Here is a 54,341-nt window from a genome sequence, read left to right on the forward strand (position 1 = left end):
GGGATGAGCAAGTCGAAGGAAAGGCTGCGCATGGTCGCCCGCGCCGTTGCCGCGTCGATGGCGGTGGTGACGCGGAACCCATGTTCCTGGAGGTAGCGGGCGAGCAGGTCGCGGATGCGGCTGTCGTCGTCGATAACGAGAATATGGGGACAGTTATCGTCGGGCGCCTTGCTGCGATGCAGTTTGATCGTAGCTGGCATCGTCATGGCACCTCCGCGTTCCCGTCGCTGTCAGGGACCGGCGATGAGGACATGATGGAGGAGACTTTGGGCCGTTCTTCGGCATTGATCATCGCTTGCAGGAAGCGGCGAACCACACTATCGGCCCCCGGGCCGGCGGCTTTCAGCGCTTCGGCGAGGCGGATGAGCTGCGGCGCCGCGAGACGCTTGAGCAGCGCACGGCCGGAAGCGGTCGGATAGAGGAGGCGCTCGCGCCGATCTGCGCTTCCCGCCCGCTGCACGATATAGCCTTTGTCGATCAGCTGTTTCAGCACGCGGCCGAGGCTTTGCTTGGTGATCTTCAGCACGTCGAGTAGGTCGGCGACGCGCAAGCCAGAGTGGCGGGTGACGAAGTGCAAGACGCGATGATGGGCGCGGCCGAAGCCGAAGTCCCTCAAAATCGCGTCAGGGTCGCGGGTGAAGTCGCGATAGGCGAAGAACAGCAATTCGGCGTAGGCCAGCAACTCCGCGTCGGGGCGGCGCAAGGGCTTGCTCGGCGCGGCGGCGGTGCGACGCTTGGCGTCCAACGGCTCCGACAGCGGGTCATTTATGTCAGTCATGTTGACTTAATTTTTGGGCTGCGTTAGAGCTTCATTTATGTCAGTCATATTGACTTAATTCCGGCATTGATACTCCCCGGCGCGGCCTTGCGCAATTCTTGTGCAGGGCATCTCCGGGGCATAATAAAGCCCCTCATTCGGGCTGGCTTCAGCCGGAGGCCCTTGGTCTAGGAGGGGAGCAGGTTCTAATGGCAGCGGCACCTCAGCCATACGATCAGCGCGACGGCTTCATCTGGATGAATGGCGAGCTCATCCCATGGCGCGACGCGCGGGTGCACCTCCTGACCCATGCGCTGCATTACGGAAGCGCCGTGTTCGAGGGCGAGCGCGTCTATGACGGCGAGATTTTCAAGCTCACCGAGCACAGCCAGCGCCTGCACGAATCCGCCAAGGGCCTCGACTTCGAGATTCCTTATTCAGTCGCCGAGATCGATCAAGCCTGCCGCGATGCGGTTCACGCCAACAGGCTGGTCGACGGCTATGTGCGTCCGCTTGCCTGGCGCGGTAGCGAGCAGATGGGCGTCGCGGCGCAGGCGACCAAGATCAACCTCGCCATCGCCGTCTGGGATTGGGGCTCCTATTTCGATCCGTCGGCGCGCGCCAAAGGCTTGCGCCTGACCATCGCGGAATATCGCAGGCCTGACCCGCGCACGGCGCCGACCAAGAGCAAGGCGGCAGGCCTCTACATGATCTGCACCATAGAGAAGCACCGCGCCGAACGGGCGGGCTATGCCGATGCGCTGATGCTCGACTGGCGTGGACAGATCGCAGAGGCCACCGGGGCCAACATCTTCTTCGTCAAGGACGGCGTGCTGCATACACCGCTTCCCGATTGCTTCCTCGACGGCATCACTAGGCGCACGGTCATTGGGCTCGCCAAGCAGCGGGGCTTGAAGGTGATCGAGCGCGCCATCATGCCGGAGGAGATGACGGATTTCTCCGAATGCTTCATCACCGGCACCGCGGCAGAGGTCACGCCGGTGTCGGAGATCGGGCCCTATCGCTTCACCATTGGCGACATCACGCGCACCCTGATGGACGATTATTCCGCGCTGGTGCATCGGGCCAAGGCTGGGACCGCCAAGATTGCTGCCGTAGGCTAGCTCCGCCGGCAGACGGCGATCCGTGCTAGGGTTGCCCGATGGAAGCGAAGCTCGACGACCACACGTGTCATCCGGATTTCGATCCTGCATTCCGCGACCGGTTGCGGACCTTGCTCGCCTGGCGCCGCGATGTCAGGCGCTTCAGGCGCGAGCCGTTGCCGCAAGTCACCATCGAGCGGCTGATCGGCATCGCTTGCCTGTCGCCCTCGGTGGGCTTGAGCGAGCCCTGGCGTTTCGTCATCGTCGAGGATCAAGCGCGCCGCGCCGCCATCCGCGCCTGCTTCGAGCACTGCAATCAAGATGCGCTGCGCCTGCAGGAGTCTGATCGCGCTTCACTCTATGCGCGGCTGAAACTCTCGGGCCTCGATGACGCTCCGTGTCAGATCGCTGTGTTCGCCGACCGGGCGACGGCGCAGGGCCATGGGCTCGGCCGCCTGACCATGCCGGCGACGCTCGATTATTCGGTGGCCATCGCCATCCACACGCTGTGGCTTGCGGCGCGGGCGGAAGGCATCGGGGTCGGCTGGGTGTCGATCCTCGACCCGGCGAGAGTGGCCGAGATCCTCGACGTGCCGAAAGACTGGACCTTTATCGGCCATCTTTGCATCGGCTATCCGGAAGAAGACGCAGATTTGCCGGCCTTGCAGCGTCAGGGCTGGGAGCAGCGCCAGCCTTCGGCGGGTGTCGTAATCTATCGCTGAGGCTTGAATCGCCGCCGATCAAGTTGCACTCTGTCGGTCGATGCACCGTAGGGGGAGGGGCGCATGCGCAAATCTGTGGTTGGGCTGGTCCTTGCATTGCTGCTTGCGGCTGTGCTCGGCGCCGCGCCGGTGAGCGATGCCAAGGCAGGTGCGGCGATGGCGGGCGGTGCCGGCGCTCTTCAGCATCAGACTCTGGTGCAGCCGGTCCTCGTCTGGCGCGATTGCCAGAGGATCGCCCGCTGCTATGGCTGCCGTCCCGTCTATCACTGCCGGACGTGCAGCTATCAGCGCCAGTGCCCGCGGCGCGGACCTTGCCAATGGGGCGATGTCTGTGTGTGGGGGCCGTATGTTCCGCTCGCGCCGCGCGGGGTGCCGATCACGCAGTAGCTTTCTTTCACTCAGCGGCGTGCTTGGGCTTGTCCCAGCGCGTGGTTGTAACCTCATCGCGGGCGTCGGCCTCGACCCAGCGGCTTCCTTGCGGTCCGCTCTCGCGCTTCCAGAACGGGGCGCGGGTCTTGAGATAATCCATGAGGAACTCGGCGGCGCGGAAGGCGGCTTCGCGATGTTCGGATGCGGTCAGCACCAGCACGATGTTGTCGCCGGGGCGAAGCGTTCCGGTGCGGTGCACGATGAGGCAGTCTTGCATAGGCCAGCGCGAACGAGCCTCGGCTTCGATGCGCTGCAACTCCGCTTCGGTCATGCCGGGATAATGCTCGAGCGTCATCTCATCGACAGCGCCGGCTTGATCGCGCACCGTGCCGACAAAGGCGACGATGGCGCCGATGTCGCGTCGTCCGGCCTTCAGCTTCGCGATCTCGGCGCCGACGTCGAAGTCCTGTTGCTGGACTCTGATCACCACTAGCCTCCGGTCACCGGCGGGAAGAAGGCGATCTCACGCGCGGCGCCGATCGCAGCGTCGTGGCGCACATGGGCCCGGTCGATTGCCGCCCTGATGACTTCGGAGCGGGCAAAGGCATGGTCGAATTCGGGGCCGCGCGTCTTGAGCCAGGTCATGAGCTCGGAGACGGTGGTAACGTGCGCCGGAATGTCCACCTCTTCGGCGGCCACGCCGGTCTTCTCCTTGACCCAGGCAAAATAAAGGAGCCGCGTGCTCATCACTCCTCCTCGGCGGTGACGTGGCGGATGGCGGCGCGGAGATAGTCGTAGCCGGTATAGAGGGTGAGCAGAGCCGCGATCCACAAGAGCGTTAGACCAAACGGCGTGGTGTAGGGCCAGATCTTGTCGCCGGCGCTGCCGGCGAGGAGAAAGCCGATCGCCACCATCTGCACCACCGTCTTCCATTTGGCGAGGCGCGTCACCGGAACGCCGACGGCAAGCGAGCCGAGAAATTCGCGCAAGCCCGACACCAGGATCTCGCGGCAGAGGATGATCACGCCAGCCCACAGCGACCAGCCGGCGATGGTTTGATCGGCCGCGAGCATGAGCAGAGCCGCCGATACGATCAACTTGTCGGCGATAGGGTCGAGCATGCGGCCGATGGCGCTTTGCTGCTGCCAGGCGCGGGCGAGATAGCCGTCGAGAAAATCGCTGACGCCGGCGGCAATGAAGATCCACATGGCCGTCCAGCGCCCCCAGTCGCCGGTGGCGAAGAAGCAGGCTACGAGTGCCGGGATGGCAATGATCCGGCCATAGGTGAGGAGGTTGGGCAGGCTCCAGTAGCCTCTGGCGGAGGCGCGCGGCGCGGCCGGTGACGCTCCACCCTGAACCATGCCGGAGTCCATGGTCAACGCGCCCCCTCGTGGAAGTGGTCGTAGATCACTTTGGCCATTTGCGCGCTGATGCCGCCGACCGCGGCGAGGTCGGCGATGCCAGCACGGCTTACGGCCTTGGCCGAGCCGAAATGCTGAAGCAGCGCGCGCTTGCGGGTCGGCCCGATGCCAGGCACCTCGTCGAGCGGAGAGGTCTGCATCGCCTTCTTGCGTCGCGCGCGGTGAGCACCGATGGCAAAGCGGTGCGCCTCATCGCGAAGCTTCTGGATGCAATAGAGCACGGGGTCGCGCGGCTCGAGCAGCAAAGGTTCGCGCCCCTTCAGATAGATGCGTTCGCGCCCGGCGTTGCGGTCGGGGCCTTTGGCCACCGCCGCGAGCTTGATCTCGGAAAGCCCGAGCTCGTCGAGCACGCTTGACGCCGCGGAAAGCTGCCCAGGGCCGCCGTCGATCAGCACGAGATCGGGCGCGGCCCAGCCATTGGCGGGATCCTTGTCCCGCGCGAGCTTGCTGAAGCGCCGTGTCAGCATCTCCCGCATCATGGCGTAATCGTCCCCGGGGGCAAGGTCTTCCGAGCGAATGTTGAACTTCCGATATTGATTGCGAATGAACCCTTCAAGGCCGGCCACGATCATGGCGCCGACCGGATTGGTGCCGGAAATGTGGCTATTATCGAAGACTTCGATGCGTTCGGGCGTATCCTCGAGGTCAAACAGTTCGGCGAGCCGCGCGAAGATCGCCGTTTGCGATGAAGATTCCGCCAGACGGCGGGCCAAGGCCTCGCGCGCGTTGACCAGGGCATGGGTCACGAGCTCGCGCTTTTCGCCCCGCTGCGGCGCCTCGACCCTGATCCTGTGGCCGGCGCGGAGCGACAAGGCCTCGCCGAGCAATCGCCGGCCGGCGATCTCGTGGGACAGCAATACGAGCTTGGGCGGCGGCTTGTCGTCGTAGAACTGCGCCACGAAGGATTCGAGCACTTCTTCGACAGAGAGAGTTTTGTCGGCGCGGGGGAAATAGGCGCGATTGCCCCAATTGTTGCCGGTGCGGAAGAAGAACACCTGGATCGCCGTCTGTCCCGCCTCCTGGTGCGCGGCGAACACGTCAGCGTCCTTCACGCTCACAGGATTGATGCCTTGATGCGACTGCACGTTGCTGAGCGCGGTCAAGCGATCGCGGAAGCTCGCCGCGCGCTCGTAATCCTGCTTCAGGCTCGCATCGTCCATGAGCTTGTGCATGCGCCGCTTCACCTCGTCGCTCTCGCCGGTGAGGAAACCGAGCGCCTCATCCACAAGCGCCGCATAATCGGCTTCCGAGATTTCGCCGGTGCAGGGCGCGCTGCAGCGTTTGATCTGGAACAACAGGCACGGCCGGAGGCGGCTTTCGAAATAGCCATCCGAGCAAGACCGCAGCAGGAAAGCGCGCTGTAGCGTGTTGATGGTGCGGCCGACCGCGCCGGCAGAGGCAAACGGACCGAAATAATCGCCCTCGCGGCCCCGCGCGCCGCGATGCTTCAGGATCTGCGGGAAGGCGTGGTCACGGGCGATGAGGATGAAGGGGAAGGACTTGTCGTCCCTGAGCACCACGTTGTAGCGGGGCTTGAGCCGCTTGATGAGATTGGCCTCGAGCAGCAGAGCCTCGGTCTCCGTGGGCGTGGTGACGAACTCCATGCTCGCCGTGTTGGCGATCATGGCGGCGATGCGATTGTTGTGGCTTCCCGCCCGCGCATAGCTCTGCACGCGCTTCTTCAGCCCGCGTGCCTTGCCGACATAAAGAACCTCGCCGGCGGCATCGATCATGCGGTAGACGCCGGGGCCGCCTGGCGCGGTCTTGGCGTGACGGGCGATGACGGACCGACCGGTCTCGATCCCGCTCATTGCCTTGCGGGCGCGGAACATGAGCGAAGGATTGGCGCTGTCGGGTTTCTCTTGGGACATGGGCGTAAGGTGAAGTATGGCCTTCGGGCCGGCAGCTTCAAGGCCCTGGCTTCATGCTTCGAGACGCGCCCTGGGGGCGCTCCTCAGCATGAGGATGCGCCCTCACCCTGAGGAGGGCCGAAGGCCCGTCTCGGAGGGTGAGGGGAACGCAAGGCATTGTCATCGCCAGGCAAGGTGCTGGCCGCTATCGAGCGCGATCATCTGTCCGGTCACCGAAGGGCTATCGAGCAGAAAACGCACGGCGCCGCATACCTCCTCCACAGTGGCGGCACGGCCAAGCGGCGCTGCGCGGCACTCGCGCTCGAAGTCGGCCTGACTTTGCCGCCGGCTCGGGAGCACAGGTCCGGGGCCGATCGCATTGACGCGAATGCGTGGGGCGAGCGCCTGGGCAAGCGTGCGCGTTGCCGTCCACAGCGCGGACTTGGCGATGGTATAGGAGAAGAACTCAGGAGTGAGACGCCAGACGCGCTGATCGATCATGTTGATCACGCATCCAGACGCGTCCTTCGGCAACGTTCGGGCGAAGGCCTGGGTGAGAAAAATCGGAGCGCGGAGGTTGACGTCGATCTCGGACTGCCAGGCCGCCCAGTCGAGCGTATCAATCGAATCCCGCTCGAACCGCGCGGCATTGTTGATGAGACAAATGGGAGGCCCGAGTTCCTCGGCGCAAGACTGAACCAGTCCTCGAAGCTGATCCTCGCGGGTGAGATCGGCGGGGAGCGCAACCGCCTTCGAGCCGAGACGCTCGATCTCTTCGACGAGACTTTGTGCCTCGGCGCCGGAGGTGTGGTGATGCACGCCAATGTCCCAGCCGCGCTTGGCCAAGTCGAGCGCGATGGCGCGGCCAAGCCGGAGCGCGGCTCCGGTCACAAGCGCGGTCGCGTGGTTTTGCGTTTCGGGCATGATGGTTTTGATGTGGGGCTAGCAGGCTCGGGCGATTCGCCGCCGACTATACTTCCGGGTTGCGTTTGAACAACCTACGAAGATCGGGAGTTCGCGGCAGACGGCGCCTTCTTTTTTGCGTAAAGGCGGTGTCGTAGGTTCCATCATGGCTCAAGATCAAGCGGGAGACAGCGGCGCGCCTAACGCCGCCGCGATCGAGGCGGCGCACGCCATCTACACGCCGCTCATGCTCTCCTTCTACGACCGCCTGGTCCATGGACTCTCAAACCGTTTCGCTTGGCGTTGTCCGACGGAGCGGATGCTTGAGCTCTACCGCAGCAACCTCTCCTCCCGCCATCTCGAGGCGGGGGTTGGCACGGGCTTCTTCATCGACCGGGCCGATCGGGGAGAGTTCGAGCAGCTTACCCTTCTCGACATCAATCGACATTGCCTGGCGCGGTCAGCGCGAAGACTCGCGCGTTACCAGCCGCTGCTCTGCGAGGCGAACCTGCTCGCACCCATCGCCATCGAGCTCGAACCGGCAGACAGCATCGGGCTCACCTACGTGCTGCATTGTCTGCCAGGCCGCATGGCCGAGAAACTGATAGTAATCGACCACTTGCGGCCGCTCATGAGCAAGGGCGCCGTGCTGTTCGGGGCGACGATCCTCGGCCGCGGGATCGAGCCGAACGGCGCCGCGCGATTTCTGCTGCGGCTCTACAATGCGAAGGGCGTGTTCAACAATCTCGATGACGACGTCGAGGCGCTCAGCAATGGTCTCAAGCGGCGCTTCGAACTCGTGGAAATCGAGACGAAAGGATGCGTCGCGCTGTTCCGGGCATGTTGAGCGGTCCGGCGCGGCCGCCCCCGGATGGCCACTAACTCGCCGTTAACCATACAGACTTTCGCCCCACTGGCTGGTTAACGCTTGGTAAGGGTACTCCCATACCCTGGGACCGCGAGCGCTTGGCCGGGCGCAATTCAGGCGCCGACGCGGTTATGGACCGAGCCTCAGATCGTGAGGGAGTCTGTTTTGCGCACACGATGTGACCAGGCTTTGGTCTTCGCCGCCGCGTTAGCGGTCGGCGCCGCGGTCTCTAGCCCCGTGCTCAGTGCCGACGTCATCAATGGCGGCCCTCCGCCGCTTCTTTACGAGACGCCGCCCGTAACACAGGATCTCTTCGCCGGCTGGTGGATCGGCGGCACGCTCGGCGGCGCCACTGCCAATTTCGATTTCTCTCCGTCGAGCGTCGCGATTGAGTCGAGCGGCGTGCTTGGCGGCATTACCGGCGGCTATAATTGGCAGAATGGGCCGATCGTGATCGGGCTTGAGGGCGACGTGCTTGGCGCCGGGATCAGCGGCAGCGGCCGCTTCAATAGCGGCGCCAATGCCGCCAATCCGGATATCGACGCCATGGCGAACTTGCGCTTGCGCGCCGGAGTCACCGTGGTGCCGCAAGTGATGCTGTTCGTCACCGGGGGCGGGGCCTGGGCCGATGTCGATCTGCCGGTGAACGGACCTGGTGGCGGCTCCGGGAACGGAACGTTCTTCGGCTGGAGCGTCGGTGGTGGTGCCGAAGTCGCGTTCAGCCCGAATTGGAGCGCGCGCTTCGACTATCAATTTACCGACTTCGATTCCGATACCGTGTCCTATCCCGGCGGCGACGTGAAATACGATCCTGACGTCAACACCTATCGCGGCTCTCTGATCTACCGCTTCTAGTTTCGGCCGGGGTTCAGCGGCGCGGCGCCGCGGGCACGGTCACCCTTTCCAAGCGGCAAACGCGATTCTCTTCATTGGGTCCGCAAGCCTTCGGAAACAGGTCGCGGCCGAAGCAGATACGCACGTCGAGCAGATTTTGCCCGCGGCAGCTCACCACGATCATGTTCGGCTTGAGCCAAGCATTGGCTTTGAGGAATTCGCCCTCGATCTCCTGCTGGCTGAGCGTGAGCCGGCCGTCGGTGCCGGAGAATCGCTCGGGGATTCTGACCCGCTCGTAGAGGTCGCGTGCCAGCCCAAAGTACTGATCGGGCTCGAGGCCTGAACAGGTACCGTGGGTGCGGTATTCGTGGATGATCAGGTTCTTGCTCGGCATGATGTCGCGCAAATCGTCGATCACCGATTGCGGCACCCATGGGCGCTTCGGCGTTCGGCAATCCTCCGGCCATCCGTTGACGTTCTGCGGCCACAGCCCGTGCAGGGTGAAGGCATGGGCCCCTTCGGCATCGCATTCCCGGTCGTGCCGCTGTCTTCCTTCGGTCGCGCAGTAAGACGGCGTCCAGCCGAGCACCAGGACGTAGTAATCGAAGCGTCCTGGCTCCGCCCCTCGTCGGGCGATCGCCTGGCTCAATGCCAGCGCGGCAATCAGACAGAGGCAGAAGAGACAGGTGAGCCTAAGCCTTGCGGTTGCCATCGATCGCGCCGAGTTCGTCCAAGAGTCTCGCCCAGCTCCTGGCGCCCTTAGTGAAGCTCTTCACATTATACTTCTCGTTCGGCGCATGGATGCGGTCGTCGTCGAGCGCGAAGCCGATCAGCAGAGAGTCCATGGCGAGCCGCGAGCGGAACGACTCGACGATGGGGATCGACGCGCCGCAACCGATGATGACCGCCGGCTTGCCCCATTCTTGCTCGAGTGCGCTCGCGGCCGCCTGGAAAATGGGAGCAGACGTGTCGAAGCCGACCGCGGGCGAGCCTCCCTCGCCGGCGTAGGTGACGGTGCAATCGGCAGGGAGCCGCTCGGCGATGAAGCGATGCAGGCCATCGAGGATCTGGGCCGGCTGTTGATTGGGCACGAGCCGGAAGGAAAGCTTGGCGGTGGCGTGCGACGGGATGACGGTCTTGGTGCCGGGGCCGGTATAGCCGCCGAAGATGCCGTTGATCTCCGCGGTAGGCCGCGACCAGAGCTGCTCGATCACGCTCATGCCTTCTTCGCCGGCAGGGGTCGTCAGTCCGACCGCGCCGAGGAAGGCGGCGACGTCGAAGTCGAGCGCGCCCCATTGCGCAAGCTGTGCGAGGTGAGGGGTGACCACGCCCTCGTAGAAGCCGGGCAGCGTCACCCGCCCGCTTGCGTCGTGCATGTCGGCCAGAAGATTGGCGAGCACGCGGATGGGATTGCGCGCAGGCCCGCCATAGATGCCGGAGTGCAGGTCGCGCGACGGCCCGGTCACGGTGATCTCGGAGAAAGCCAGCCCACGCAGGAAGGCGGTGATGGCGGGCGTGTCGGCGTCCAACTGCCCGGTGTCGCAGACGAGGCAAATATCGGCCTTGAGCTCTTCGCCGTAGCTGTCGAGGAAGGAGGGGAGGCTTGGGCTGCCGGACTCCTCTTCGCCTTCGAGCAGGACCGTCACGTCGACCGGCAAGCGCCCATGCACGGCAAGCCAGGAGCGGCAAGCTTCGAGAAAGGTCATCACCTGCCCCTTATCGTCCGAGGCTCCGCGAGCGACGATCACCTCGCCGGCATGGGGATCCTCGGCGAGGCGCGGCGCGAAGGGTGGGGCGGTCCACTCCTGCAAGGGATCCGGCGGCTGCACGTCATAGTGGCCGTAGAACAGCACGCGCAACGGCGAACCTGAGCCGTGCCAATGGCCGACGACCATCGGCTTTCCGGCCGTCTTCTCGACCCGGGCCTGAAAGCCGATCTCGCGAAGGGCGTTGGCGCACCATTCGGCGGCGGCGGCGCAGGCCGGGTGATAAGCGGGATCGGTGGAGACGCTTGGGATGGCCAAGAATTGGAACAGCCGGTCGAGCGCTCCCTGCCGCTCGGTGGCGAGGCGATCGAGCACGCGCGCTAGGTCAGTCTGCGATGTGCGCGGTTGGTTCACTGCCGTCTCTCACCGTTCGGTGCCGGCACAACGGTTCGGTCCCGCAAGTGTGGCACGGGCCACGGGTGAGGGCGGCAGGTTTCGGTTGCCTGAGTTGTCGGGAGGTTATTCGCTGAGCTGCACGTTGACGGCTTGAGGACCTTTGCCACGGCGATCCGGCTCGGTTTCGAAGGTCACGCGCTGGCCTTCGTCGACGGCTGGTAGACCTGACCGCTGCAAAGCAGAGATGTGCAGGAACACGTCCTTGCCGCCGTCGTCCGGTGTGATAAAGCCAAAACCACGCGAATGATTGAAAAACTTGACCGTTCCGGTCTGGCGCATGGGAAGCTCCTCCCCCTTCAAATGATCCGCATGCCAATAGAATTGCGGACCAGATTACGCAACTCCAAAGACGGGGAAAGCAACCGCGATGCCTCACCGAGCGCACCGGGCCAATCTTCACCCGAACTCAACGCAAAGCGCCCCACTCTATGGTCGCGAGCCCGCCAAGTGCAAGGCCCATCTAGCTATTCGCGGGCGCGCGGCGAGAGGGATGACGCGGTTAGTTCGGATAGGGATCGTGGAGGGGAGGGCCGTTCAACGACTCAGGTGGGAAGTCGAAATGCGGCCCGAAATCTTTCGGCGCGGGCGGCATCTCGGGAAGTCCCCACACATCGCTCAAGGTCATCGAATAGCCGCCGACAGCAGGACCGGGAACGACGTTGAGCGTGCCAGGCCTGATGCGCGGCGACTGCTGAGCCTGCGCCAGATCGCCAGGCCAACCGAATAAGAAGCCGGCCGTCAGCAGAGCAGCCAGGGGGAGAAGCCGAGAAGGGGCGTTGCACTTGAACATGGCAAACAAGAATCCCTGGTTGATCCGAATCGGCTTCAGCCTAGCTTTCTACAAGCTACCATCATGTCACTGGCCGCCGATAGCGGCGATTTGAGCGTCATGGGCAGACGACCGCCGAGGTGGTGCACACGAACCCGCCAGGCGGCCCCTTTTGGCAGTTGGTCGAGCTGTTCTTGACCTTGCCGCGCAGGCTGGCAGCCCTTTGCGTGAGCTTGACGGCTGCCTTGGTGGTCGCAGTGGCCGGATCCGGCCCACGCCCCTTCACCGTCACCGGCACGCAGGTTCCCGCCAGCGCCGGTTCTGCAACGACGGCGAACGCGGCGACGGCGCTCAATAGAACGCCCGCGATCGAGACTTTATTCATGATCATGGCGCCCCCAGTCGGATGTACCCGTCCTTAGGGGCAAACCTTCGCCGAGGACGTGCAAACAAAGAGCGCGCCAGCCTTGCCCTTGCTGCAAGAGGTCGGAGCGTGTCCGGTGTGCACCGTCGCGAGTTTGTTCTTGTGAGCCCAATGACTGATGTTGTGCATCAATTTGGCCTGCGACCGCTTGGAAGCCGCAGCCTCGCCAAGGCCGCGGGCCTTGGCCGATACAAGGACGCAGCCTCCGGCTTCAACCGGCTGCGAAACAGCGGCAAACGCAACGATGACGCCCAAGGCGACCCCGGCAATCACAATTTTACGGATCATGACTATCCCCCAGATTTCCAACTAACCCCGCTTCCGGGCGACTATGCAGTCTTTTCGCCAAGTTGCCCAGCAGATTCCGTCTCGCACGAGCGCTCCTACATCACCTTCACGATCCCATGTTATAAGTATTTGCGAGCCTTTCAGTTTGATTTGTCGTCTAATGAGCTGTTCTGAATCGGCTCGCCGAGCTGCCGAGGCGGCGATGCGCAAACGGAGGACGTAGGATGAAGCCTATCCGACTGATAACGCTAGGAATTATTGCGGCTGGGACGATCATCGGTGCAGTCGGCGCCTTCGCCGCGCCGGCACCCACCCCCGCAATGCCAGAGGCAAATAGCTCGCTCGTGACCCCAGCCTACTATTGTTGCTGGTGGTCCTATGGGTACAAGCATTGCTCTTATAATTGCGGCGGGAGGACATACTATCGGCCCTACCGTTACCGGTACCGCTACTAGCGGCAGTCGTCCGGACGACTACTAGCCGAAATCAGCCGAACGCCGGGCCCCGTCGCCCGGCGTTCGCGCAGCTTGCGATGGACGGCCCGAGGGTGCCGCCCATCATTCTTTGCCAGGGGTCAATTGACGAAGCTCGCGCTGCGCACAAAGGCCCCATAGGGGTTGGCGGAGGATGCCAGAGTGATGCCCCTGGACGGGTCCCTGCGTCTCTTGCCAAACTCTCTGGAAGCAACCGCGACTGCCCTGCGCGCATTCGAGCGCGAGGCGTAAGTCTTGCGCGAGGCACGAGAGGCGACGCGCTCGAGGTCACGCGTCGACTTCATCAGCCCCGCGACGCTGCGCTTTTCGCTCTTGGCCGTGCTCTTGCCGGCTGACGCGATCACGATCTTCGCAGGCTTGCGGGATGCCTTTGCGATCTTGTTGAACTTGCTGCGGGATGCGCTTGCAACCTTGGTGGGCTTGCTGGACGCGGCGGCGACCTTGAGCGGCTTGCTAGCAGGGACGCCTTCCATCTTGGCGGACCTGACGACCGCCGTGCTGTCTGCCTTGGCGTCGCCAGAGGCGTCCCCCATCTTCGTAGTGGCGGTTGCGACCTCGACGAGGGCGCCCGACGAGCTTGCGATCTCAGGCGAGCCGCCGCCAGAGGTGCTGACCCTGACCTGCGCCGTGCCAGAGCCAAGCATGCCGAGACTGGACGCGGCGGCCTTGGACACGTCGATGATCCGCCCGGCTACGAAAGGTCCCCGGTCATTGATCCGCACGACCACCGAGTGGCCGTTGCTGAGGTTCTCCACCAGAACCTTGGTGCCGAAGGGCAGCGAGCGATGTGCCGCGGTCATTTCGCTAGGGTTCATCATTTCGCCGCTCGCCGTGCGTGAATGCAGGGCGTACCAGGACGCATGCCCGACCTGCTCAGCCTGAGCCAGCCCGGGTAGCAAAAGGACGCCGATGACGCCCATGGCAACGATGTTGGCGCGCATTTTGAACATGCGTTGAGCTCCTATTCGATTGTCTTGGGTTTGAAGGTGACCGACGACGAATCAAGCCGGTCTGCACGCATCAGTGCTGGCCGCTAACCTACGGCGGACCAAGGCGAAAAATCGGCTTCGTCTGGGTAATTGAAGGGCGATTTAGGGGCGCGGTGATTAATGTTACCGGGCTGCCCAGCGCCATCGGACGCCTGCGGCTGCGCGGCATTCCCTGTGGCCGCTCGGCGGGGAGACAGCAAAAAGGCGCCAGCACCTTGAGCTCGCGCCTCCACAGGGGCCACTCAATCACATGCGCGGGCGGGGACCTTTCCCGCGCCATGCGACGGCAGCAGGGTTAACGACCGGGCGCGTAGGAGTCGGGACCGTAGCCGGCGCAAGATCCCTTTAACCGGGAATCATAGCCGATGGTCTGGCAGATGTAGACCTTGGTAAGAGGATCGTTGTGGACCTGAGCAGCCGTGACTTTCGACCCATAGCTCCGTGCCACGAAGGCGATCTGCTCTTCCTCGCAATAGGGGGTGGCGATCAATCCATATTTGGTGACCTGAAAATTGCCGCGGCATTGGATCCGCGCCTCGGCCGGCTCCGTCAGCATCGTAGTCAGCGCGACCGCTGCGCACCCCGCCAACCCTGCCCGCAGAAATCCGCTCATCGTTTCCTCCTCGAATCGGCTCTTGGTCATTCCCCCCTGCCTCCAGTCTGACTGACTGAGGAACTCGCCTCAACGGTGATTTGGGGGCCGCTCATCGGTCTAGTTTGAAACCCGCGAGGGGCATGTAGTCGCTGAGTGGTGCACTTGCCACAGGCGCTGATGAATCCTGCTCAATCCTTGATCAAACCCCGCCTAATCATTGCCCTTTTTCGCGATTACCTGTATGGCATTGGAAACTACAAGGAATGGGCTGGGGCAGGAGCGAGATGCAAAAGAAAAAGACAGCAGAGACGCAGGTTCAGCAAGAGCTGAGCACAGAACCGTCGACGACCTTCATGAACCGGGTCAGCTGGGTGCTGGAGCGGGAGCCGATGACCGGCGCGCAGGCCGCCTCGCTTAGGCGCCTTGCCGAGGAGATCAGGGAGCCGCACGCATTCGATGCAGGCTTGAGCAAGAGCGAGGCCGCACGGCGCATCGAGCGGTTGCAGGAAAGACTTAGGCTCGGCGAGCTTCCGCCCCACACGGACTAGCTTTCCTGCGCTTGTTTCGCGGGGGAGTTAGGCTGTGCAAGACCTTGGCGAGTATCCGATCCCGGTCCACGCAGTTTGTTGTTGCTCTGGTGCTGACCTTCGGCGCTGGCGCGCTGTCTATCGAAGGAGCTGATGCAGCCTTGGCTCTGACGCTCACCTCTCCCGCTTTCAAGTCTGGCGCTGTCATGCCTTCGCGATATAGCTGCGAGGGCGAAGACATGTCGCCACCACTCGCCTGGGACGGTGTGCCGGCGGGGACCAAGAGCCTCGCGCTCGTTCTCGACGATCCGGATGCGCCAGATCCGAAGGCGCCGAAGCGCGTCTGGGTGCACTGGGTGCTCTACAATATCCCGCCTGAGGCGAAGGGGCTTGCCGAGAATGCCGACAAAGGCGGATTGCCCGGCGGCACCGTCCGCGGCGTTACGGATTTTCGCAAGGCCGAATACAGAGGACCGTGTCCACCGATCGGACGGCATCGCTATTTCCACAAACTCTATGCGCTCGACACCACGCTCGACCTCGCTCACGCAACGAAAGCCGAGCTCGAGGCGGCCATGAAAGGCCACGTCGTGGCGCAGGCCGAACTGATCGGCACCTACCAGAAAGGCGATCGCTGAGTGGCGGCGGTCGTGTCTCTTCCCTTGACCGAGGCTTTCCTCTTCGCTTCAAGTGCGGGCAAGGCAGGACATCAGAGGGGAGCCACCATGCGGAATTTCGTTTGCGCGGGCGCTGGCGTTGCGATGCTGATTGCGGCAACGAGCCCGGCTTTTGCGGCAGCCTGCGCGGGGCCTGCGGGATTCGGCGCTTGGGTGCAAGGCTTCAAGAAGGAAGCCGTCGCGCAAGGCATCTCGGCGCAGGTCGTTTCCGAGGCACTCGACGGGGTGACCTACGATCCATCCGTAATCGCCAAGGACCGTGGCCAGTCGGTGTTCGCGCAGACCTACCTGCAATTCTCCGATCGCATGGTCAGCGGCAATCGTCTTTCGGTTGGATCGAGCTTGCTGAAAAAAAATGCGGGGACCTTCGCCCAGATCCAGCAGAAATATGGCGTGCCGGGTCCGGTCCTAGTCGGCTTCTGGGGATTGGAGACCGATTTCGGCAAAGTGATGGGCAATATGGAGACGCTCCGCTCCCTTGCCACGCTGGCCTATGATTGCCGGCGGCCCGACGAGTTCAGAGAGCAGCTGCTCGACGCGCTCCGCGTGATTCAGCGCGGCGACCTCGCGCCGGTGGAGATGCGCGGACCCTGGGCCGGCGAGGTCGGCCAATTCCAGTTCGTGCCGAGCGTCTATTGGAAATATGCGGTCGACTTCGACGGCAGCGGCCGGCGCGATCTCATCCATAACACGCCCGACGCGCTCGCCTCGGCCGCCAATTATCTCGATGGGCTCGGCTGGCAGCCGGGCCAGCCCTGGCTAGAGGAAGTCCGCGTGCCAGCCGAGATGGATTGGAGCCAGGCCGACGTCACCATCAAGAAGCCGCGCAGCTATTGGGCACAGGCAGGCGTGACCTCGCGGAGCGGCAAGCCGCTGCCGGCCGACAGCATGCCGTCGTCTCTCGTGCTGCCGATGGGCCGCCATGGCCCCGCCTTCCTCGCCTATCCGAATTTCGACGTCTATCTTCAATGGAACCAGTCCTTGGTTTACTCGCTCACCGCAGGGTATTACGCGACGCGGCTTGCCGGCGCGCCCGCACTCAGCCGCGGCAGCGGCGAGGTCGAGACCTTGCCGCTCGCGCAGGCGAAGCAGGTGCAGCAGCTTCTCGCCAAGCGCGGCTATGATGTCGGCAAGATCGACGGCGTGATCGGCGCCGCGACGCGCAATGCCATCAGGGAGATGCAGGTGAAATACGGCCTGCCCGCCGACGGCTATCCGACAATGGAACTGCTCGCCGCGTTGCAGGGGCAGAGGTAGGGGGCTGTCTCCTCACCTCATGCCGGGTGGGCGCCGGCGTGGGCCGTGACGAAGGCCTGCATGCGCGCGATGTCGTGGTATTCGGTGAGCTTCACCGGCCAGCCGTCTTCCAGTGTCCAGAAATTCGCCTTGGTCGATTCGAACGGCGCGCCGGTTTGCCGGTGGCGATAGTGGATTGGCACTTCGACGGCGGCGCGGTTCTTGTCGATCAGAAGTTCGCTCGTGTCGAAGACCACGAAGTCGAACTGTTGCACGATGAGCTGCAAGCGCTCGAGCGCCTCCTTCTTGCCGCGGCGGGCTCCGCCCATAGGGTTCAGGTCGACTGGAATGTGGATCACGTGACAGAAGTCGTCGGGCAGATAGGTTGCCAGCCAGTCGAGATTCTGCGCCCGCCAAGCGTCGTAAATGTCGCCAAGGATCGCCCGCACCGTCTTCGCCATGATCCCCCTCCATGGTCCCCCGATGAATCAACGCTAACACGCGCTTAGGCCAGCGGCATCATAATTCGGTCTGCCCACGGATGATCTCCTCGCAACGGTCGCACGGAAAGCGGGCAGAACGGCAAAACGCTCCGGATGTGACGGTTTGTCTGTGGTAGAGTCACGCCGCGGTCCCTGGAGGGCCGCGTCGAGGCGATGGATGCGCGGCGGCATCCTAACCGGGAGGAGGGAGTGCCATGGAAGGGACTTTGGTCAATCTCATCATTCAGCTCATAGCCGGGGCCATCGGCGGCACGGCCGCAGGCAGCGCGCTAAAGGATCTCAGCATGGGCAAGGCCGGCGACGCCATCAGCGGGGCGGTCGGCGGCGGCGTTGTCGGTCAGATCTTGGCGGCCGTGCTTGGCGGGGCGGCGGCTCCTGATGCCGCCGCCGCGGCGAGCGGATTGGACATTGGCGGCATCGTCAAGGATTTAGTCGGCGGAGGCGTGGGCGGCGCGGTGGTGATGGCCATTATCGGTGCCATCCGCAACGCCATGGCGAAATAGCCGAGGCTCGTCGGAGCGTAATTCTGGGTCTCGCGCCTCGTCGTGCGAATCGGACGCAACGCTAGCGGGGCTTGTGGCTCTTCTGGCGCAGTGCCCGCGTGCCAGGTTTGCCGGCCTTCGAACGTCCGCCCGATTTGCGGAGCGCGGCGAGGGGGATCTCGCGATTGTGCGGACCCATCTCGTCGAGGCTCGGCTTGTGAGGGCGACTTATATTTGCGCTACTGGGCTCCGCGCTACTTGAGCGCATCTGCTCGAGCTCGCTCTGGCGCGCGAGCGGATCGTCGGCGATGGCAAGCTCCATCTGGCGCAGGCGCTTGACCTCGTCGCGGAGCCGCGCGGCTTCCTCGAATTCGAGATCGGCCGCGGCAGCGCGCATGCGCTTCTCCATGTCGGCGATGACGCTTTCGAGATTGTGCCCGATCAGCGCCTGGTCTTCCTCGCCGAATCCCACGCCGGCATCGACCAGAACGTGGTCGCGCTCATAGACCGAAGCCATGATGTCGCCGATGTGCTTCTTGATGCTTTCAGGGGTGATGCCGTTGGCCTCGTTCCACGCGGTCTGCTTCTCGCGGCGGCGGTTGGTCTCGGCCATGGCGCGCTCCATCGATCCGGTGATGCCGTCGGCATAGAGGATCACCCGGCCGTCGATATTGCGCGCGGCGCGGCCGATGGTCTGGATCAGCGAGGTTTCGGAGCGCAGGAAGCCTTCCTTGTCGGCATCGAGAATGGCCACCAGCGCGCATTCCGGAATATCGAGACCCTCGCGCAGCAAATTGATGCCGATGAGGACGTCGAAGGCGCCGAGTCGGAGATCGCGGATGATCTCGATGCGCTCGAGCGTTTCCACGTCGGAATGCATGTAGCGCACGCGCATGCCCTGCTCGTGCATGTATTCGGTGAGGTCCTCGGCCATGCGCTTGGTCAGTGTGGTGACCAGCACGCGATAGCCTTGCGCCACCACTTTGCGCGCCTCGTCGATCAGATCGTCGACCTGCGTCGAGGCTGGACGCACCTCGACCGGCGGGTCGATCAGGCCGGTGGGGCGGATCACCTGCTCGGCGAAAGCGCCTTGCGTCTGCTCCAGCTCCCAGCCGCTCGGTGTGGCCGAGACGTAGATGGTCTGCGGCCGCATGGCGTCCCATTCCTCGAAGCGGAGCGGCCGATTGTCCATGCAGGAAGGGAGGCGGAAGCCATATTCGGCGAGCGTCGATTTGCGCCGGTAGTCGCCGCGGAACATGCCGCCGATCTGCGGGATGGTGACGTGGCTCTCATCGACGAACACGAGCGCGTTGTCGGGCAGATATTCGAACAGGGTCGGCGGCGGTTCGCCGGGTTTGCGGCCGGTGAGATAGCGCGAATAGTTTTCGATGCCGGCGCAAGAGCCCGTCGCCTCCATCATCTCCAGATCGAACAGCGTGCGCTGCTCGAGCCGCTGCTGCTCCAGCAGACGGCCGGCTCGGTTCAGTTCGTCGAGCCGCTGCTTCAACTCCTCCTTGATGCCGCGCACCGCCTGTTTCAGCGTCGGCTTCGGCGTCACATAGTGGGAGTTGGCGTAGACCTTGACCATGCTGAACTCGTCGGTCTTGGCTCCGGTCAGAGGATCGAACTCGGTGAGGCTCTCAGCCACGTCGCCGAACAGCGAGATGCGCCAAGCGCGATCCTCCAAATGCGCGGGCCACAGCTCGATGGTGTCACCGCGCACGCGGAACGAGCCGCGGGCGAAGTTCATGTCGTTGCGCCGATAGTGCAGGGCGACCAGGTCGGCGATCAGCTGGCGCTGCTCTATTCTGTCGCCGCGCTTCAAGGAGAAAGTCATCGCCGTATAGGTCTCGACCGAGCCGATACCGTAGATGCACGACACGCTCGCCACGATGATCACGTCGTCGCGCTCGATCAAAGCGCGCGTCGCGGCGTGGCGCATGCGGTCGATCTGCTCGTTGATGGAGGAGTCCTTCTCGATATAGGTGTCGGTGCGCGGGATATAGGCCTCTGGCTGGTAGTAATCGTAATAGGAGACGAAATACTCGACCGCGTTGTCCGGGAAGAAGCTCTTGAACTCGCCATAGAGCTGAGCGGCGAGCGTCTTGTTGGGGGCGAGCACCAGCGCCGGACGCTGGGTCGCCTCGATGACCTTGGCCATGGTGAAGGTCTTGCCGGAGCCGGTGACGCCGAGCAGCACCTGGTCGCGCTCTTGCGCGTTGGCCTGGGCCACCAGCTCGGTGATGGCCTGAGGCTGATCGCCCTTCGGCGAAAGCTCGGATTGAATGTGCAAGGGCACGCCGCCCTCGCTCTTGTCGGGGCGTGGCGGGCGGTGCGGGGTGAAGGGCGCAGCCTCGCCGGTCACCAACGGGTGCTCTTGCATCAGCGGCTGCGCCGCCTCGCCGAAACCAGGCGGTCGGCGGTCGGCGCCGAGCGGCAGGCCGGTCGAGGGCAGGCCGGTGGCCTCGCCCGTGACGGCGCGCGGCTCGGCGCGCGAGCCAAAAGTCTTCGGTCCACGATAGGGCATTGCCGGAATATGGCGGCGGCGAGGGGACTTGGCTAGGGCCCGGCCCCCTCCGTTGGCCGTTACTTCGGCCACGCGGGTGATGGATTGGAAGCCGTTGCAGACGATCGCGCTGCAGATGGCGTTGTTGCCGATCGTGCAGGTTCGGCGTCTGCAGTCCGATCTCTCAACTCAAGGCTTCGGTGCAGTGCAGTATAGCCAGTTTGCAGGCGCGCGACCCCCGGATTTTGCAGACTCTTTTGCCACCGGCAGCACCAAGTCGACTGAGCGTTCGGCGAGACGCACCATGCGCCCGCCACAATGCCGCTTTCTGCTGCGATCGTCGTATAATGAAAAAAACAATTGACTCGTCGCGCGGGACGGCAAGCTTGGACCTGTAAAGAATGATTCGTGCATGCACGCGCCCGCTGTCGGCGGCCGCCTGCGCGCAGTAGATCAGAATCGGAGCAGAACCATGGCTACGAGAACGAGTGGGAAGAAGCGCTCAACGACCAAGAAAACGAGTGCACGCAAGACCACCCGCCGCGCGAGCGCCGCGCGGGCGGGCGCGAAGAAGACCAGCGCCAAGAAAAAGGCCCCGGCGCGCAAGAAGGCCGCGGCACGCAAGCCTGCCGCGCGAAAGACCGCGGCCCGCAAGGCGCCTGCGAAGCGCGCAGCGGCGAAGAAGCCGGCAGCGAAACGCGCCGCGCCGAAGAAGAAAGCCGCAGCGAAGAAGCCGACAGTGGCAGCACCGAAACCGATGGCCCCGGCGGCAAAACCGGCCGCGCCAGCGCCCCAACCGGCGCCGCGACCCATGGCGCAGCCTGCAATGGCAACGCCCACGGCTCCGCGTCCTGCCGCTCCCATGGGCGGTGGAGCAACGCCGCAGCGTCCTGCCGGCGGCATGGCTACGTCCGGGCCATCCTCCGGCGGTGGTATGCCGAGCTCAAGTCCAAGCCCAAGCGCGCAACCTTATCGGCCGTCCTGGGCGCGAGACGACGACGACATGTAGTTGCATGGGGAGGGGCGGCCACGCGCCGGCCCTCCCTTATGGTCATCCGGTCTCGCCGGCGAGGCCGCCGAGGTTCAGCCGTTCCGTGCCGTCGAGCCAATGCTCGGCGAGCTGCGGGTGGTCGAGCAGATAGTTCTCGGTCGGCACCTCGCGGCGCTCGAAGGCACGCGCCACAAGGTCGTTCCACTCTTCAGGCTCGCCGTCGCCGCGTCCGAGCCACATCAGGGCCACGAGCTCGGCCCGCTGGCGGGGCGTAGCCCCTGAATCTCCTCGATCACCTCCTCGCGGCTCAGATCTCCCTCCTCGTCCTGCAGTGCGCCGAGCGGGATATCGTCGTCGATGGGATTGGAGCCGTCGTTGGGGAGGTCAGTGTCCTCCTTGGCCATGAAGGATCGCACCTTGACGATCAGGTGACGGAGATAATCAGGGTCGATGGAAAGCTCGGCCATTTGGCCTTTACTCCGGTTTGACGCTCACAGACGTTATGTCCTATTCGCGAATGCCGCTAACCCAGTCTATCCCAGTGCGGGGTCCCACCATCCGCATGAGGGTCAAATGTCCCTTGCTTCCGAACTGATCAAGCCGGGCCTTTGGCCCTATGTTGCGCCGATCATTATGCTCTTCTGCTCGAATCTGTTCATGACCTTTGCGTGGTACGGCCACCTGAAATTCAAGGCGGTGCCGCTGGTCATTGTCGTGTTGGTGAGTTGGGGCATCGCCTTCGTCGAATATTGCTTCGCGGTGCCCGCCAACAGGATTGGCAGCGCGGTTTATTCGCCGGCCAAGCTCAAGACGATCCAGGAGGTGATTACGCTGATCGTGTTCGCCGGCTTCACCGCGACTTATTTCAACGAGCCGCTGAGCTGGACGCAAGCCTCGGGCTTTGCCCTGATCGCACTCGGCGCCGTGCTCGTGTTCCATGGGCAGGCCTGAGTGAGGCGGCCGCACCCCCGATCTCCGCACGAGGATGCCGCCCGGAGCGTCGCGCCGGAACTACACGCCCCGGAAGACGTTTCCCACCGCCAGGATGATATAGGCGATGATGGCCACCCAAAAGGCATTGGCGCTGATCAAGGGAATTGTGGCAAACGTGCCGATGATGGCGAGCACCGCCAAAATCAGCGAAATGATGAAAACCGCGGTCGTCGGCGGTGACAAATTCATCTCCAGCCCTCCCCTCTTATTGACGGGCGAAATGTAATCGGTTTCTGTCAAAAAGCGAGGCGCTTGGCCTGCTTGCGCACAGGCCGGACGCGCTGGGGCAGCTCGTCTGGGCACAATTGAGGAGAGAAGCGATGCGTCCCATCATGCGGTTGACCCTAGGGCTTTGTGCTCTCGCCGTGATTTTGGCGGGCGTGGCGCTTGCGCTTCCCGGACATGTGACGGTGGCGCGGTCGGTGGTGATAAATGCACCAGAGCCCGTCATTTTCCCCTACCTCGACAATCTGCGTCGCTTCGGCGACTGGTCGCCATGGGCGGCACGCGATCCGCAGCTCACCGTGGCCTATTCCGGTGCGGAGCAAGGCAAGGGTGCCAAGGTTGAATGGACGAGCGACAAGCCGTCCGTCGGCGCCGGCAGCATGGAAATCATCGAGAGCACTCCGAACCGACACGTCGATCTTGCCGTGAGCTTCAACGGCTTGGATGGAACGAGCTACTACGAAATCGTGCCTTCAGGCTCCGGCAGCAAGGTGACGTGGGGCTTCGGTTACGAGTCGGGCACGAGTCCGCTCAAGCGCTGGAAGGGTTTGATGCTCGATCGCTATATCGGGGCCGAATACCGCGATGCTCTCGCCAAGCTGAAGGACAAGATCGAGACTGAACGGAAGCCGCTGGCGCCTCCTCCGCCTCCGACCGCAACGCTCGGCGTGCCTGAGCAACCAGGCGTGGTCCCCGGCGCGCCGCTGCAAGATGGGACTGCTGCCCCGGCGGCTGACGCCGGCGCGGCGCAGCCGCAAGCGGCGCCTGCGGTAACCGACCCAGCTGCGACCCAAGCGGCGACCCCACCACCGGCGGCACAGGCGGCGCCATCGCAGCCCAAGACCCCCGCGAAGCGGCCGAGGCGTCCGTAACAGCTGAGGTCTAGAGCTTTCGCTGGATTTCGGTCGGGCCCGTTTGCTTGCGCACCAGAGTGGCGACACTACTCGCCATGAACCAGTTTCTGGGTGTCTCTCTTGTATTCGAGCAGCTGAGAGACAGCGTCGTAAGCGTGGGATCGGGCAAACACGCTTTTGGCATTTCTCTCGCGCAGATCTGCTAGGCGCTCGGACCAATATGCGATCAACGCTCGACGCATTCCAGGAAGCTTCAAGGCGCTCTCCGCTTCTGCGAAATCCGCCTGAAATTCAACCGTCACAGCCCTCTCTTTGGCACTGGCATACGGTGCATCTTCCACTTCGCCTTTGCGCTTGCCGAACCACAAGATGGTGTTGGGATATTCGAGAATAAGCCGATCCAACACGAGACAATGCCAATATTTTCCCTCTTCAGCGTGCCGCGTGCTAAATGCCACCTCGTGAGAACCGACGTTGAGGGTGAACCAACGGCCTCCAGCGGTTGAAGGCAGAATGCTCAAGCTCCATGCTCCCTGGATGTCGACACATCCAAAAAGACCAGTGAGTTGAAACAGCTTAAACAGAAACATCTTCACATCTTCGTTCTTGAAGATGGCGGCCGTTTTCTGATGACCGACACGTAGCGTGTCGTCCGTCAGTCGTAGTCGTTGCCTTGCCTCGTGTGGTCGAACATCAAAAAGCTCTCGCGTGCCTTCAGCATCGAGAACCTGATGCTCCCTGAAGTGTCGGTGGAGACCTCCTTCAACAAGACGCCAGTCCGTTACGTGCAAGAAGTCGGAAAGCTCCCAGGGCCCATGATCCGCGTAGGCTAGAGTTCCGTTGATCGCCCTGAGTCGTTGGCTAATGGGGTTCTCTGTGCCACCGATTTTGATGTAGTTGCTGTTCGAAGACGTGAGCACATAGACGAACCCTTGGGTCATATTTCCCCCCAACTCCTCGACCTGAACTTCTAGTTTAATCCAAAACTTCTCTGGGTTGTGCGTCGTCACAACCGCTAGGTCTACGACCGAGGCCTTCGATCGCAGCCGTGATAGTGGCAGGAGGCAGAGTGGGCAGATTACTCGACGCCGCTCTTGGGATGCCGGACCAGCAAGATAGGCGAGGTCTACAGCTTTCGCTCGATTTCGGTCGGGCTCGCCCAGTTTCCCTGAATCGCTTCGATCATCAGGTGGAGTGCGCCGGGGATGGAAGAGTCGAGAGGAGAGCAGTCGGCGGATGGGGTGGCGGCCGGTGGCGGCGCGCCTGGCTCCCAGAGCCGGTCATCGCGGTCTTGCTCGGCGAAACCCTCGTCGCCAGCGACCCCAACAGCATCGGCGTCCTCGACGATCATGGCACGGTCGGACACCAAATGCGGATCGCGTGCGTCGATCCCGCCCAGCTTGCGTGCGGTCTCGGAAATTCGCTCGGACGTCTTGGCGTCTTGGTCGCAGTGAATGGCCGCGCTGAGGCCAAGCCGCGGCACCACGGAATTAGCGGCGGGGGTGGATTGATCCCAAGGCCATGGCTTCGGCTGAGGCTCGCCGGCAAGGGCGTGCTTCCAGGCCGCTTGGCGCAGCGACTGGGCGAGGCCGGTCTTCGCTTTTTGGTACAGGCTCTCCTCTCCCGGCAGAAGCCCAAGCGTGGCGACCAAGGCGACCGCCAATCCAATCTTCCAGCCCGGCGTTTGGCGCAGGCGAAGGAAGTGGAGGAGGAACTGTACCGGCCCCCGTTCCGGCATCAGATCCCCCTCCTAATCCGCCGCGGGGAGGTAGAGTCGCGGCGGTGGCAACGCCACCATGCAAGCGCTACCACGCAAAGACTCGCAAGAAGCACCGCGAACAGAGTCGGCCCCCCCTCACGGGTCGCGAGCAGACCCGGCAGGCCGACTTGAAATACGAGGAGAGCGGAGAAGAGAAAAAGTGTCTGGAGGAGCGAGGTCGATAGCGGCACCCGCTTGTTCAAGTGCGGAGCCTGGCGTTGAATGGTCATTGCCTTGGCCTTTGATGATCCTCCGGCACCGAGCAAAGCGAACCATCCTATTGGGGCACATGCTTAACCGGATTGTGGCTATCCACGGCAAACCCGCCCCAACTATGGCGCAATTGAGGACGCGAGAACCTCACCCAATGTGGGGAACCTCACCCTGGTTCTGCAAGTTGGCGGCTCATCGCCATTGGAAAAAATGCCGAGCGGAGCGCGGTGCTGGACGGCGCGGGTCTTTCCCCCGCGCCGTCCTGCGTTTCGGCCTTAAGTCTTGCGCGGAGCGGGGGTCCGCGCTTAGGGTGCGCCGCGGCAGGCAAAGCGCTGTTCGCGGTCCATCACTTTAGCTCCAGGAGAATCAGCATGGGTCTCATCGCCCACGCACTTGAGAGGGTAAAGCCGTCGCCCACCATGGCGATCACCAGCAAGGCGCGCGAGATGAAAGCCGCCGGCTTCGACGTCATTGGCCTTGGCGCGGGCGAGCCCGACTTCGATACCCCTGACAACGTCAAGCAGGCGGCCATCGCTGCAATACAGCGCGGTGAAACCAAATACACGGCGGTCGACGGCATCCCCGAGCTGAAGCGGGCCATCGCTTCAAAGTTCGAGCGGGAGAATGACCTCACCTACAAGCCCGCGGAGATCACTGTGGGCAGCGGCGGCAAGCAGGTGCTCTATAACGCACTGCTTGCCACGCTCAATCCGGGCGACGAGGTGATCGTGCCGTCGCCTTATTGGGTCAGCTACCCCGACATCGTGCTGCTTGCCGGGGCAACGCCGGTGGTGGTTGAGACCAAGCTCGAGGACGGATTTAAGCTCAGCCCACAGGCGCTCGCCGCCGCCATCACGCCGCGAACGAAGTGGTTCATCTTCAACTCGCCGTCGAACCCGACCGGCGCCGCCTATACGCGCGAGGAGATCAAGGCGCTCACCGAATTGTTGCTCAAGCACGAGAATGTCTGGGTGCTTTCCGACGACATCTATGAGCACCTCGTCTATGACGGCTTCGCGTTCTCCACCCCGGCGCAAGTCGAGCCCAAGCTTAAGGGACGGACGCTCACCATGAACGGCGTCTCCAAAGCCTATTCCATGACCGGCTGGCGTATCGGCTATGCCGGAGGGCCAGAGCCGTTGATCAAGGCCATCGCCACGCTGCAATCGCAGTCGACGTCCAATCCCTGCTCGATCAGCCAGTGGGCTTCGGTCGAAGCGCTGGAAGGCCCGCAGGATTTCCTCAAGCGCTGGGTTGCCTCCTTCCAGGATCGCCGCGATCTCGTCGTCTCGATGCTCAACCAAGCAAAGGGGATCAGTTGCCCTACGCCGGAAGGAGCCTTCTACGTCTATCCGTCTTGCGCCGGCGTCATCGGCCGGACATCGCGGGACGGCAAGAAGATCGAGACCGATGAGGATTTTGCCGGCGCGCTGCTTCAGGAGGAGGGCGTCGCCGTGGTGCATGGCGCGGCGTTCGGGCTCTCGCCTTTCTTCCGCATCTCCTATGCGACCGGCATCGAGGCGCTGGAAGAGGCCTGCCGCCGCATCCAGCGCTTTTGCGCCAACGCGACCTAGGCGGAAGATCGGGCATAGGGGCGCAAATGAAGCTCAGCACGGGCAACCAGGTCAACGGCAAGATCATGGAGATCCGCAAAGGAGCGGTGACGGCCATCGTCTATGTCGCCATCGCCGGCGATGCCATGCTCGAAGCAAGCGTCACCATCGCCTCCTTGGAGACCCTTGGTCTGTACGAAGGCAAGAGCGTGATCTTGATGGTGAACCCCGGCGATATCATCATCGGTTGCGAATAGGCTGCCTGCCAGGCCGCTTTGCCTTCGAGCTGCCGCGTCGCATTGCTGCGACAGCGCTGCAAGGGAGTGATCGTCACGACCGGATCGCCGCCGCCGTTACGCATCCTCACGCTTCCCGACGGACGTCGCGTCGCTTGCGCCGAATACGGCGATCCGGGCGGTCTGCCGGTGCTCGCGCTGCACGGGACACCCGGCTCGCGCCTGATGTTTGCGCTGGCCGATAGAGCGGCGCGGGACAGGGGCATCCGTCTGATCGCGCCGGAGCGCCCCGGCTACGGACTGTCGGACTACCGTCACTCCGAGAGTCTCACACAAAGTGCCGAGGACCTAAGCGCCGTGGCCCACGCTTATCGGCTCGGCCGCTTCGCCCTCATCGGCGTCTCCGGCGGCGGACCCTATGCCGTGGCGGCGGCCGCGGCGATGGCGGACCGCATCGCGCTCTTGGCGCTTGTCGCCCCGATCGGCGAAGTGGCGGACACCAAACTCCGTCTCTCCAGATTTCAGAGGCTTCTTTTCAGGCGGCTTGCCCGCAGGCCGTGGGTGTCGCGGCTCTTCTTCCGCAGGCTGCGCTCCGTGCTGTTCAAGTCACCGGACACGGCCTATCGGTGGCTGATACGCCGGGTCCGCGCCCCCGATCGGGAACTGTTGGGGCGATCCAACGTGAAGATAAGTCTGCAGGCGGCCATGGGCGAAGGTCTGCGGCCTGGCGTGGAGGGGGTGGCGCAGGACCTCAGGCTCCATTGCTCGCCCTGGCGTTTGCGGTTTGCCGATATCGATGTCCCGACCATTATTTGGCAAGGCAGCGACGATCCGGTTGTGCCGCCGGAGGCTGCCTATGCTTTGGCGCGCGCGCTCCCCAATTGCCGGTTGGATGTCATCCCGGCCGCCGGACACTATTGGGTGTACTCCCGGTTCGGACTGATCCTCGATGCGGTCGCCGCGGTGCTGCGTGCCGATGCGGCAGCCGGCGGCGCAACGCCCGCGGAGCCGATTGAATGACGCCGGAATTCACCCATTGCGCCCTGCATGTGCGCGACCTCGATCAGTCGATTGCATTTTATGAGAGCTATTGCGGGCTTAGCATCGTCAAGGAGCACGGGCAGGGCGACGCGCGCACCGTGTGGATGGCGCATGGAGACGATGACCGCGCCGGGTTCGTGCTCGTTGTGCTCGGCGGCGGACCCGGCCATGCGCAAGGCAGGGACGACATGACGCATTACGGCTTTGCGGTTCCCTCTCGCGCCGATGTAGATGCCATTGCCGAGCGCGGCCGGCTGGAGGGGCGCCTATTCTGGGAACCACAGGAGTTCCCGCCGCCGACCGGCTATCTTTGCGCAGTCAGTGACCCGAGCGGCTACATCATCGAGTTCTCGTTCGGGCAGCCGCTCGGCCAGAACCGCTAGACCTCAATCGGGGTTCTCGCCGCCAGGGATGCGGCGTTCTGGCGCTGGAACGCGAACGGCCGAAGCGCGTAAATCCGCGTGGCCGGGGGTAAGGATCGAATCGCGCTAACCCTGACGGTGCGGACCCCCATGCTTGGCAAGCCAATCTTCTTCGACCCCACCGGCAAACGCGCGCGCCTATTGCAGGCTTTGGCGTGGGTCGCCGGCACCGTCAGCGCCGTCATCTTCGTGCTGTTTACCGCCATCCTTGTGGTCGTGCCCCGGCCCGAGGACAAAGGCTTCGACCAGCAGCTCTCAGCCCATATCTCGATCCGCTGCGCCTGGGCGCCGACCTGCTCGCCGGCGCATGCGATTGCCGACAGCGACGCCGCCGATCCAGAATTGCTGAAGACCGCCTACAAGCTCGCGTCAGACTTGCGCGAGCGGGAGCGGGGTCTGCGCACGCGCCACCCGCAAGCCGAGGTCGTGGATCGCCACCCTATTCCGGCGCCGCTCAGAGGGTCGAAAGACCGGTCCTTGAGCATCGGCTTCTACGTCAACTGGGACGACAACAGCTATCCGGCGCTCAAACGCGCACTTCCCCATCTCGATTGGGTGATCCCGAGCTGGCTCAGTCTCGAAGGATCCGACCTGGCACTGAAGGCTGATGTCGATGACCGGGTGTTGAAGCTGATCCAGGAGACCAAGCCGGATACGCCGATCCTTCCCATGATCCAGAATGCGGTCGAGGGCAAGTGGGACGGACCAGGCCTCGCGCGGCTGCTCGCCGATCCGTCAGCGCGAGCCGCGCGCATCGACGAGATCGTCGCTTTTCTCGAGGCCAACAAGTTTCAGGGGCTGACCATCGATTTCGAGGAGGTCCCGGCCGACTCGCAGAACGACCTGCAAGACTTTCTCCGCGAATTGTCGAGCGCGTTTGCCGCGCGCGGTCTCGTCATGGTGCTCGCGGTGCCGTTCGATGACGACAGCTGGTCTTACGCCACCTACGCGAAGATTGCCGATTACATGCTGCTGATGGGTTACGATCAGCACTGGGATCAAAGCAAGCCCGGAAGCATCGCCGGCGAAGATTGGTTCGAGAACACTCTCGACAAGCGCATGCTGGAGCTCGATCCCGACCGCACCATCCTTGCCATTGGCGGCTACGGCTACGATTGGGTCAAGGGACACCAGACCGAGGAGCTGACCTTCGAAGAGGCCGTGCTTTCGGCAAAGGATTCCGAAGCAAAGATAGAGTTCGATCCCAAGACGGCAAATCCGCATTTCTCTTTCATCGAGGACGACGGGAACCGTCACGACGTGTGGTTCCTCGATGGAGTGACGGCCTTTAACGAGGTCGAGGCCGGCGACTCCTATCGCATGGCCGGCTACGCGCTGTGGCGGGTCGGCTCGGAGGACCCTTCGGTCTGGTCGGTGCTCGGCCAGACTTACGGCGCGCCGCCTCCAGAGGGGTTGCGCGAGATCGGCACCAGCCAGGACATCGATTTCGAGGGCCGGGGCGAAGTGCTGCATGTGCGCGAAATGCCCGCTCCTGGGGCGCGAACCTTCGACATCGACCACGACACCGGCCAGATCGTCGACGAGACCTACATGGCGGTGCCGACCCCTTTCGTCATTGAGCGAACCGGCACCACGCCGGGCAAGCTGGCGCTCACTTTTGACGACGGTCCTGATCCGGACTGGACGCCCAAGATCCTCGATATCCTGAAGGCGAAGGGCGTCCACGCGAGCTTCTTCGTCATCGGCGAGAACGCGGAAGCCAACCCCGATCTCGTGCGGCGCATCCTCGCCGAGGGCCACGACGTCGGCAATCACACCTTCACCCACCCAAACCTGGGAGAGTTGCCCGACAGCCTCGTGACGCTCGAGATCAACGCCAACCAACGGCTGATCGAGGCGCTGACCGGGCGATCGATGCGGCTATTCCGCGCCCCTTTCCTTGGCGACGCGGAGCCCACCACGAGCGACGAGATCGTGCCGATCGAAATCGCCCAGTCGATGGGCTATGTGACCGTAGGCTTGCAAGTCGACCCGAATGACTGGCTGAGGCCACCGTCCGACACCATCGTCGAGCGCGTGATCGAGCAGGTGAGCGACCCGAACCCCGACAGCAGGGGTCACATCATCTTGCTGCATGATTCCGGCGGCGACCGATCGCAAACCGTCGCGGCGCTGCCGAACCTCATCGATAGTCTCAGGGCCAAGGGCTATGACTTCGTGCCGGTGTCGGAGCTTGCCGGACTTACCGGCGACCAGGCCATGCCGCCGCTGCCGCCGCGCTCTTACGCCCAGCTCATCAGCCTGCCGGTATTCATGACGCTGAGCTGGCTCGGGCAGCTTCTCACAGTGGTGTTCGTCCTCGCCATCGGCCTCGGCGTCGCCCGCCTCCTGTTTCTGAGCGGGGCCGGGCTCGGTAATCGGCGCGCCGAAGCTCGCCGGGTGCCGCCGCTACTCCCGCAACATCCGCCGCTGCAGTCGGTGCTCATCCCGGCGCGTAACGAAGGCAAGGTCATCGCCGGCGCGGTGCGCCACATCCTGGCGAGCGACTATCCGAATTTGGAGGTCATCGTCATCGACGACGGCTCGACCGATGACACCTCCGAGCAGGTCAGGGCGCATTACGCCGAAGACCCCCGCGTCAAGCTGTTCACCATCGCCAATGGCGGCAAGGCGGCGGCGCTCAATTTCGGCCTGAGGCACGCGCGCGGGCAAGTCGTCGTCGCGCTCGACGCCGACACCCATTTCGAGAAGGATGCGGTCTCAAAGCTCGTGCGCTGGTTCGGCGACCCGGCGGTCGGTGCCGTGGCGGGAAACGCCAAGGTCGGCAACCGCATCAACATGATCACGCGCTGGCAGGCGCTTGAATATGTCACCAGTCAGAACCTCGAGCGCCGGGCGCTTGCCGCGCTCGGTTGCGTCACGGTGGTTCCCGGAGCCATTGGCGCCTGGCAATGGGAGGCGCTCGAGCGCTTGGGCGGCTTCCCGCTCGACACGCTTGCCGAGGACCAGGACCTGACGATTGCGCTGCTGACCGCGGGTTACACAGTGCTCTACGACAGCTCTGCCATTGGCTGGACCGAAGCGCCCGACACAGTAAAGGGCCTCGTCAAGCAGCGCTTCCGCTGGGCCTATGGCACGCTGCAATGCCTGTGGAAGTACCGCCGGGTGACGCTCCGGCCGCGCTACGGCGCGCTCGGTCTTCTTGCGGTGCCGCAAACCTGGCTATTCCAGTTCCTGCTCACCGCGATCGCGCCCCTCGTGGACCTGGCGCTGATCTCGCGGCTCATTTCCGTCAGTCTGCAAATGCTGCAACATCAGGATCAATACGATCCGGACTCATTAAGGAAGGTCTTGATCTACTATCTCGTGTTCCTGCTGATCGACCTCGGCAGCGCCACGCTCGCTCTCATGATGGACCGGCGCGAAAAATGGAGGTTGGCGCCGTTGCTGTTGCTACAGCGCTTCGGATACCGGCAGCTCATGTATTGGGTGGTGGTGAAGGCGCTGTTCACCGCGGCGATCGGGCCGCTCGTCGGCTGGGGCAAGCTCGAGCGCAAAGCGACGGTCGGCGCGCAAGCCTAGGTTTTCCGAATAGCCGGATGATGAGGCCGACGTCGCTCGACGTCGTTCGATGGCTAAAGCTTGTCGTAGAGCAGACAGCAACAGTCCTTCAATCCGTCTTGACGCATCTTGCAGGCGAGTTTTTCCTCGGCACCCGCGCAGGGTTGAGGAGTGAAGTCGGCGGCGAGCCCGTTGCTGCAGGTCGCCGTGTAGTGAACGCAGTTGCCGCCCAACAGCTCTGAATCCTTCGGGCAGTGGCAGTTTGGCGGCGTGCCCACCATCCCGTGTTCGCAGCCCATATTGGTTGCCTCAGACGCTGCCTCCGGCGGTTCGCAATAACCACCGGACGCGTTCGGGGCGGCGAGAACTCTGTAGCCGGGAGGACATGAATGCTCGCCCGGCTGAACCGCCTCCTGGGCAGGGACGCCACTTGGGGCCCCCGTCGTGCCTTCGGGTGCTTCCACCGGAGTGTGCGTCTCATCGACACCCGGCGTAGCACTCTTGCCATGTACCGCTCCGCCTTGCGTTGCCTTGCATTGGAACTTTCCATCGAACATTCCGCAGGCGAAAATGGCTGCCGCCCTATCGCCACCGAGAGCCAAAGGCAGAACCCAAACCAGAGCCCCAAGCACGAAGGCGCAAACCAGGCGCATGGAATTCCCCGTTCGATGAAGCCGCTAGCATAATGACACAGGAAAGGGATCGGAACAGCCGGGTGAGGCCGCCTTGAGGACGACTTGAGGCTCGGCGTTCCAAAATCGGCCTCTTGCCAGAGGGCGCATCCCTTGACACGATAGGTTCACAAGACCGCGCGGGACGGTCGTCGGGCCTTCCCGCGGAAAAAGACCATGGGAGGAGAGCATGGGCCAAGCGCAGGGCCAACCAGCCCGCAGCGCCCGCTGCATCGCACTGGTTGGCCCCTATCTCAGCGGTAAAACGACACTTCTCGAAGCCATCCTTGCCCGCACCGGCGCCATCGGCCGGCAGGGCACCATGGCGGCCAAGAACACCGTCGGCGACGCATCGGCAGAGGCCAGGCATCACGGCATGAGCGTCGAGCTCAACGTGGCCACCGTCGATTTCCTCGGCGACAGTTACACCTTCCTCGATTGTCCAGGCTCGATCGAATTTCAGGCCGACGCCGCCAATGCGCTCGCGGCCTGTGACGGCGCCATCGTGGTGTGCGAGCCTGACGAGAAGAAGGTTCCGGCGCTTCAGTTGATCCTCAAGCAGCTCGAGGATCGCGGCATTCCCCACTTCCTGTTCATCAACAAGATCGACAAGGCCGAGGCGCGCATCCGCGACATCGTGCCGATGCTGCAGCCGGCCTCGACCAGGCCGCTCGTTCTGCGCCAGGTGCCGATCTGGGAGAACGACATCGTCACCGGCTTCATCGATCTTGCGCTTGAGCGTGCCTTTGTCTATCGCGAGCATGCGCCGAGCGAAGTCATCACCATTCCGGACGCGCTCGCCGACGGCGAGAAGCAGGCGCGGTTTTCCATGCTGGAGAAGCTCGCCGACTATGACGACGAGTTGATGGAGCAGCTGCTCGAGGATGTGCCCCCGCCGCGCGACAAGGTGTTCGACGACCTTTCCAAGGAGCTGCGCGAGGGGCTCATCTGTCCGGTGCTGATGGGCTCGGCGGAGAATGGCAACGGCATCCTGCGCCTGTTGAAGGCGCTGAGGCATGAAGCCCCTTTTGTCGCAACCACAGCCAAGCGCCTTAAGGTCGAGGGCGCGCCCTCTTGCGCCTATATCCTCAAGACCTTCCACACGGCGCATGGAGGCAAGCTCTCGCTCGCCCGTGTGCTCGCCGGCAATTTCGCTGACGGCACCACGGTGCAGGGCGGCGCCGACGATGAGCGCATCTCCGGGATCTTCACCCTCATGGGCCAGGAGCCGACAAAGCGCGGCGAGGCCAAGGCCGGCGATACCGTCGCCTTCGGCCGCCTCGACAGCGTGAAAACCGGGGACACGCTGGTCGCCGAGAAGGCGAAGCCGGCGAAGCTCGAAACCCTGCCGCCCAGCCAGCCGGTGTTTGGCCTCGCAATCGCCGCCAAGGAGAAGAAAGACGAGGTGAAGCTGACCGCGGCCATCGCCAAGATCATCGAGGAGGATCCCTCGATCTCGCTCACCCACAGCCAGGACATGGGCGAGATGGTGCTATGGGGCCAGGGCGAGATGCATCTTCGCGTGGCGCTCGAGAAGCTCACTAGCAAATACGGCATCGACGCCTCGACCAGGCCGCGGCAGATCCCCTACAAGGAGACCATCCGCAAATCGACCGAGGTGCGCGGCCGTCACAAGAAGCAGTCAGGCGGCCACGGCCAGTTCGGCGACGTGGTGGTGACCATCGGCCCGCGCCCGCGCGGGTCGGGCTTTGAGTTCAGCGACGAGATTACCGGCGGCGTGGTGCCGAAGAACTACATTCCATCCGTCGAGATCGGGGTGCGCGACTACCTCCACTCCGGCCCGCTTGGGTTCAACGTGGTCGATGTCGGCGTTTGCCTCATCGACGGCTCCTATCACTCGGTCGATTCCTCGGACATGGCCTTCCGCCAGGCCGGGCGCATCGCCATGAGCGAAGGCCTGCCGCAATGCTCTCCGGTGCTGCTCGAGCCGGTCATGGCGGTCGAAATTGCCGTGCCCTCCGACGCGACGGCCAAGATCAACGGCATCATCTCGTCGCGGCGTGGGCAGATCCTCGGTTTCGATGCGCGGCCGGGCTGGCCGGGATGGGACCTGGTGCAGGCGCAGATCCCGGAGGCCGAGATCCAGAACCTGATCGTGGAGGTCAGATCGGCGACCGCGGGAGTGGGGACCTTCACCGCCAAATTCGACCATCTCGCCGAGTTGACCGGTAAGATCGCCGACCAGGTGCTGGCAACCCGCGCGGCCAAGGCAGCCTAAACCGGGCTCGGCGGACTTGCCGCCAAGCCTCCAGCCCGCTAGACGATTAGCCGAATATTTGTGCGACGACCATTAGACCTTCGTGAGGGTTCCGAAAATGACGATTTATCCGCAGCTTGACATCCCTGAGACGCTTGCCGCCGGCCCAGGGCCGGGGAACACGGATCCTCGCGTGCTGGAACGCTTCGCCAGGACCGGCGTCGCCGATCACATGCAGAAGGACGTTCTGCGCGGCATGCTCGAAGCCAAGGAGATGTTGCGCGAGCTGTGGGGGACCAAGAACGTCTATACCTACGGCGTCGCCGGCACGGGCTTTTCGGGGCTCGACTGCGTGCTCTCCCTGATCCTGCCCGGCGATAAGGTGGTGGCCTTCCCCAACGGCACCTTCTCGGGCATCGACACGCTGACCATCCGCATGAAGGCCTCGACCGCCGAGGAGCTTGCCGCCGATTCGCTGAACCCGAAGCCGAAAAGCGTGGTGGTGATCGACACGCCACACAGCAAGTCGGTGACCAGCGAAACCGTCGACAAGGCGCTCGCCGAGCACAAGCCAATGTGGGCGTTCATGGCCCATTGGGAGACGGGATCGGGCCGCATCAACGACCTGAAAGGGTTCAGCGACGCCTGCCTCAAGCACGGCGTGATGGGCATCGTCGACGCGGTATCGAGCCTCGGCGTCGCCGACTTCAACATCGACGACTATCCGGGCGTGGTCGCCTGGGCGTCGTGTCCGCAGAAGGGCGTGCTGTCGCTTCCGCTCACTTATGCGCCGGTCAGCTTTACCGACAAGGCGATTGATATGGTGCGGAAGCGCGGCTGCCGCACGTATGTCCACCATCCCATCCTCGACGCCCGCCATTGGGGCATCATCGACGGCAAGGACACCCCGACGCCGGCCTATCACCAGACCCATTCCTGCTATGCGGTGGCAGCGTTCCACGAGGCCTTGCGCATCATTCTCGGCTACGGCCGCCGCCGCAAGGCGTCCGACTACGCCTATCACGAGAAGGCGCTGCGCCAGGCGGTGGAGGCCATGGGCTGCGACGTCACCTCCAATATGACGAGCCTTGTCGTGCTCAATCTGCCGGGCAAGCTCAAGGGCAAGGAGAAGGAGCTGGTGCAGGGCGCGCGCGCCCAGGGCTTCGGCATCTGGCCGACCCTGTCCGAGCCGGTGCAGGTGCGCATCGGCATCCTCAATCAGCTCAGCCCGGAGCAGATCGCCGAGATCACTGGCCGCTTCGCCGACGCCATGCTCGCCATGGGCGCCGAGTTCGACAAGGCCAAGGTGATGAACCAGCTCAAGGCGTACTACGCCAAGGCCGCGTAAAGCGCGCCGACGCAATGCGAAAGGCGGGGAAGCTTTGGCGCCTCGCCTTTTTCTTTGCCTAAAGTCGCCGAATTTGCGGCGCAGGAGTGATTGATGAGATGCGGTCCACTCCTGGTGCCCGGCAGAGTAATATCCCGAGCGCCTGGGAGAGCGGCCAGGGGGAGCTTGAACATGAACGCATTGCGCACCCTAGTCCTGATGTCATTTTCATTGCTCGCGATGGTCGCGGCGCCGCAAACCGTTGAGGCGGGCTCGGCCGTCGAGATCAACGCCGACGCCAATGCGACGCTGGCGAGCTTCGTCGGCCAAAATCCGTCCGCACGCGAGCTTGGCCGGAAGGCTGCGGGCGTTCTGGTGTTTCCCTCAGTGATCAAGGCAGGCCTGGGTCTAGGCGGGGAATATGGAGAAGGGGTTCTTATCATTAGGGGAGAGCCGGCAGGCTACTACAACATTATCTCGGCCTCGTTCGGCTTCCAACTCGGGGTTCAGTCCAGGTCCGTGATCATCATGTTTATGACCGAAGAAGCGCTGGCCGGATTCCGGAACGCCTATGGTTGGAAGGTTGGCGTCGATGGATCGATCGTGGTGGTCACCGTCGGTGCCGGCGGTGCTATCGATACCGACACCCTCACCAGCCCAGTCATCGCCTTCATCTTCGATGCGCAGGGACTGATGTACAATTTGAGCCTCGAGGGCTCGAAGATCAGCCGTATCGAGCGCTGACCCTCGCCGCAAAAAAAGCTCTACGCCGCCGCGCGGTTCGCGCTGCTATCCCTTCATCGGCGATGGCTTATGAGCGCGAGCGGGGGCGGGCTCCACGCTCGTCGTGGGGCACTCCCCCAAGAAAATCGAACGAGTATTCGCGATCAAGGAGATGGACAACCCGCGGGCGCTCGCGCGGAACATCGCTCTCTTTGCAGGCTCGTGCGGGAATCTGGTGCAGATGGACATCATGGGCGGAGTGGCGACGCAGAATCTCCAGTGCCTGCTTTTCTCGCTCGGCATCGCGCGTTCTGACCCACAGCAGTAGGCCGCCGTGCTGCAGATGCTGATCGAGGTGCTTTGCATGCTCGTGTCCGATGAACCGCGCCAAAGCCGCCCCGATCAAGCCGCCGGCGCCGCCTGCAATCGCCGCAGCCGCGAAGACGCCGAGCAGCGTACCGCCGGAGGCTGCAACCGCTAGGCCGCCGAACATGGCCGGGAGATAGACGCCGGCTCCGATGACGGCACCCTCGGCATTGCCGATGGTTTCATTGGGGACATAGCCAATGCGGGGAACTTCGGGATCGTCCTCGAATTCGGCGGTCGACTGATACGGGGACCCGAATTTCGACGCGATCGTATCCTCGTGGGCAAGCACGTTGACGTCTGCGTGGTCGAAACCGACCGCTAGCAGATCGTCAATGGCCGCTTGAAAGGATTCAATATCGTGGAAGACCGCGACCGCTTCCGTCATGATCGAACTGTAGGCCGCTTCTGGCATGGGAGACCTCCCTTCAGCGCAGTTGCGGATTGCGGGAGGGCCCAAGGCGACCGCGGGTTGCGGCGCGCCGGCACCCCGCTCATGCTTTGAATCATAGCACGGAACGGACCTCCTGGCCTCCGCGTTAGCGGAGGAAGCGGTCAACTTTGCATCGTCGTTCTCGGTTGAGGGGCGCCAGACATGCAACGACCGGATCTCCGAGGGGTTTATCTTCGTGTCCGATGCCAGCGACAGTCTCGATCCTATTGAACTCGCTCAAGGAGAAATCTCCCGGTCGAAAGACGTTGTCGCGTCGGCAACCCAGGATCTCGATCAATACGATCGGTGGCTCAAGGACTTTGTCGCCTCGGAGGAGCGGAGTCGCACGCGGCATGCGCGCAGGGTCAAGCGCCAGCAGGCAAAAGAGCGACGGCAGCTCGCGCGCCAACGCTTGGCGCGGTCCGGCAGACGGACTGTCCTCCCGGTTGTCGTCTTCATTCGCTCGGTCTGGTTGTCCTCCCGGAGGGGGCTCGCTCATCTCGGCCACCTGACGTGGAAGAGCGCCGCGTGGATCGCGCTGAGCACCTACGCGCTTTCGGCATTCTCGCTCAAACAGCTCTTAATCGGCATCTCTTGGATTTCGGGCAGGACGCGCGCTGTCGCGCTCGCATCGCTTAGCGCCGTTTCGGCCGGCTCCTTGTGGATCGCCGCCCGAACAAGGGCACTGACGATCGCCTCGTTCAGGCGGTTGGCGATTGGCTATTCCTGGGCGCGCGGGAAGGCGCGCTTTCTAGCGCTCGCATTGTTCAAGGTTGCTTCGACCAGTTCGTCTTGGATCGCGGTGAGAATGCAAGAAGCTGCGCTTGCTTCTTTCAGCGCGCTTTCGCTCGGTTCGCTCTGGCTCGCTGCCAGAGTCCGCTCCCTGGCGACGGTGTCTGCCGGTGCGGCTTCGGCCGGTTTCGCCTGGACCCAGGCCAAATCTCAAGACTTGACCAAGACGTCGCGCAAGGGAGCGGCGGCCGCCGCCTCCTGGGCCGCCGTCAGGTCGACGGCCCTGGCGATCAGAACCCGCGAAGCATCGGCCACTGGTGCCGCTTGGACCGCAGCAAAAGCCCATTCGATTGCGCGCACTTCCTCCGAGTCGGCATTGACTGCCTTTTCTTTGGTGAGGGCCAAAGAAAAGGCGCTTGCGCTCGCATCTCGTGATGCAGCCATGGTCGGTTCTTCTTGGGCCGCCGCAACAACATGCTCGGTTGTGCAGACATCGTCCAAGGCGGCTTCAATGGCCGCGTCTTGGGCGCGCGCCGAGGGCGGTGCCTTGGCGATGGCAACGCGCGATGTGGGGGCGATCGGCGCGGCATGGACGGCCGAAAAGTCCCGCGATCTCGTGCGCGCGTCGCTGAGCGCTGCTTCGACCGGGACGTCCTGGCTGCGCTCGGAGGCGAACGGCCTCGCGCACAAGCTTCATCACGCCGGTACGACGACTTCGCCGTGGCTGCGCGCGAAGGCCGATGCGGCCACAGTGAGGCTCGAAAGGCTGAAGGCTGCCGCGCGAACGGTTGCGCAGCGCCAAGGCGAGCATGTGTCCCTCATGGCGCTGAGGCTGAGCGCGCAGGCCAAGGGCGAACTCGATGCGCTGAGGCGCGCGGCGCGCGCAGGCGAGCTGACCCCACCGGCATGGCGTAAATTCATGGCCACGGGCCTCAAGCTGAGACAGGAGCCAGGCGAGCCGATTGATGGCCGCGCCCAGGCCACTGCGGACCTCGACGGCTTGCAAAATGGCGCGCGGGCTTCGTCAAACGCCTTGATCTGCCTCGAGCCTTGGCGCTGCCGGCTTCCCGTGGTGCAAACAGGCAGCGCCAGTGGCAGGTTCGCCTCGCAAAGCTGAACGCTTCGCGCCACGTGACAGCGTCGGGCCTCGGGCCCTAGAGTCCGGGGATGAAAGCGCGCCATCCTGTGGTCGGCATTGTCTTGGCCGGCGGCAAATCGAGCCGCATGGGCGGCGGCGACAAATGTCTGCTGCCGCTTGCCGGCAGGCCGATTCTCGCCCATGTCGTCGAGCGCCTGAAACCTCAGGTCGCGGAGCTGATCATCAGCGCCAATGGCGATCCGGCACGCTTCTCGGCCTTCGGCTTGCCGGTGGTCGAGGATCGGCTCGGCAACCATGCCGGACCTCTTGCCGGCATTCTTGCCGGACTTGAATGGGCACGCATCAACCGGCCTGAGAGCCGCTTCGTGGTCACCGCCGCGAGCGACACGCCCTTCCTTCCCGCCGATCTCGCCGACCGGCTTTGGTCGGCGATCGGTGAGGGCGGACCGGACCTTGCTGTGGCCCGGTCGGCGGACGGGATGCACCCTGTGTTCGGGCTGTGGGCTGTGGCGCTTGCCCCCGATCTCGAAGCCTCGCTGATGAGTGGCGACCGCAAGGTCAGCGATTTGGTCCGGCAGCATCAGGCAAAAGAGGTGATGTTTCCGGCGATGAAGATCAGGAGCCGGATCATCGATCCCTTCTTCAATGTCAACCGGCCTGACGAGCTTGATGCGGCCGAAGCGTTTCTCCGGACAAGCGCCGTCTGATCCGTGATGTCCGGATTGAACTCGACGCAATGCTTGGATTGACGCTTCGGCCGCTCGCCTCAGATGCGGAACACGGCGCCGGCGACCGACCTCGGGCGCTCACGGACTGCGCCGCCGTCATTGCCTGATTTTACGATCCACTCTCCGCCGGCGGTCCGTCCGGTGATCATGCCGACGTGATGGGACCACACCACGACCGCGCCGACGCGTGGGCCGGTCGGGTGGCCCCAATGCCGCCAATTGGCGGCAAGGTTGAGCTCAGGACCGCCGCCTTTCTGGGTGCGCATCCACCAGCCGCACCAGCGCGCCGGCCGCCCGGCGACGCCGCTCCTTGCGGTGTGCGTGCGATAAGAGCGGCTCGAATGTTGCCGGTGATGGCTTGTGCCATATCCGCTTCGGGCGTGGTGCGCACCGTAACGGCTGCCGCCCTGGTATGCGGAACGGGAAGCTCGGTAGTGGTGGCTGAGCGAATAGTTCGAGCCGGTCCACGCTTGGTAGTACGGCCGCGCCTCACCCTCGGTGGCAAAAGCCGTTACAACAAAAATACTCGCGACGGCGAAAAGAAACGCCTTCATTACACGCCCTCGTGCTGTTTTTTGGGAAGGCGTCATCCTCAAAAATAATGAGGCGAAACAAGGAAATAGCTGGGGCCATATCGAGCCTCGGCCGCCTCATTCCTGACGTGGTTGGACGTGCGCGCAGGTAATGTCATGCCCGCGAACGCGGGCATCCAGTAATCACGGCTCTGCGGATTACTGGATCGCCCGGATCATCAAGCATGTGCTCGGGCTGGCGAAGCCAGACCCGAGTGCCGGGCGATGACAAGGAGGGGATTGGGTGAGCCCCGACTACTCGGCGGCCTGATGCAGCGGCTCGATGACGGCGAGATATTTCTCGGCTTCCAGCGCCGCCATGCAGCCGAGGCCTGCTGCGGTTACCGCCTGGCGATAGACGTCGTCGGCCACGTCACCAGCGGCATAGACACCGGGGATATTGGTCGCGGTCGAGAACGGCGCGGTCTTGATGTAGCCGTTGGGCTTCATCTCGATCTGGTCCTTGAACAGCTCGGTCTGCGGCACATGGCCGATGGCGATGAAGATGCCGTCGATGGGAATGCCGGTCATGTCGCCGGTGAGCGTGCTCCTGAGCCGCGCCCCAGTCACGGTGCGCGGATCCTCGTGGCCCAGCACCTCGGCGAGCTCGGCGTTCCAAATCACGTCGACCTTCGGATTGGCGAACAGACGCTCCTGGAGGATTTTCTCCGCCCGCAAGGCGCCACGCCGGTGCACGAGCGTCACCTGCTTGGCGATGTTAGCGAGGTAAAGGGCCTCCTCCACGGCGGTATTGCCGCCGCCAACCACGAGCACGTTCTTGCCGCGAAAGAAGAAGCCGTCGCAGGTGGCGCAGCCCGAAACGCCATATCCCTTGAAGCGGTCCTCCGAGGGCAGGCCCAACCAGCGAGCTTGCGCGCCCGTGGCAATGATGAGGCTGTCGGCGGTGTACTTGGTACCGCGGTCGCCCTTGAGCCAGAAGGGCCGGCGGTTGAGATCGACCGCGTCGATATGGTCGGCGATAATCTCGGTGCCGACATGCAGCGCCTGCACCCGCATCTGATCCATCAGCCAGGGCCCCTGGATCACGTCGGCGAAGCCCGGATAGTTCTCGACGTCGGTGGTAATGGTCATCTGTCCACCGGGCTGGATGCCTTCGATGATGAGCGGCTTCAGCATGGCGCGGGCGGCGTAGATGCCGGCCGTGTAGCCGGCGGGACCCGAGCCGATGATGATCACCTTGGCGTGTCGCGACGTCATTGGGGTTGCCTTGGGGTGCGAATTGGAGCCAACAGGTAAGCTCAGTGGCCGCTTTTCGCAACCTACGCGCGGCAGGGAGCGACTTTACCCAAGGGTTTCAAGGCCGAGAGCGCGGCGGATGGCGCTTGCCACCACCTCGGTGTCGTTGATCGGGGCGTAGGACCACGATTCGATCTTGCCGGCGAACGGGCGGGTGGCGCCTCGCTCGCGCATTAGCTCGTGGAAGCGGCCGAGCCGTGTCGAGCCGCCCTTGAGGCGCTGCACATAGACCGGCTTGCCGGTGCCCGCCGCCTCGGTGACCATATTAACCGAATCCTCGGTGGTGACGATGGCGTCGGCGGTGGCGAGGAAAGCGAAATAGGGATTTTCTCCGGTGCCGTCCCAGACGAAATGTGGGACCTCGCCAATTGGAGCGACGAGGGCGCGAAGGGCCTCGGGCGAGGTTCGCCGGGACGGCGTGACGAGCAGCGATCCGCCGCTGTCACGCGCGGCTCGTTCGAGCGACGCGCCGAAGGAAGCGGCGAGATCCGGCGGGAAGCTGAAGGCCGCGCTGTCGCCGCCAAGCAGCACCGCGATACGCGGGCGGGGCAGGGGCTCGATCTTCGCGGCGAAACTCTGCGCCGCCTCGGCGAGCCGCTTTGGCGTGACGCTATGCACGGCGCCGAAGGTGTTGATCACGTTGGCGCCGGCATAGCCGTCGTGGAGCGGCGCCGCGATCAGGTCGAAGCGTTGCTTTGGCACTTTGGGGTTCTGGATGTGCAGGCCGAAGACCTTCAGGCCGGAGGCCTTCGCCACGCTTTTGAGCGCCAGCGCGATGGGCACGCTGCGCCGCCCGATGGAAATGATGAGGCGCGGCCAGGGCGGCGCGAGCGGCTCGCTGGAGGTGACGGAGCGGAGCAGGCGGGAAGGCGCCACGTAGATCTGAAGCCGTGCCGGCATGAGACGCATGGCGCCTGTCATCCGCACCCGCTTCAAGCTGTAGGGAAGGCCGACCGCTTCGGCGACCGCGATGCCTTGCGCCTCCATGCCGACCGAGCCATCGGTGACGATCCAAGTGGCGCCGTTTCCCGGCCCAGTCTCGGCATTCCTGGAATTTACGGAATGTTGGAGGCTCAATTTCTTTTCGATTCTTTTCGCTATTGGACCTAAAATTGCGCGATAAGGACCGCCATCTCTATTTCGGCCTTGAGCGCTCCGCTTCTAACGCGGGCGCCAGGCTATCGTCCAGGGAGCAAGCCCATGCGCCAAGCCCGCCTCGATCAAACTGACCGGCGCATCCTAAGCGAGCTGCAGGCCGATGGGCGCATTACCAATGTCGAACTTGCGCGCAAGGTGGGCATCTCGGCGCCGCCCTGCTTGCGCCGGGTTCGCGCGCTGGAGGAGGCGGGGCTCATCCGCGGCTATGCGGCGCTGCTCGACGACCGGGCGCTCGGCTTCGACGTTACGGCCTTCGCCATGGTCGGGCTGCACAGTCAGGCGGAGGCCGATCTCGTCGCCTTCGAGCAGCGCGTGCGCGGCTCTCCCATCGTGCGCGATTGTTACATGCTTTCCGGCGAGATCGACTTCATGTTGAAATGCGTGGCGCCCGATCTCACCGCGTTCCAGGACTTCATCATTCATGAGCTCACGGCCGCGCCGAATGTCGCCAGCGTCAAAACCTCTCTCGTCATCCGCGCCTCGAAGCACGATCCCGGCGTGCCTATCGAGATGGTTACGGCGGGCGACCGCACGACGCGGACAAGCGAGCGCGCACGACCTTAAATTTCCATCCTGAGCGGCATCGGCAAGAGCAAAGCAGTGCAGGACAATCCTATTCTGGTTGAAGTAACGCGCGGAGGGCTGGTGGAAAGCTGCCACCGCGGCGCCGTCGCCATCGCCGATGCCGATGGCCGCGTGTTGCTGGGGCTTGGCGACATCGAGCGTCCGGTCTATCCGCGCTCGGCGGTCAAGGCATTGCAGGCCATACCGCTGATCGAGAGCGGCGCCGCCGACGCCTTCGGTCTTGGACAGGCGGAACTCGCCATCGCCTGCGCTTCGCATAGTGGCGACGAGGCTCACATCAAAACCGTCCGCTCGCTGCTGGCCAAGGCTGGGCTCGACGAGTCGCAGCTTGCCTGCGGCGCGCATTGGCCAATCGGCGATCGGGCGTCGCGGGAACTCGCGCGCAAGGGCAAGAGTCCAATACCGATCCACAACAATTGCTCGGGCAAACATGCCGGAATGCTGGCGACCGCGGTTCACCTCGGGCTCGATCCAAGGGGCTATGAGAGGCCCGAGCACAAAATTCAGCAAGAGATCAGGCGCGTCATTTCGGAGATTTGCGACGTCACATTGGAGCAGGACGAGATCGGCATCGATGGCTGCTCGGTGCCGACCTTTGCCTTGCCACTTGCGGCGGTGGCGACGGGCTTCGCGCGGCTCGCCAGCGGCAGAGGGCTCGATGCCATGCACGCCAAGGCGGCGCGGCGGCTCATGGACGCTTGCTTCGCGGCGCCCGACCTCGTGGCAGGCGAGGGCCGGTTCGACACCATCGTCATGCGTGGGCTTCCCGGCACGGCCTTCGCCAAGGGTGGCGCGGAAGGAGTCCATTGCGCCGCGTTGCCGGCGCTCGGCATCGGCGTTGCCGTCAAGGTCGATGACGGTACCAAGCGGGGCGCGGAGATGGCGCTTGCAATGCTGCTCGCAAAACTCGTGGCCGGCGCCGAACACGTGCTTGCCGGGCCACTCGCCGGCGAGATGCGCACCTGGCGCGGCGTGCAGGTGGGCACGGTCGGCCCGTCGCCCGCGCTCAAGGCCGCAGTCCGCGCACTGCCGCGTCAGAACGCTGCCGCCGCGACGACGCCACGTTGACCGGTTAGGGGCCCAGCCCCGCTCAGGCCAACACGCCGGCCCAGACGGCAAGGTCAGGCCCGATCGGGGTAGGACCGCGCATGGCACGAATGCAGCCGTTCTGAGCGTTTGAAATCAGGTTGCCGGCGAGCCGCGCGGTCTCAGCGATCTCGGCCGCAACGCCGATGCCGATATGGGTGTTGCGGATACGATTGTCCGTGATGCTCACGTCTCGGCGAGCGGGGCCGATGAGAATGCCGAAAGCTGGAGCGTTCTCCACAATGTTGCCCTTCACCACGGCGTCGGCGTCAATCGCAATTCCATTACCGTGGGAGAGAGCGACTTTGCGGAAGAACAGGTTGCGGACGAGGTTCCCTAGGATGAGGGCGGGGGCCGCGCCTTGGCTGACGTTGGTCACGGCGATGCCGGTCGCGGCCTTGTCGACGATGTTGCTGGTGATGACCACATCCTCGCAGCGCGAGACGAGGATGCCGCCTGAGCCTGAGCGCAGAAAGCGGCAATTCGAGAGTTGAAGCCGTTCGACCAGCGTGGCGGCGAGCAGGGCGCCGTCGACGCCCATGTCCCTTCCGTCGCCGTCGAGCACGAGGCCATCGAGCCGTATGTCCGCTGCTTGCTCGACGCCGATCAACCCGCCGCCGCCGCGATAGTGCAGGATCGATTGGCCAGGGACGCCCGTCAGATGCGAGCCTGATCTCATCTCCAATCGCCGTGTCGAATAGGTCCCTGGCGGGAGAAACAGAGGGAGTCCTGACCCGGCGGCGGCGTCGATGGCGCTCTGCAGCATCTCCGTCTGGTCGGTGGCGCCGCCGGACGGCACCACCCCGAAGCTGTTGAAGCGACCGGGGCCTGTCCAGCCGGCGCGCGTGAACTGGGAGCCGGCTGCAAAAGCAACGCCGAGCCCGATGCCGGCAAGGATGGTCTCTCGGCGGGTGACGGTCATGATGTCCTGTTCAGCGCGTCATCGGCTCGCCAACGCGCATTCCGGGGTTAATTTCGCCGCCCGAGGTCTCGGCTCCGTCGCGGTCCAGCGCGAAGGCCAGAAGGTAATGCATGATCAGCTCGGCGCCACGTAACAGCTCCACCTCGCTCAAGGGGCCGCCTTGGCCGGGCCCAGGCGGGAGATGCACGAAGCAGACGTCGCACGCCCGGTTCTGCCCGCGCGCCCAGTGCAGCGAGAGATAATAGAGATAGTTGCAGAGATAGGTTCCCGCCGAGCGGGAGGCGACCGCCGGAAGGCCTCGCATGCGCAAATGCTTGGCGAGTTGCGAGGCGGGAATTGCCGTGTCGAGGCGGCGGTCGGATCGATCAAGGATCGTGCGCCGGTTGAGAACGGCGCCGCGCGCGTCCTCCCGGAGGTCAATCAGATTGTGTGCCGAGCGCTCGATGCGGAACCCTCGCGCGCGCTTGTGCAAGCCGAAATGCAGGGTCAGGCGAGGCCGGTGGTGCTGAACCAATCCTGGCCCAAGCCTCGCAATTTCCGCCCATTCGGTGGGCAGCACCTCGGCATGAAGATCGCATCCCAGGCGGGACGATTGGTGCTTGCCAGCGAATTCCTCCACGAGCCAAGCCGACGAATTCTCGGCGGCGCCGGGGAACGGGCCGAATCCGGTGAGGAGCACGCGCGGGCGAGCCATGATATCGGGCTTAACCCGGCTCCAGCATCGAAGGGAAGCAAATTTCGGGGGCGCGGCTAGCCTTCGCCGATGCCGGCGAGGCGCCCGAGCTTCTCCGCCGCTGCCGTCGGCGTCATCTCGCCGGCGCGCACCTTTTTCTCCATCTCGCTCCAGCGGCGGCCAACCTCCTTGCCGCCCTTGAACGCCGCGAGCAACCTTTGCTCGAATATCTCGCGCATCCACGCGACCGCCTGCTCGGCCCGGCGTGCAAGAAGCCCCCCGGACTTCACAAGCGCGGCATGCCGCTCCTCGACCTTGGTCCACAACGCATCAAGCCCGGTGTTGTCTCTTGCCGAGACGGTCAGCACTTCGGGAGACCAGTTCGGATTGCCGGCGGCAAGGATGTGCAGCGCGGTGCGGTATTCCATGGCGGCGCGATTGGCGCGCTCCACCTGATCGCCGTCGGCCTTGTTGACGGCGATGACGTCGGCGAGCTCGAGCAGCCCGCGCTTGATGCCTTGCAGTTCATCGCCGGCGCCTGGAATTCCCACCACCACAAAGACGTCGACCATGTTGGAGACGGCGGTTTCCGATTGGCCGACACCGACGGTCTCCACCAGAACCACGTCGTAGCCGGCCGCCTCGACAAGGGCGATGGTCTCGCGCGTCGTCTTGGTGACACCACCGAGGCTATCGCCGGCAGGGGAGGGACGGATGAAGGCGCCTTGCTCCGAAGCAAGCCGCCCCATGCGCGTCTTGTCGCCGAGGATGGAACCTCCGCTCCGCGTCGAGGTGGGATCGACGGCGAGCACGGCGACCTTCTTGCCCATGGCCACGAGGTTGAGCCCGATCTGATCGATCAGGGTGGATTTGCCTGCCCCGGGAACCCCGCTGATGCCGACGCGGATGGCCTTTCCGGTGCGGGGCAGGAGGTGCTCAAGCAGGCGTTGGGCGCGGACCTGGTCCTCGGGCTTGGCGCTTTCGACCAATGTGATGGCGCGGCCGAGCGCCACGCGGTCTCCGCCGACGACAGCCTTGGCCGCGTCGTCCAGATCGCTTCGGGAGGCGTGCTTGGCGCTCATGGAATGCGGCGTTAAGGGGAAAGCCGCCGGAGCGCAAGATGCATAATCAGCGGCGCAGCACGCCAATCACCTTGCTGGCGAAGCTCAAGCGCTCGGCCATCACCGTGACCACATAGCCGAGCAGAGCCTGGTGCAGCGGGCGGTTCTCGGATTTGAGGCGCTCATAAGCCTCGAAGCTGAGGGCATAGAGCACGCTGTCCAGCTCGGCCTGAATAGCGGCGCTACGCACCTGCCGGGTGATGAGCCCCATCTCGCCGATCGTGGTGTGCGGCCCGAGGCTGCGCACGCGGACGGAGCGTCCGTCGTCGAACTGGACCATGATGCCGACGCGCCCTTCGACAATGAAATGCATGCAATCGGCGGGGTCGCCTTGCGAGGCGATGATGTCGTTTTGGCGCACCTCGAGCCGCTGGCAATAGTCGGTGAGCTGCTCGGCGTATTCGGCACTGCCGAGCGCTTGCTTGAACCATTCGCGCAAGCTTCGTCCTTGCGCATCCTTCGCCGAATGGGCGGCAATGACCGCTTTTTCGCAGGTCTCCAAGGCGTGATCGAGATCGTCCGCCAGGATGACGTCGCCAGAGATGAATTCACGGTTGCGGAACGCGGAGATGAGCTCCGGCGACAGATTCACGAACACGAGGCGGGCGCCAATATCGTCGGCGGCGCGCTTGATCTGAGTGAAGCTATGCATGGCTGAGGAATCGATACCGGTCACCAGACGAAAGTCGAACAAGACGAAGCGGGTGTCGGGCCATTGCGCAAACAGTTCCTTGACCTGCTGGTAGAGGCGGTTGGCCGAGCCGAAGAAGAGATAGCTCTGCAGACTCATGCCTTGGATCTCGCGGCCGTGGTCCGCAAGAATTCTCAGCTCGCTTGGCCCACGGTCGAGCGAGGATCGGTATTCGGAGCCATCGAAACTGAATTTGACGGCATTCACCCGGCTCGCGCTGACAGCGAAGGTGGCGCAGCCGATGATCACGCCGATCAGCACGCCAGCGATAAAGCCGATTTGGATGATGAGCAAAGCAATGGCGAGCAGCGAGGCATATTCGAGCAGCGAAATGCGGCGCGCCGAGTCGACGAGCCAGCCATAGATCAATTGAGTGCCGAGATAGAGCAGGAGCCCTCCCAGCACGTATCGCGGCACATAGGCGAGAAAGCCGGGATCGGCCGTGAGCACCAAAGCCGAGACGGTCGCCACGACCATGCCGCACAGGCGCCCGCGGCCCCCCGCGGCATAGTTCACCGTGGTTCGGCTCAGCGAAATGCAGCTGACATAACCGCCGAGCACCGCGGCGCCCAGATTGGCGATGCCGAGCGTCGTCAACTCACGCTGCAAGTTCGCCTCCCGGCGGGTAATGAATTCAATGCCGGTGGTGTTGAGCAGCATGGTGATGGCGGTGACGAACATGACGGCGAGGATGTCGCCGCTCAGCGCCGGCAGCGCCTGCCAAGGAAACATGCGGAGATCGCTCAGGTCCCAGGTCCGTGTCAGCCCGACCGCCGCCGGAGCCTTGAACATCCAGCCTTCGGCCCTGGCCTCGGCAAGCGTGACGCCGGTCAGGGCAAAGACGAGATGGGCCGCGGCAATACCCGCGAGCAGGATGGCCGGCAAGACGAAGGGACTCCGGGTGCGGCGCAAGGCGAGGTAGAGAGCAAGCGCCACGGCGCCGCCGGCTGCGAGCTTTGCCAAAGTGGGAGGCTCGATCAGGGTTTCCAGTGTGGCAAAGCCCAACCGGTGGTCGGTGATCACACGCACAGCGCCGCTGATCATCAGCCAGCCGGTGGCGCCGAGAAACCCTCCGATCACGGGGTAGGGGACAAAGCGGATGGCGGCGCCTGCACGCGCGAGGCCAAGCCCGCAGAGCAGAAGTCCGGTCAGGGCGGTCACGATCGCCAACACGATCATCACCGGAGCGAGCAGATCATCCGGCATTCCAGCGTTAGTGAGGCGCTCGATGAGCGCCGCCACCAGCGATGCGGTGACCGCCGCGGTGGCGCCATCGGGTCCGGCGATGGCGAAGGGTAACGAGCTGCGCACGGCTACGATGGCGGCGCTGATTGCCGTGGTCACAAAGGTCGCGGCGATGCCGTAGGCGATCCAGGGCGTCAGCGGCGGGGCGAAGATCAGCGCCGCAAAAGACAGGCCGTAGGCCACCGACATGATGCTGGTGACGAGGCCGGCGAAAATATCCTTGGAGAGTGTCGCGAAGCGGCCGGCTACGGGGAGTCCTTGAGTTCCAGCAACGCCATTGACGGTCATATCGATCCAGGCTTATTCCGCCGCCTGCTTAGCCTTGTCGCCGCCATCCGCGCCAAGCTTTTGCAGGAGATCGATTGCCGCCTCGGCGATGGGGGTGCCTGGGCCGAAGATGGCCTTGGCGCCTGCCGCGTAAAGAGCCGGATAATCCTGAGGCGGGATGACGCCGCCGACCACCACCATGATGTCGCCGCGGCCCAGCGTTTCGAGGGCCTCGCGCAGCGCCGGCACAAGCGTCAGGTGGCCGGCGGCAAGCGACGATACGCCGACGATATGAACGTCATTCTCCACTGCCTGACGGGCGGCTTCCTCGGGCGTTTGAAACAGCGGACCGATATCGACGTCGAAGCCGAGATCCGCAAAGGCGGATGCGATGACCTTCTGCCCGCGGTCGTGGCCGTCTTGGCCCATCTTGGCCACCAGGATGCGCGGCCTCCTTCCGTGGCCATGCTCGAAGCTGTCGATCAACGCCTTGACGCGGGTCAGGCTTCCATCCATGCGCCCCATCTCCGCCTTGTAGACTCCGGTCACCGCCGAAACCTCGGCACGGTGGCGGCCGAACACCTTCTCCAGCGCATACGATATCTCGCCGACGGTGGCCTTGGCCCGGGCGGCGCGAACGGCGCCTTCGAGAAGGTTGCCTTTGCCTGTCTTGGCGCATTCGGTGAGCGCGTCAAGAGCCTGTTGCACCTCCGCCTCGTTTCGCTCGGCTTTGAGCCGCTCGAGCTTGTCGAGCTGCTGGCGGCGGACGGAACGGTTATCGACCTTGAGAATAGCGATCTCGGCATCGCTGTCCTGCCGATACTTGTTCACGCCGACGATGGTCTGGCGGCCCGAGTCGATGCGGCCTTGGGTTGCCGTCGCCGCCTGCTCGATCATGCGCTTGGGGATGCCGGCTTCGATGGCGCGCGCCATGCCACCGAACTTCTCGACTTCCTCGATGTGCTTCAGCGCGCGGGCGGCAAGGTCATGGGTCAGCCGCTCGACATAGAAGCTGCCGCCCCACGGATCGATGATGCGGGTCGTGCCCGATTCCACCTGCAGCATGAGCTGGGTGTTGCGGGCGATGCGGGCGGAAAAATCGGTCGGCAAGGCCAAGGCTTCATCCAAGGCATTGGTGTGCAGCGACTGGGTGTGTCCTTGCGTGGCTGCCATGGCCTCCACGCAGGTGCGCACCACATTGTTGAACACGTCCTGGGCAGCGAGGCTCCAGCCGCTCGTCTGGCAGTGGGTGCGGAGCGCGAGCGAGCGCGGGTCCTTCGGCTTGAACTCCTCGGCCATCAGCTTGGCCCAGAGCAGACGGCCGGCGCGCATCTTGGCGATCTCCATGAAGAAATTCATGCCGATCGCCCAGAAGAAGGAGAGTCGCGGCGCGAAACTGTCGACGTCCATGCCGGCTTTGACGCCGGCGCGCACATATTCGATGCCGTCGGCAAGCGTGTAGCCGAGCTCGAGGTCGGCGGTAGCACCTGCCTCCTGCATGTGATAGCCGGAGATCGAGATCGAATTGAACTTCGGCATCTTCTTCGAGGTATAGGCGAAGATGTCCGAGACGATGCGCATCGAGGGTGCTGGCGGATAGATATAAGTGTTCCGCACCATGAACTCTTTCAGGATGTCGTTCTGAATGGTGCCGGACAGCTCCTCTGGCGGCACGCCTTGCTCCTCGCCGGCGACGATGAAGAGCGCGAGCACCGGCAGCACGGCGCCGTTCATGGTCATCGACACCGACACCTTATCGAGCGGGATGTGGTCGAACAGCGTGCGCATGTCGTAGATCGAATCGATGGCGACGCCGGCCATGCCGACATCGCCGGTCACGCGCGGGTGGTCGGAGTCGTAGCCGCGATGGGTGGCAAGATCGAAGGCGATGGATACGCCCTGCTGGCCGGCGGCGAGATTGCGCCGATAGAAGGCGTTGGAGTCCTCTGCCGTTGAGAAGCCGGAATATTGGCGGACGGTCCAGGGACGCTGCACGTACATGGTGGGGTAGGGACCGCGGAGATAAGGCGCGATACCGGGCAGCCCGTCGAGGAAGTCGAGCCGTGCGATGTCCTCAGGCCCGTAGACGGGCTTCACGGCAATGCCTTCGGGCGTCTGCCAGGGCGCAGCCCCGCTCGACATTGTCGCGCTGCCTTTGCGGGCGTCGAAGGCGATATCAGTGAAGGCGGGCATGCGGGTCATGCGCCCAGTCTCTCATAAGCATCCTGCAATAACCCAAGCGTATCACAGCCTTGATAAAGGAATGGTCCAATCCCGGCAGCTTCCCAATCCTTCTTGCGATCTCCTGGCTTGCCTGCCAGATAGATGTGAGTTGCACCGGAAGCGGCGAGCGCGCTCGCCGCACTGACAGCCTCGCTCGCGTAAACCCTATCCGATGAGCAGAGGCAGGCGAGCCTCGCCCCTGAATCTTCGAATCGTTTCATCAGATTGTCGCCGCTTCCTTCCGCCGCCTCGATGCCGCCGGCCTCGAACAGGCTCTTGGCGAAGCTCGCGCGTGCGGCGAAGTCTGAGGCGCGGCCTAGGCAGGCAAGGAACACCTTGGGACGTTGGCCGGTGCGGGCGAGATAGGCGTCGCTCAGGTCGCGCAGGCGCTCGAACGGCTCGGCGAGGCGGAAGCGGGCGAGCGGCTCGATGGGTTGCCCTCCAGCCGCGCCGGGTGTGGAAGACTTTGGAGCGCCGAGCGCGGCCACCGGCTCCTCGCCAAGATCGGGGAAGTCGCTGCTGCCAATCACCGGGTCCTTCCGGCTTGCGATATTGGCCTCGCGTTCGGCCCGCACCTTGGCAACCGCCTTCTGGATCAACCCGGCCTTTAGCGCCTCGAAGGAACCGCCCAAGCGCTCGATCTCCTGAAACAACGCCCAGGCCTTTTCGCAGAGCTGCTCGGTGAGAGATTCGATGGCCCCTGAGCCCGCGGCAGCATCGGCGACACGGTGCAGATTGGCTTCCTCGATGAGAATGGTCTGTGTGTTGCGGGCGATGCGCCGGGCAAACGCATCGGGAATCCCGAGTGCCGCGCTGAACGGCAGAACGGTGATCGCGTCGGCGCCGCCAACGGCGGCGGCCAGCGCTGCAATGGTGCCGCGCACGATGTTTCCATGCGGGTCGCGCCTGGTCATCATGCGCCATGCCGTCTCACCCACGACGCAGGCAGGCGAGGGCGCGAGCCCACAGACCTCCTCGATGCGCGTCCAGAGTTTCCGCATCGCCCGGAATTTGGCGATGGTGAGGAACTGATCCTGGTCGGCGGCGAGACGGAAGAAGATCAAGCGGCGCGCGTCCTCGAGCGACATGCCTTGAGCCTCAAGCGCGCGCAAATAAGCGACGGCATTGGCAAGCGCAAAGGCAAGCTCTTGCGCTTCGGAGCCGCCAGCGGCGTGTACCGGCCTGCCGTCGCCGGCGCAGAAAGGACCGGTGAAGCCTTGCGACACAAGATTGGCGATGAGGCCGGACACCTCAGGTGCAAGCTCGCTCCAAGGCTTGGGCGCCACCCCACGTGTCGCCATCGCGCCGAAGGGATCGAAGGTGAAGCGGATGCTGACCGCGGAAGGCGAAAGTCCCTTCGCCTTTACATAATTCGCCACGATGACGGCCGCTTGACGCGACGGCGGACCGAAATCGAGCTCGAGCGGAATGCCCCAATCGAGGTGAACGCCGTTGAGCGACGCCTCGATGGCTGCTTCCGTGGCGGGGAGGGCATAGCCGTAATCGCCGACGGCGCCGTCAAACACGAGCACGATGCCGCTCGCGGCGTTGTTCAGATCGTCCATGATCTGCGCGTTGGCGGCTTCAGCGTCGGGCAGATCGATGCGCTGCATCACCGCCCAAGCCTCGCCGGGCGTGCGGCCGGGAATGACGCGTCCGTCTTTCGCGCGCGCATAAAGCGGCTCAATGACGATACCGTCATAGCTGGTTGAGCCGAGCGAGGTGAGCGGCGCGCCCTTCAGCGCCTCTTTGACCAGTGCCTGCCAGTCAGCCTCGCTGCTCGCCGGAAAGTCGCGCGCCAAGGATATTTCAGCCATTGTCGTCCTAGCTTTAGCCCCTTCAGTCTCCTCCTAGCACGAAGCCAAAGGCCCAAGAAAGCGCGCAAGGCCTGAGACATATCGGCCAAGACGCCACCTTTGCGGACGCCTCCGGCCTCGCTAGAGTGCTGGCAAGCAG

Annotated in this window: 57 protein-coding genes and 1 pseudogene; 25 read left to right on the plus strand and 33 right to left on the minus strand. The window is 64.0% G+C overall.

Going from position 1 to position 54,341, the window contains the following annotated elements; genetic code table 11:
• Together ACREC7_RS01790 and ACREC7_RS01795 are read right to left on the minus strand one after the other, a co-directional pair.
• Positions 1 to 206: pseudogene (locus ACREC7_RS01790) on the minus strand (DNA-binding response regulator); the annotation flags it as partial.
• Complete coding sequence (locus ACREC7_RS01795) at positions 203 to 778, minus strand: MarR family winged helix-turn-helix transcriptional regulator (RefSeq protein WP_431553974.1); 576 nt, start codon at positions 776 to 778, stop codon at positions 203 to 205. The pseudogene ACREC7_RS01790 and the gene ACREC7_RS01795, both read right to left, overlap by 4 nt.
• 188 nt (positions 779 to 966) lie before the next feature.
• On the opposite strand from ACREC7_RS01795, the gene ACREC7_RS01800 reads away from it, so the two are divergent.
• The 3 genes from ACREC7_RS01800 to ACREC7_RS01810 all read left to right on the plus strand — a co-directional run bounded on the left by ACREC7_RS01800 (position 967) and on the right by ACREC7_RS01810 (position 2,969).
• Positions 967 to 1,881 (plus strand): branched-chain amino acid aminotransferase, encoded by a 915-nt coding sequence (locus ACREC7_RS01800; protein WP_431553975.1) that lies wholly within the window; start codon positions 967 to 969, stop codon positions 1,879 to 1,881.
• Between the two features lie 38 nt (positions 1,882 to 1,919).
• Positions 1,920 to 2,582, plus strand: a complete 663-nt coding sequence (bluB, locus tag ACREC7_RS01805) for a 5,6-dimethylbenzimidazole synthase (protein WP_431553976.1) — start codon at positions 1,920 to 1,922, stop codon at positions 2,580 to 2,582.
• 63 nt (positions 2,583 to 2,645) lie between these two features.
• On the plus strand, positions 2,646 to 2,969 hold the full coding sequence (locus ACREC7_RS01810; protein ID WP_431553977.1) for a hypothetical protein: 324 nt from the start codon (positions 2,646 to 2,648) through the stop codon (positions 2,967 to 2,969).
• 7 nt (positions 2,970 to 2,976) lie between these two features.
• Here ACREC7_RS01810 and ACREC7_RS01815 read toward each other — a convergent pair whose 3' ends face one another.
• From ACREC7_RS01815 to ACREC7_RS01835, 5 genes are all read right to left on the minus strand, one after another.
• Positions 2,977 to 3,438: a molybdenum cofactor biosynthesis protein MoaE gene (locus tag ACREC7_RS01815; protein WP_431554034.1), complete on the minus strand. Its 462-nt coding sequence runs from the start codon at positions 3,436 to 3,438 to the stop codon at positions 2,977 to 2,979.
• A 2-nt stretch (positions 3,439 to 3,440) separates the two neighbouring features.
• Positions 3,441 to 3,698, minus strand: a complete 258-nt coding sequence (gene moaD, locus ACREC7_RS01820; RefSeq protein WP_431553978.1) for a molybdopterin converting factor subunit 1 — start codon at positions 3,696 to 3,698, stop codon at positions 3,441 to 3,443.
• A complete protein-coding gene (gene pgsA, locus ACREC7_RS01825) occupies positions 3,698 to 4,312 on the minus strand; it encodes a CDP-diacylglycerol--glycerol-3-phosphate 3-phosphatidyltransferase (RefSeq protein WP_431553979.1) in 615 nt (204 codons plus the stop codon). The genes moaD and pgsA overlap by 1 nt, the downstream gene beginning before the upstream one ends.
• A gap of 14 nt (positions 4,313 to 4,326) precedes the next feature.
• Positions 4,327 to 6,243, minus strand: coding sequence for an excinuclease ABC subunit UvrC (uvrC, locus tag ACREC7_RS01830; RefSeq protein WP_431553980.1), 1,917 nt, complete (start codon positions 6,241 to 6,243; stop codon positions 4,327 to 4,329).
• Positions 6,244 to 6,402: 159 nt separating this feature from the next.
• Positions 6,403 to 7,146, minus strand: a complete 744-nt coding sequence (locus ACREC7_RS01835) for an SDR family oxidoreductase (RefSeq protein WP_431553981.1) — start codon at positions 7,144 to 7,146, stop codon at positions 6,403 to 6,405.
• A gap of 145 nt (positions 7,147 to 7,291) precedes the next feature.
• On the opposite strand from ACREC7_RS01835, the gene ACREC7_RS01840 reads away from it, so the two are divergent.
• Complete coding sequence (locus ACREC7_RS01840; protein WP_431553982.1) at positions 7,292 to 7,972, plus strand: class I SAM-dependent methyltransferase; 681 nt, start codon at positions 7,292 to 7,294, stop codon at positions 7,970 to 7,972.
• 186 nt (positions 7,973 to 8,158) lie between these two features.
• On the plus strand, positions 8,159 to 8,848 hold the full coding sequence (locus tag ACREC7_RS01845; protein WP_431553983.1) for an outer membrane protein: 690 nt from the start codon (positions 8,159 to 8,161) through the stop codon (positions 8,846 to 8,848).
• A gap of 13 nt (positions 8,849 to 8,861) precedes the next feature.
• Here the strand turns inward: ACREC7_RS01845 and ACREC7_RS01850 are convergent, their stop codons facing one another.
• The 5 genes from ACREC7_RS01850 to ACREC7_RS01870 form a co-directional block, all read right to left on the minus strand.
• On the minus strand, positions 8,862 to 9,539 hold the full coding sequence (locus ACREC7_RS01850; RefSeq protein ID WP_431553984.1) for a ribonuclease T2 family protein: 678 nt from the start codon (positions 9,537 to 9,539) through the stop codon (positions 8,862 to 8,864).
• The gene (locus ACREC7_RS01855) at positions 9,520 to 10,947 is read right to left on the minus strand and encodes a M20/M25/M40 family metallo-hydrolase (protein ID WP_431553985.1); all 1,428 of its coding nucleotides are present in this window, start codon (positions 10,945 to 10,947) and stop codon (positions 9,520 to 9,522) included. The genes ACREC7_RS01850 and ACREC7_RS01855 overlap by 20 nt, the downstream gene beginning before the upstream one ends.
• Before the next feature lie 105 nt (positions 10,948 to 11,052).
• Complete coding sequence (locus tag ACREC7_RS01860) at positions 11,053 to 11,268, minus strand: cold-shock protein (RefSeq protein ID WP_431553986.1); 216 nt, start codon at positions 11,266 to 11,268, stop codon at positions 11,053 to 11,055.
• A 220-nt stretch (positions 11,269 to 11,488) separates the two neighbouring features.
• Entirely contained in the window at positions 11,489 to 11,779 is a 291-nt protein-coding gene (locus ACREC7_RS01865; protein WP_431553987.1) for a hypothetical protein, read from the minus strand.
• A gap of 97 nt (positions 11,780 to 11,876) precedes the next feature.
• Positions 11,877 to 12,149 carry a hypothetical protein gene (locus ACREC7_RS01870; protein ID WP_431553988.1) on the minus strand — a complete coding sequence of 91 codons (273 nt, stop codon included), beginning with the start codon at positions 12,147 to 12,149 and terminating at the stop codon, positions 11,877 to 11,879.
• A gap of 144 nt (positions 12,150 to 12,293) precedes the next feature.
• On the opposite strand from ACREC7_RS01870, the gene ACREC7_RS01875 reads away from it, so the two are divergent.
• Positions 12,294 to 12,644, plus strand: coding sequence for a hypothetical protein (locus ACREC7_RS01875; protein WP_431553989.1), 351 nt, complete (start codon positions 12,294 to 12,296; stop codon positions 12,642 to 12,644).
• A 400-nt stretch (positions 12,645 to 13,044) separates the two neighbouring features.
• Here ACREC7_RS01875 and ACREC7_RS01880 read toward each other — a convergent pair whose 3' ends face one another.
• Positions 13,045 to 13,914: a septal ring lytic transglycosylase RlpA family protein gene (locus tag ACREC7_RS01880; protein WP_431553990.1), complete on the minus strand. Its 870-nt coding sequence runs from the start codon at positions 13,912 to 13,914 to the stop codon at positions 13,045 to 13,047.
• 334 nt (positions 13,915 to 14,248) lie between these two features.
• Positions 14,249 to 14,566, minus strand: a complete 318-nt coding sequence (locus ACREC7_RS01885; protein ID WP_431553991.1) for a hypothetical protein — start codon at positions 14,564 to 14,566, stop codon at positions 14,249 to 14,251.
• Between the two features lie 266 nt (positions 14,567 to 14,832).
• Here ACREC7_RS01885 and ACREC7_RS01890 point away from each other — a divergent pair, with 266 nt between their 5' ends.
• From ACREC7_RS01890 to ACREC7_RS01900, 3 genes are all read left to right on the plus strand, one after another.
• Entirely contained in the window at positions 14,833 to 15,096 is a 264-nt protein-coding gene (locus ACREC7_RS01890; RefSeq protein ID WP_431553992.1) for a DUF3072 domain-containing protein, read from the plus strand.
• A gap of 185 nt (positions 15,097 to 15,281) precedes the next feature.
• On the plus strand, positions 15,282 to 15,713 hold the full coding sequence (locus ACREC7_RS01895) for a YbhB/YbcL family Raf kinase inhibitor-like protein (protein WP_431553993.1): 432 nt from the start codon (positions 15,282 to 15,284) through the stop codon (positions 15,711 to 15,713).
• Positions 15,714 to 15,800: 87 nt separating this feature from the next.
• Complete coding sequence (locus ACREC7_RS01900) at positions 15,801 to 17,009, plus strand: lytic murein transglycosylase (protein WP_431553994.1); 1,209 nt, start codon at positions 15,801 to 15,803, stop codon at positions 17,007 to 17,009.
• 17 nt (positions 17,010 to 17,026) lie between these two features.
• Here ACREC7_RS01900 and ACREC7_RS01905 read toward each other — a convergent pair whose 3' ends face one another.
• Positions 17,027 to 17,449, minus strand: a complete 423-nt coding sequence (locus ACREC7_RS01905) for a nuclear transport factor 2 family protein (protein WP_431553995.1) — start codon at positions 17,447 to 17,449, stop codon at positions 17,027 to 17,029.
• Between the two features lie 236 nt (positions 17,450 to 17,685).
• Between ACREC7_RS01905 and ACREC7_RS01910 the strand changes: the two genes are divergently transcribed.
• Positions 17,686 to 17,994, plus strand: coding sequence for a hypothetical protein (locus ACREC7_RS01910; protein WP_431553996.1), 309 nt, complete (start codon positions 17,686 to 17,688; stop codon positions 17,992 to 17,994).
• 61 nt (positions 17,995 to 18,055) lie between these two features.
• Here ACREC7_RS01910 and uvrB read toward each other — a convergent pair whose 3' ends face one another.
• Positions 18,056 to 20,356: an excinuclease ABC subunit UvrB gene (gene uvrB / locus ACREC7_RS01915; RefSeq protein ID WP_431554035.1), complete on the minus strand. Its 2,301-nt coding sequence runs from the start codon at positions 20,354 to 20,356 to the stop codon at positions 18,056 to 18,058.
• A 238-nt stretch (positions 20,357 to 20,594) separates the two neighbouring features.
• On the opposite strand from uvrB, the gene ACREC7_RS01920 reads away from it, so the two are divergent.
• On the plus strand, positions 20,595 to 20,843 hold the full coding sequence (locus ACREC7_RS01920) for a hypothetical protein (RefSeq protein WP_431553997.1): 249 nt from the start codon (positions 20,595 to 20,597) through the stop codon (positions 20,841 to 20,843).
• An 89-nt stretch (positions 20,844 to 20,932) separates the two neighbouring features.
• Here ACREC7_RS01920 and ACREC7_RS01925 read toward each other — a convergent pair whose 3' ends face one another.
• The 3 genes from ACREC7_RS01925 to ACREC7_RS01935 form a co-directional block, all read right to left on the minus strand.
• On the minus strand, positions 20,933 to 21,319 hold the full coding sequence (locus tag ACREC7_RS01925; RefSeq protein ID WP_431553998.1) for a hypothetical protein: 387 nt from the start codon (positions 21,317 to 21,319) through the stop codon (positions 20,933 to 20,935).
• Between the two features lie 211 nt (positions 21,320 to 21,530).
• Positions 21,531 to 21,710: a DUF3775 domain-containing protein gene (locus ACREC7_RS01930; RefSeq protein WP_431554036.1), complete on the minus strand. Its 180-nt coding sequence runs from the start codon at positions 21,708 to 21,710 to the stop codon at positions 21,531 to 21,533.
• A complete protein-coding gene (locus ACREC7_RS01935; RefSeq protein ID WP_431553999.1) occupies positions 21,710 to 21,937 on the minus strand; it encodes a hypothetical protein in 228 nt (75 codons plus the stop codon). Before ACREC7_RS01935 ends, ACREC7_RS01930 begins: the two co-directional genes overlap by 1 nt.
• 106 nt (positions 21,938 to 22,043) lie before the next feature.
• On the opposite strand from ACREC7_RS01935, the gene ACREC7_RS01940 reads away from it, so the two are divergent.
• Positions 22,044 to 22,421 (plus strand): DMT family protein, encoded by a 378-nt coding sequence (locus tag ACREC7_RS01940; RefSeq protein ID WP_431554000.1) that lies wholly within the window; start codon positions 22,044 to 22,046, stop codon positions 22,419 to 22,421.
• Between the two features lie 60 nt (positions 22,422 to 22,481).
• Here ACREC7_RS01940 and ACREC7_RS01945 read toward each other — a convergent pair whose 3' ends face one another.
• Entirely contained in the window at positions 22,482 to 22,652 is a 171-nt protein-coding gene (locus tag ACREC7_RS01945) for a hypothetical protein (protein ID WP_431554001.1), read from the minus strand.
• Positions 22,653 to 22,783: 131 nt separating this feature from the next.
• On the opposite strand from ACREC7_RS01945, the gene ACREC7_RS01950 reads away from it, so the two are divergent.
• The gene (locus ACREC7_RS01950) at positions 22,784 to 23,560 is read left to right on the plus strand and encodes an SRPBCC family protein (protein WP_431554002.1); all 777 of its coding nucleotides are present in this window, start codon (positions 22,784 to 22,786) and stop codon (positions 23,558 to 23,560) included.
• A 68-nt stretch (positions 23,561 to 23,628) separates the two neighbouring features.
• On the opposite strand, the gene ACREC7_RS01955 is transcribed toward ACREC7_RS01950, so the two are convergent.
• Together ACREC7_RS01955 and ACREC7_RS01960 are read right to left on the minus strand one after the other, a co-directional pair.
• On the minus strand, positions 23,629 to 24,483 hold the full coding sequence (locus ACREC7_RS01955) for a GIY-YIG nuclease family protein (protein WP_431554003.1): 855 nt from the start codon (positions 24,481 to 24,483) through the stop codon (positions 23,629 to 23,631).
• A 185-nt stretch (positions 24,484 to 24,668) separates the two neighbouring features.
• The gene (locus ACREC7_RS01960; protein ID WP_431554004.1) at positions 24,669 to 25,280 is read right to left on the minus strand and encodes a hypothetical protein; all 612 of its coding nucleotides are present in this window, start codon (positions 25,278 to 25,280) and stop codon (positions 24,669 to 24,671) included.
• Between the two features lie 605 nt (positions 25,281 to 25,885).
• Between ACREC7_RS01960 and ACREC7_RS01965 the strand changes: the two genes are divergently transcribed.
• The 5 genes from ACREC7_RS01965 (at position 25,886) to ACREC7_RS01985 (ending at position 32,309) form a co-directional block, all read left to right on the plus strand.
• Positions 25,886 to 27,088 (plus strand): pyridoxal phosphate-dependent aminotransferase, encoded by a 1,203-nt coding sequence (locus ACREC7_RS01965; RefSeq protein WP_431554005.1) that lies wholly within the window; start codon positions 25,886 to 25,888, stop codon positions 27,086 to 27,088.
• A gap of 26 nt (positions 27,089 to 27,114) precedes the next feature.
• Positions 27,115 to 27,324, plus strand: a complete 210-nt coding sequence (locus ACREC7_RS01970; protein WP_431554006.1) for a TOBE domain-containing protein — start codon at positions 27,115 to 27,117, stop codon at positions 27,322 to 27,324.
• Between the two features lie 66 nt (positions 27,325 to 27,390).
• A complete protein-coding gene (locus ACREC7_RS01975; RefSeq protein WP_431554007.1) occupies positions 27,391 to 28,323 on the plus strand; it encodes an alpha/beta fold hydrolase in 933 nt (310 codons plus the stop codon).
• Positions 28,320 to 28,727, plus strand: coding sequence for a VOC family protein (locus ACREC7_RS01980; RefSeq protein WP_431554008.1), 408 nt, complete (start codon positions 28,320 to 28,322; stop codon positions 28,725 to 28,727). Before ACREC7_RS01975 ends, ACREC7_RS01980 begins: the two co-directional genes overlap by 4 nt.
• Before the next feature lie 129 nt (positions 28,728 to 28,856).
• Positions 28,857 to 32,309 (plus strand): polysaccharide deacetylase family protein, encoded by a 3,453-nt coding sequence (locus ACREC7_RS01985; protein ID WP_431554009.1) that lies wholly within the window; start codon positions 28,857 to 28,859, stop codon positions 32,307 to 32,309.
• A gap of 53 nt (positions 32,310 to 32,362) precedes the next feature.
• Here the strand turns inward: ACREC7_RS01985 and ACREC7_RS01990 are convergent, their stop codons facing one another.
• On the minus strand, positions 32,363 to 32,587 hold the full coding sequence (locus tag ACREC7_RS01990) for a hypothetical protein (protein ID WP_431554010.1): 225 nt from the start codon (positions 32,585 to 32,587) through the stop codon (positions 32,363 to 32,365).
• 562 nt (positions 32,588 to 33,149) lie between these two features.
• Here ACREC7_RS01990 and ACREC7_RS01995 point away from each other — a divergent pair.
• The 3 genes from ACREC7_RS01995 (at position 33,150) to ACREC7_RS02005 (ending at position 37,248) form a co-directional block, all read left to right on the plus strand.
• Entirely contained in the window at positions 33,150 to 35,198 is a 2,049-nt protein-coding gene (locus tag ACREC7_RS01995; protein WP_431554011.1) for an elongation factor G, read from the plus strand.
• Between the two features lie 97 nt (positions 35,199 to 35,295).
• The gene (locus ACREC7_RS02000) at positions 35,296 to 36,525 is read left to right on the plus strand and encodes an aminotransferase (RefSeq protein ID WP_431554012.1); all 1,230 of its coding nucleotides are present in this window, start codon (positions 35,296 to 35,298) and stop codon (positions 36,523 to 36,525) included.
• Positions 36,526 to 36,696: 171 nt separating this feature from the next.
• Positions 36,697 to 37,248 carry a BPSL1445 family SYLF domain-containing lipoprotein gene (locus tag ACREC7_RS02005; protein WP_431554013.1) on the plus strand — a complete coding sequence of 184 codons (552 nt, stop codon included), beginning with the start codon at positions 36,697 to 36,699 and terminating at the stop codon, positions 37,246 to 37,248.
• Positions 37,249 to 37,315: 67 nt separating this feature from the next.
• On the opposite strand, the gene ACREC7_RS02010 is transcribed toward ACREC7_RS02005, so the two are convergent.
• Positions 37,316 to 38,008, minus strand: coding sequence for a hypothetical protein (locus ACREC7_RS02010; protein ID WP_431554014.1), 693 nt, complete (start codon positions 38,006 to 38,008; stop codon positions 37,316 to 37,318).
• A gap of 214 nt (positions 38,009 to 38,222) precedes the next feature.
• Between ACREC7_RS02010 and ACREC7_RS02015 the strand changes: the two genes are divergently transcribed.
• Both ACREC7_RS02015 and mobA read left to right on the plus strand, forming a co-directional pair.
• The gene (locus ACREC7_RS02015) at positions 38,223 to 39,875 is read left to right on the plus strand and encodes a hypothetical protein (protein ID WP_431554015.1); all 1,653 of its coding nucleotides are present in this window, start codon (positions 38,223 to 38,225) and stop codon (positions 39,873 to 39,875) included.
• 50 nt (positions 39,876 to 39,925) lie between these two features.
• The gene (gene mobA / locus ACREC7_RS02020) at positions 39,926 to 40,564 is read left to right on the plus strand and encodes a molybdenum cofactor guanylyltransferase MobA (protein ID WP_431554016.1); all 639 of its coding nucleotides are present in this window, start codon (positions 39,926 to 39,928) and stop codon (positions 40,562 to 40,564) included.
• 59 nt (positions 40,565 to 40,623) lie between these two features.
• On the opposite strand, the gene ACREC7_RS02025 is transcribed toward mobA, so the two are convergent.
• The 3 genes from ACREC7_RS02025 to ACREC7_RS02035 form a co-directional block, all read right to left on the minus strand.
• A complete protein-coding gene (locus ACREC7_RS02025) occupies positions 40,624 to 41,139 on the minus strand; it encodes a hypothetical protein (protein ID WP_431554017.1) in 516 nt (171 codons plus the stop codon).
• 273 nt (positions 41,140 to 41,412) lie between these two features.
• Positions 41,413 to 42,375 (minus strand): thioredoxin-disulfide reductase, encoded by a 963-nt coding sequence (gene trxB, locus ACREC7_RS02030; protein WP_431554018.1) that lies wholly within the window; start codon positions 42,373 to 42,375, stop codon positions 41,413 to 41,415.
• 84 nt (positions 42,376 to 42,459) lie between these two features.
• Entirely contained in the window at positions 42,460 to 43,491 is a 1,032-nt protein-coding gene (locus tag ACREC7_RS02035) for a mitochondrial fission ELM1 family protein (RefSeq protein ID WP_431554019.1), read from the minus strand.
• Positions 43,492 to 43,614: 123 nt separating this feature from the next.
• Here ACREC7_RS02035 and ACREC7_RS02040 point away from each other — a divergent pair, with 123 nt between their 5' ends.
• Both ACREC7_RS02040 and ACREC7_RS02045 read left to right on the plus strand, forming a co-directional pair.
• Positions 43,615 to 44,136, plus strand: coding sequence for an Lrp/AsnC family transcriptional regulator (locus ACREC7_RS02040; protein ID WP_431554020.1), 522 nt, complete (start codon positions 43,615 to 43,617; stop codon positions 44,134 to 44,136).
• 36 nt (positions 44,137 to 44,172) lie between these two features.
• Positions 44,173 to 45,225: an asparaginase gene (locus ACREC7_RS02045; protein ID WP_431554021.1), complete on the plus strand. Its 1,053-nt coding sequence runs from the start codon at positions 44,173 to 44,175 to the stop codon at positions 45,223 to 45,225.
• Between the two features lie 22 nt (positions 45,226 to 45,247).
• Here the strand turns inward: ACREC7_RS02045 and ACREC7_RS02050 are convergent, their stop codons facing one another.
• The 6 genes from ACREC7_RS02050 to ACREC7_RS02075 are packed head-to-tail and all read right to left on the minus strand — an operon-like array spanning position 45,248 to position 54,202.
• Entirely contained in the window at positions 45,248 to 46,165 is a 918-nt protein-coding gene (locus ACREC7_RS02050; RefSeq protein WP_431554022.1) for a right-handed parallel beta-helix repeat-containing protein, read from the minus strand.
• 10 nt (positions 46,166 to 46,175) lie between these two features.
• On the minus strand, positions 46,176 to 46,859 hold the full coding sequence (locus ACREC7_RS02055; protein ID WP_431554023.1) for a pyroglutamyl-peptidase I: 684 nt from the start codon (positions 46,857 to 46,859) through the stop codon (positions 46,176 to 46,178).
• A 56-nt stretch (positions 46,860 to 46,915) separates the two neighbouring features.
• Positions 46,916 to 47,920, minus strand: a complete 1,005-nt coding sequence (meaB, locus tag ACREC7_RS02060) for a methylmalonyl Co-A mutase-associated GTPase MeaB (protein WP_431554024.1) — start codon at positions 47,918 to 47,920, stop codon at positions 46,916 to 46,918.
• Positions 47,921 to 47,966: 46 nt separating this feature from the next.
• Positions 47,967 to 50,183, minus strand: a complete 2,217-nt coding sequence (locus tag ACREC7_RS02065) for a SulP family inorganic anion transporter (RefSeq protein ID WP_431554025.1) — start codon at positions 50,181 to 50,183, stop codon at positions 47,967 to 47,969.
• Between the two features lie 12 nt (positions 50,184 to 50,195).
• Positions 50,196 to 52,364, minus strand: a complete 2,169-nt coding sequence (scpA, locus tag ACREC7_RS02070) for a methylmalonyl-CoA mutase (RefSeq protein WP_431554026.1) — start codon at positions 52,362 to 52,364, stop codon at positions 50,196 to 50,198.
• Positions 52,361 to 54,202 carry a methylmalonyl-CoA mutase family protein gene (locus ACREC7_RS02075; protein ID WP_431554027.1) on the minus strand — a complete coding sequence of 614 codons (1,842 nt, stop codon included), beginning with the start codon at positions 54,200 to 54,202 and terminating at the stop codon, positions 52,361 to 52,363. The genes scpA and ACREC7_RS02075 overlap by 4 nt, the downstream gene beginning before the upstream one ends.
• Positions 54,203 to 54,341: the final 139 nt, after the last annotated feature.

Origin of the sequence: Methyloceanibacter sp., assembly GCF_050728395.1 — a bacterium.
Taxonomy (GTDB): domain Bacteria; phylum Pseudomonadota; class Alphaproteobacteria; order Rhizobiales; family Methyloligellaceae; genus Methyloceanibacter.

Excerpts from the sequence above, each read along its gene's own strand:
- uvrC (WP_431553980.1), bottom strand. The coding sequence starts at position 6,243 with ATGTCCCAAGAGAAACCCGACAGCGCCAATCCTTCGCTCATGTTCCGC.
- ACREC7_RS02000 (WP_431554012.1), top strand. The coding sequence starts at position 35,296 with ATGACGATTTATCCGCAGCTTGACATCCCTGAGACGCTTGCCGCCGGC.
- ACREC7_RS01910 (WP_431553996.1), top strand. The coding sequence starts at position 17,686 with ATGGAAGGGACTTTGGTCAATCTCATCATTCAGCTCATAGCCGGGGCC.
- ACREC7_RS01985 (WP_431554009.1), top strand. The coding sequence starts at position 28,857 with ATGCTTGGCAAGCCAATCTTCTTCGACCCCACCGGCAAACGCGCGCGC.
- uvrB (WP_431554035.1), bottom strand. The coding sequence starts at position 20,356 with ATGCAAGAGCACCCGTTGGTGACCGGCGAGGCTGCGCCCTTCACCCCG.
- mobA (WP_431554016.1), top strand. The coding sequence starts at position 39,926 with ATGAAAGCGCGCCATCCTGTGGTCGGCATTGTCTTGGCCGGCGGCAAA.
- ACREC7_RS01810 (WP_431553977.1), top strand. The coding sequence starts at position 2,646 with ATGCGCAAATCTGTGGTTGGGCTGGTCCTTGCATTGCTGCTTGCGGCT.
- ACREC7_RS02005 (WP_431554013.1), top strand. The coding sequence starts at position 36,697 with ATGAACGCATTGCGCACCCTAGTCCTGATGTCATTTTCATTGCTCGCG.
- trxB (WP_431554018.1), bottom strand. The coding sequence starts at position 42,375 with ATGACGTCGCGACACGCCAAGGTGATCATCATCGGCTCGGGTCCCGCC.
- ACREC7_RS01800 (WP_431553975.1), top strand. The coding sequence starts at position 967 with ATGGCAGCGGCACCTCAGCCATACGATCAGCGCGACGGCTTCATCTGG.
- ACREC7_RS01865 (WP_431553987.1), bottom strand. The coding sequence starts at position 11,779 with ATGTTCAAGTGCAACGCCCCTTCTCGGCTTCTCCCCCTGGCTGCTCTG.
- ACREC7_RS01935 (WP_431553999.1), bottom strand. The coding sequence starts at position 21,937 with ATGGCCGAGCTTTCCATCGACCCTGATTATCTCCGTCACCTGATCGTC.
- ACREC7_RS01950 (WP_431554002.1), top strand. The coding sequence starts at position 22,784 with ATGCGTCCCATCATGCGGTTGACCCTAGGGCTTTGTGCTCTCGCCGTG.
- ACREC7_RS01940 (WP_431554000.1), top strand. The coding sequence starts at position 22,044 with ATGTCCCTTGCTTCCGAACTGATCAAGCCGGGCCTTTGGCCCTATGTT.
- ACREC7_RS01840 (WP_431553982.1), top strand. The coding sequence starts at position 7,292 with ATGGCTCAAGATCAAGCGGGAGACAGCGGCGCGCCTAACGCCGCCGCG.
- ACREC7_RS01945 (WP_431554001.1), bottom strand. The coding sequence starts at position 22,652 with ATGAATTTGTCACCGCCGACGACCGCGGTTTTCATCATTTCGCTGATT.
- scpA (WP_431554026.1), bottom strand. The coding sequence starts at position 52,364 with ATGACCCGCATGCCCGCCTTCACTGATATCGCCTTCGACGCCCGCAAA.
- ACREC7_RS01980 (WP_431554008.1), top strand. The coding sequence starts at position 28,320 with ATGACGCCGGAATTCACCCATTGCGCCCTGCATGTGCGCGACCTCGAT.
- ACREC7_RS01875 (WP_431553989.1), top strand. The coding sequence starts at position 12,294 with ATGACTGATGTTGTGCATCAATTTGGCCTGCGACCGCTTGGAAGCCGC.
- ACREC7_RS01890 (WP_431553992.1), top strand. The coding sequence starts at position 14,833 with ATGCAAAAGAAAAAGACAGCAGAGACGCAGGTTCAGCAAGAGCTGAGC.
- ACREC7_RS01795 (WP_431553974.1), bottom strand. The coding sequence starts at position 778 with ATGACTGACATAAATGACCCGCTGTCGGAGCCGTTGGACGCCAAGCGT.
- ACREC7_RS01930 (WP_431554036.1), bottom strand. The coding sequence starts at position 21,710 with ATGTGGCTCGGACGCGGCGACGGCGAGCCTGAAGAGTGGAACGACCTT.
- ACREC7_RS02050 (WP_431554022.1), bottom strand. The coding sequence starts at position 46,165 with ATGACCGTCACCCGCCGAGAGACCATCCTTGCCGGCATCGGGCTCGGC.
- ACREC7_RS01860 (WP_431553986.1), bottom strand. The coding sequence starts at position 11,268 with ATGCGCCAGACCGGAACGGTCAAGTTTTTCAATCATTCGCGTGGTTTT.
- ACREC7_RS01990 (WP_431554010.1), bottom strand. The coding sequence starts at position 32,587 with ATGGGCTGCGAACACGGGATGGTGGGCACGCCGCCAAACTGCCACTGC.
- pgsA (WP_431553979.1), bottom strand. The coding sequence starts at position 4,312 with ATGGTTCAGGGTGGAGCGTCACCGGCCGCGCCGCGCGCCTCCGCCAGA.
- ACREC7_RS01960 (WP_431554004.1), bottom strand. The coding sequence starts at position 25,280 with ATGCCGGAACGGGGGCCGGTACAGTTCCTCCTCCACTTCCTTCGCCTG.
- meaB (WP_431554024.1), bottom strand. The coding sequence starts at position 47,920 with ATGAGCGCCAAGCACGCCTCCCGAAGCGATCTGGACGACGCGGCCAAG.
- ACREC7_RS01835 (WP_431553981.1), bottom strand. The coding sequence starts at position 7,146 with ATGCCCGAAACGCAAAACCACGCGACCGCGCTTGTGACCGGAGCCGCG.
- ACREC7_RS01880 (WP_431553990.1), bottom strand. The coding sequence starts at position 13,914 with ATGTTCAAAATGCGCGCCAACATCGTTGCCATGGGCGTCATCGGCGTC.
- ACREC7_RS01965 (WP_431554005.1), top strand. The coding sequence starts at position 25,886 with ATGGGTCTCATCGCCCACGCACTTGAGAGGGTAAAGCCGTCGCCCACC.
- ACREC7_RS02040 (WP_431554020.1), top strand. The coding sequence starts at position 43,615 with ATGCGCCAAGCCCGCCTCGATCAAACTGACCGGCGCATCCTAAGCGAG.
- ACREC7_RS01870 (WP_431553988.1), bottom strand. The coding sequence starts at position 12,149 with ATGATCATGAATAAAGTCTCGATCGCGGGCGTTCTATTGAGCGCCGTC.
- ACREC7_RS02010 (WP_431554014.1), bottom strand. The coding sequence starts at position 38,008 with ATGCCAGAAGCGGCCTACAGTTCGATCATGACGGAAGCGGTCGCGGTC.
- ACREC7_RS02025 (WP_431554017.1), bottom strand. The coding sequence starts at position 41,139 with ATGAAGGCGTTTCTTTTCGCCGTCGCGAGTATTTTTGTTGTAACGGCT.
- ACREC7_RS01995 (WP_431554011.1), top strand. The coding sequence starts at position 33,150 with ATGGGCCAAGCGCAGGGCCAACCAGCCCGCAGCGCCCGCTGCATCGCA.
- ACREC7_RS01955 (WP_431554003.1), bottom strand. The coding sequence starts at position 24,483 with ATGACCCAAGGGTTCGTCTATGTGCTCACGTCTTCGAACAGCAACTAC.
- ACREC7_RS02075 (WP_431554027.1), bottom strand. The coding sequence starts at position 54,202 with ATGGCTGAAATATCCTTGGCGCGCGACTTTCCGGCGAGCAGCGAGGCT.
- ACREC7_RS01970 (WP_431554006.1), top strand. The coding sequence starts at position 27,115 with ATGAAGCTCAGCACGGGCAACCAGGTCAACGGCAAGATCATGGAGATC.
- ACREC7_RS01850 (WP_431553984.1), bottom strand. The coding sequence starts at position 9,539 with ATGGCAACCGCAAGGCTTAGGCTCACCTGTCTCTTCTGCCTCTGTCTG.
- bluB (WP_431553976.1), top strand. The coding sequence starts at position 1,920 with ATGGAAGCGAAGCTCGACGACCACACGTGTCATCCGGATTTCGATCCT.
- ACREC7_RS01905 (WP_431553995.1), bottom strand. The coding sequence starts at position 17,449 with ATGGCGAAGACGGTGCGGGCGATCCTTGGCGACATTTACGACGCTTGG.
- ACREC7_RS01900 (WP_431553994.1), top strand. The coding sequence starts at position 15,801 with ATGCGGAATTTCGTTTGCGCGGGCGCTGGCGTTGCGATGCTGATTGCG.
- ACREC7_RS01885 (WP_431553991.1), bottom strand. The coding sequence starts at position 14,566 with ATGAGCGGATTTCTGCGGGCAGGGTTGGCGGGGTGCGCAGCGGTCGCG.
- ACREC7_RS02065 (WP_431554025.1), bottom strand. The coding sequence starts at position 50,183 with ATGACCGTCAATGGCGTTGCTGGAACTCAAGGACTCCCCGTAGCCGGC.
- ACREC7_RS01895 (WP_431553993.1), top strand. The coding sequence starts at position 15,282 with ATGCCTTCGCGATATAGCTGCGAGGGCGAAGACATGTCGCCACCACTC.
- ACREC7_RS02055 (WP_431554023.1), bottom strand. The coding sequence starts at position 46,859 with ATGGCTCGCCCGCGCGTGCTCCTCACCGGATTCGGCCCGTTCCCCGGC.
- moaD (WP_431553978.1), bottom strand. The coding sequence starts at position 3,698 with ATGAGCACGCGGCTCCTTTATTTTGCCTGGGTCAAGGAGAAGACCGGC.